The 57671-nt window shown below is 32.7% G+C and carries 54 protein-coding genes (2 of these 54 only partly in view); 23 read left to right on the top strand and 31 right to left on the bottom strand.

Annotation, left to right across the window (positions count from 1 at the left end; genetic code table 11):
* The 4 genes in view from Q0876_RS05990 to Q0876_RS05975 are tightly spaced (at most 18 nt apart) and all read left to right on the top strand, a layout consistent with a single transcriptional unit that may run on beyond the window.
* A protein-coding gene (locus tag Q0876_RS05990) for a bestrophin family protein (protein ID WP_299225122.1) crosses the window boundary here: on the top strand, nucleotides 1-864 show its 3' portion. It extends 153 nt beyond the left edge of the window; 864 of the gene's 1017 nt are visible here — the last part of the coding sequence; the start codon falls outside the window, past its left edge; its stop codon occupies nucleotides 862-864.
* 18 nt (nucleotides 865-882) lie between these two features.
* The gene (locus tag Q0876_RS05985; protein WP_299225120.1) at nucleotides 883-1482 is read left to right on the top strand and encodes a SprT-like domain-containing protein; all 600 of its coding nucleotides are present in this window, start codon (nucleotides 883-885) and stop codon (nucleotides 1480-1482) included.
* Nucleotide 1483: 1 nt separating this feature from the next.
* Complete coding sequence (locus Q0876_RS05980) at nucleotides 1484-2563, top strand: mannose-1-phosphate guanylyltransferase (protein ID WP_299225118.1); 1080 nt, start codon at nucleotides 1484-1486, stop codon at nucleotides 2561-2563.
* Nucleotides 2564-2565: 2 nt separating this feature from the next.
* The gene (locus Q0876_RS05975; protein WP_299225116.1) at nucleotides 2566-4041 is read left to right on the top strand and encodes a DUF389 domain-containing protein; all 1476 of its coding nucleotides are present in this window, start codon (nucleotides 2566-2568) and stop codon (nucleotides 4039-4041) included.
* Nucleotides 4042-4043: 2 nt separating this feature from the next.
* Here the strand turns inward: Q0876_RS05975 and Q0876_RS05970 are convergent, their stop codons facing one another.
* A complete protein-coding gene (locus tag Q0876_RS05970) occupies nucleotides 4044-4811 on the bottom strand; it encodes an ABC transporter ATP-binding protein (protein ID WP_299225114.1) in 768 nt (255 codons plus the stop codon).
* A complete protein-coding gene (locus Q0876_RS05965) occupies nucleotides 4811-5548 on the bottom strand; it encodes an ABC transporter permease (RefSeq protein ID WP_299225112.1) in 738 nt (245 codons plus the stop codon). Before Q0876_RS05965 ends, Q0876_RS05970 begins: the two co-directional genes overlap by 1 nt.
* A 105-nt stretch (nucleotides 5549-5653) precedes the next feature.
* Between Q0876_RS05965 and pafA the strand changes: the two genes are divergently transcribed.
* Both pafA and Q0876_RS05955 read left to right on the top strand, forming a co-directional pair.
* Nucleotides 5654-7297 carry an alkaline phosphatase PafA gene (pafA, locus tag Q0876_RS05960; protein WP_299225110.1) on the top strand — a complete coding sequence of 548 codons (1644 nt, stop codon included), beginning with the start codon at nucleotides 5654-5656 and terminating at the stop codon, nucleotides 7295-7297.
* A 2-nt stretch (nucleotides 7298-7299) separates the two neighbouring features.
* Nucleotides 7300-8109, top strand: a complete 810-nt coding sequence (locus Q0876_RS05955; RefSeq protein WP_299225108.1) for a DNA/RNA non-specific endonuclease — start codon at nucleotides 7300-7302, stop codon at nucleotides 8107-8109.
* A 3-nt stretch (nucleotides 8110-8112) separates the two neighbouring features.
* Here the strand turns inward: Q0876_RS05955 and Q0876_RS05950 are convergent, their stop codons facing one another.
* The 5 genes from Q0876_RS05950 to gcvP all read right to left on the bottom strand — a co-directional run bounded on the left by Q0876_RS05950 (nucleotide 8113) and on the right by gcvP (nucleotide 14428).
* Complete coding sequence (locus tag Q0876_RS05950) at nucleotides 8113-8961, bottom strand: glycosyltransferase family 2 protein (RefSeq protein ID WP_299225106.1); 849 nt, start codon at nucleotides 8959-8961, stop codon at nucleotides 8113-8115.
* Nucleotides 8962-9024: 63 nt separating this feature from the next.
* On the bottom strand, nucleotides 9025-9555 hold the full coding sequence (locus Q0876_RS05945) for a methyltransferase domain-containing protein (RefSeq protein WP_299225104.1): 531 nt from the start codon (nucleotides 9553-9555) through the stop codon (nucleotides 9025-9027).
* A complete protein-coding gene (gene proC / locus Q0876_RS05940; protein WP_299225102.1) occupies nucleotides 9555-10343 on the bottom strand; it encodes a pyrroline-5-carboxylate reductase in 789 nt (262 codons plus the stop codon). Before proC ends, Q0876_RS05945 begins: the two co-directional genes overlap by 1 nt.
* A gap of 1 nt (nucleotide 10344) precedes the next feature.
* On the bottom strand, nucleotides 10345-11406 hold the full coding sequence (locus tag Q0876_RS05935) for a 3-oxoacyl-ACP synthase III family protein (RefSeq protein WP_299225100.1): 1062 nt from the start codon (nucleotides 11404-11406) through the stop codon (nucleotides 10345-10347).
* Nucleotides 11407-11578: 172 nt separating this feature from the next.
* On the bottom strand, nucleotides 11579-14428 hold the full coding sequence (gene gcvP / locus Q0876_RS05930) for an aminomethyl-transferring glycine dehydrogenase (RefSeq protein ID WP_299225098.1): 2850 nt from the start codon (nucleotides 14426-14428) through the stop codon (nucleotides 11579-11581).
* 121 nt (nucleotides 14429-14549) lie between these two features.
* Here gcvP and Q0876_RS05925 point away from each other — a divergent pair, with 121 nt between their 5' ends.
* Entirely contained in the window at nucleotides 14550-15386 is an 837-nt protein-coding gene (locus Q0876_RS05925; protein ID WP_299225096.1) for a hypothetical protein, read from the top strand.
* Here the strand turns inward: Q0876_RS05925 and Q0876_RS05920 are convergent.
* The 10 genes from Q0876_RS05920 to Q0876_RS05875 all read right to left on the bottom strand — a co-directional run bounded on the left by Q0876_RS05920 (nucleotide 15369) and on the right by Q0876_RS05875 (nucleotide 23660).
* Nucleotides 15369-15620, bottom strand: coding sequence for a glycine dehydrogenase (locus Q0876_RS05920; protein WP_299225094.1), 252 nt, complete (start codon nucleotides 15618-15620; stop codon nucleotides 15369-15371). The two genes, Q0876_RS05925 and Q0876_RS05920, sit on opposite strands and share 18 nt — an antisense overlap.
* Before the next feature lie 3 nt (nucleotides 15621-15623).
* Complete coding sequence (locus Q0876_RS05915; RefSeq protein ID WP_299225093.1) at nucleotides 15624-16175, bottom strand: sigma-70 family RNA polymerase sigma factor; 552 nt, start codon at nucleotides 16173-16175, stop codon at nucleotides 15624-15626.
* 42 nt (nucleotides 16176-16217) lie between these two features.
* On the bottom strand, nucleotides 16218-17126 hold the full coding sequence (locus Q0876_RS05910) for a TIGR01777 family oxidoreductase (RefSeq protein WP_299225091.1): 909 nt from the start codon (nucleotides 17124-17126) through the stop codon (nucleotides 16218-16220).
* Nucleotides 17127-17128: 2 nt separating this feature from the next.
* Entirely contained in the window at nucleotides 17129-18010 is an 882-nt protein-coding gene (locus tag Q0876_RS05905) for a class I SAM-dependent methyltransferase (RefSeq protein ID WP_299225089.1), read from the bottom strand.
* A gap of 13 nt (nucleotides 18011-18023) precedes the next feature.
* Nucleotides 18024-18455: a hypothetical protein gene (locus Q0876_RS05900; RefSeq protein WP_299225087.1), complete on the bottom strand. Its 432-nt coding sequence runs from the start codon at nucleotides 18453-18455 to the stop codon at nucleotides 18024-18026.
* On the bottom strand, nucleotides 18452-18790 hold the full coding sequence (locus Q0876_RS05895) for a hypothetical protein (RefSeq protein ID WP_299225085.1): 339 nt from the start codon (nucleotides 18788-18790) through the stop codon (nucleotides 18452-18454). Before Q0876_RS05895 ends, Q0876_RS05900 begins: the two co-directional genes overlap by 4 nt.
* Before the next feature lie 55 nt (nucleotides 18791-18845).
* Entirely contained in the window at nucleotides 18846-19349 is a 504-nt protein-coding gene (locus tag Q0876_RS05890) for a MarR family transcriptional regulator (protein ID WP_299225083.1), read from the bottom strand.
* Between the two features lie 415 nt (nucleotides 19350-19764).
* A complete protein-coding gene (locus Q0876_RS05885; RefSeq protein ID WP_299225081.1) occupies nucleotides 19765-21804 on the bottom strand; it encodes a M3 family metallopeptidase in 2040 nt (679 codons plus the stop codon).
* 217 nt (nucleotides 21805-22021) lie between these two features.
* The gene (purE, locus tag Q0876_RS05880) at nucleotides 22022-22504 is read right to left on the bottom strand and encodes a 5-(carboxyamino)imidazole ribonucleotide mutase (protein ID WP_299225079.1); all 483 of its coding nucleotides are present in this window, start codon (nucleotides 22502-22504) and stop codon (nucleotides 22022-22024) included.
* Between the two features lies 1 nt (nucleotide 22505).
* A complete protein-coding gene (locus Q0876_RS05875) occupies nucleotides 22506-23660 on the bottom strand; it encodes a 5-(carboxyamino)imidazole ribonucleotide synthase (protein WP_299225077.1) in 1155 nt (384 codons plus the stop codon).
* Between the two features lie 164 nt (nucleotides 23661-23824).
* On the opposite strand from Q0876_RS05875, the gene Q0876_RS05870 reads away from it, so the two are divergent.
* The 3 genes from Q0876_RS05870 to Q0876_RS05860 all read left to right on the top strand — a co-directional run bounded on the left by Q0876_RS05870 (nucleotide 23825) and on the right by Q0876_RS05860 (nucleotide 26603).
* Nucleotides 23825-24934, top strand: a complete 1110-nt coding sequence (locus Q0876_RS05870) for an adenylate kinase (protein ID WP_299225075.1) — start codon at nucleotides 23825-23827, stop codon at nucleotides 24932-24934.
* 41 nt (nucleotides 24935-24975) lie between these two features.
* Nucleotides 24976-25974, top strand: coding sequence for a GTPase ObgE (gene obgE, locus Q0876_RS05865; protein ID WP_299225073.1), 999 nt, complete (start codon nucleotides 24976-24978; stop codon nucleotides 25972-25974).
* A 101-nt stretch (nucleotides 25975-26075) separates the two neighbouring features.
* Nucleotides 26076-26603, top strand: a complete 528-nt coding sequence (locus Q0876_RS05860) for a DUF4136 domain-containing protein (protein WP_299225071.1) — start codon at nucleotides 26076-26078, stop codon at nucleotides 26601-26603.
* A 45-nt stretch (nucleotides 26604-26648) separates the two neighbouring features.
* Here the strand turns inward: Q0876_RS05860 and Q0876_RS05855 are convergent, their stop codons facing one another.
* Both Q0876_RS05855 and Q0876_RS05850 read right to left on the bottom strand, forming a co-directional pair.
* On the bottom strand, nucleotides 26649-27020 hold the full coding sequence (locus Q0876_RS05855) for a DoxX family membrane protein (protein ID WP_299225069.1): 372 nt from the start codon (nucleotides 27018-27020) through the stop codon (nucleotides 26649-26651).
* Between the two features lie 85 nt (nucleotides 27021-27105).
* Nucleotides 27106-33516 (bottom strand): carboxypeptidase-like regulatory domain-containing protein, encoded by a 6411-nt coding sequence (locus tag Q0876_RS05850; RefSeq protein WP_299225067.1) that lies wholly within the window; start codon nucleotides 33514-33516, stop codon nucleotides 27106-27108.
* A 178-nt stretch (nucleotides 33517-33694) separates the two neighbouring features.
* Between Q0876_RS05850 and Q0876_RS05845 the strand changes: the two genes are divergently transcribed.
* From Q0876_RS05845 to Q0876_RS05815, 7 genes are all read left to right on the top strand, one after another.
* A complete protein-coding gene (locus Q0876_RS05845; RefSeq protein WP_299225065.1) occupies nucleotides 33695-34651 on the top strand; it encodes a lipopolysaccharide assembly protein LapB in 957 nt (318 codons plus the stop codon).
* Between the two features lie 71 nt (nucleotides 34652-34722).
* A complete protein-coding gene (locus Q0876_RS05840; protein WP_299225063.1) occupies nucleotides 34723-35673 on the top strand; it encodes a GSCFA domain-containing protein in 951 nt (316 codons plus the stop codon).
* 132 nt (nucleotides 35674-35805) lie between these two features.
* Nucleotides 35806-36351, top strand: a complete 546-nt coding sequence (locus Q0876_RS05835; protein WP_299225061.1) for a DUF6252 family protein — start codon at nucleotides 35806-35808, stop codon at nucleotides 36349-36351.
* Between the two features lie 12 nt (nucleotides 36352-36363).
* Nucleotides 36364-38232, top strand: coding sequence for a PQQ-binding-like beta-propeller repeat protein (locus Q0876_RS05830; RefSeq protein WP_299225059.1), 1869 nt, complete (start codon nucleotides 36364-36366; stop codon nucleotides 38230-38232).
* A gap of 204 nt (nucleotides 38233-38436) precedes the next feature.
* On the top strand, nucleotides 38437-40380 hold the full coding sequence (locus Q0876_RS05825; RefSeq protein WP_299225057.1) for a sensor histidine kinase: 1944 nt from the start codon (nucleotides 38437-38439) through the stop codon (nucleotides 40378-40380).
* A gap of 50 nt (nucleotides 40381-40430) precedes the next feature.
* Nucleotides 40431-42311 carry a sensor histidine kinase gene (locus Q0876_RS05820; protein ID WP_299225055.1) on the top strand — a complete coding sequence of 627 codons (1881 nt, stop codon included), beginning with the start codon at nucleotides 40431-40433 and terminating at the stop codon, nucleotides 42309-42311.
* 69 nt (nucleotides 42312-42380) lie between these two features.
* Nucleotides 42381-43031, top strand: a complete 651-nt coding sequence (locus Q0876_RS05815; protein WP_299225053.1) for a response regulator transcription factor — start codon at nucleotides 42381-42383, stop codon at nucleotides 43029-43031.
* Here the strand turns inward: Q0876_RS05815 and coaD are convergent.
* Together coaD and Q0876_RS05805 are read right to left on the bottom strand one after the other, a co-directional pair.
* On the bottom strand, nucleotides 43024-43479 hold the full coding sequence (gene coaD / locus Q0876_RS05810; protein ID WP_299225051.1) for a pantetheine-phosphate adenylyltransferase: 456 nt from the start codon (nucleotides 43477-43479) through the stop codon (nucleotides 43024-43026). The two genes, Q0876_RS05815 and coaD, sit on opposite strands and share 8 nt — an antisense overlap.
* 41 nt (nucleotides 43480-43520) lie before the next feature.
* A complete protein-coding gene (locus Q0876_RS05805; protein WP_299225049.1) occupies nucleotides 43521-44495 on the bottom strand; it encodes a D-alanine--D-alanine ligase in 975 nt (324 codons plus the stop codon).
* Between the two features lie 149 nt (nucleotides 44496-44644).
* Here Q0876_RS05805 and Q0876_RS05800 point away from each other — a divergent pair, with 149 nt between their 5' ends.
* The 3 genes from Q0876_RS05800 to yaaA all read left to right on the top strand — a co-directional run bounded on the left by Q0876_RS05800 (nucleotide 44645) and on the right by yaaA (nucleotide 47089).
* Nucleotides 44645-45193: a PASTA domain-containing protein gene (locus tag Q0876_RS05800; RefSeq protein ID WP_299225047.1), complete on the top strand. Its 549-nt coding sequence runs from the start codon at nucleotides 44645-44647 to the stop codon at nucleotides 45191-45193.
* A 1-nt stretch (nucleotide 45194) separates the two neighbouring features.
* On the top strand, nucleotides 45195-46229 hold the full coding sequence (locus tag Q0876_RS05795) for an RluA family pseudouridine synthase (RefSeq protein WP_299225045.1): 1035 nt from the start codon (nucleotides 45195-45197) through the stop codon (nucleotides 46227-46229).
* 101 nt (nucleotides 46230-46330) lie between these two features.
* A complete protein-coding gene (gene yaaA, locus Q0876_RS05790; RefSeq protein WP_299225043.1) occupies nucleotides 46331-47089 on the top strand; it encodes a peroxide stress protein YaaA in 759 nt (252 codons plus the stop codon).
* A 1-nt stretch (nucleotide 47090) separates the two neighbouring features.
* Here yaaA and Q0876_RS05785 read toward each other — a convergent pair whose 3' ends face one another.
* Nucleotides 47091-47216 carry a 30S ribosomal protein THX gene (locus Q0876_RS05785; protein ID WP_299225041.1) on the bottom strand — a complete coding sequence of 42 codons (126 nt, stop codon included), beginning with the start codon at nucleotides 47214-47216 and terminating at the stop codon, nucleotides 47091-47093.
* Between the two features lie 214 nt (nucleotides 47217-47430).
* Here Q0876_RS05785 and Q0876_RS05780 point away from each other — a divergent pair, with 214 nt between their 5' ends.
* Together Q0876_RS05780 and Q0876_RS05775 are read left to right on the top strand one after the other, a co-directional pair.
* Complete coding sequence (locus Q0876_RS05780) at nucleotides 47431-48024, top strand: hypothetical protein (RefSeq protein WP_299225039.1); 594 nt, start codon at nucleotides 47431-47433, stop codon at nucleotides 48022-48024.
* The gene (locus Q0876_RS05775) at nucleotides 48025-48693 is read left to right on the top strand and encodes a uracil-DNA glycosylase family protein (protein ID WP_299225037.1); all 669 of its coding nucleotides are present in this window, start codon (nucleotides 48025-48027) and stop codon (nucleotides 48691-48693) included.
* A 234-nt stretch (nucleotides 48694-48927) separates the two neighbouring features.
* On the opposite strand, the gene Q0876_RS05770 is transcribed toward Q0876_RS05775, so the two are convergent.
* The 9 genes from Q0876_RS05770 to Q0876_RS05730 form a co-directional block, all read right to left on the bottom strand.
* A complete protein-coding gene (locus Q0876_RS05770) occupies nucleotides 48928-49191 on the bottom strand; it encodes a hypothetical protein (protein WP_299225035.1) in 264 nt (87 codons plus the stop codon).
* Between the two features lie 14 nt (nucleotides 49192-49205).
* Nucleotides 49206-49670 carry a DinB family protein gene (locus Q0876_RS05765; protein ID WP_299225033.1) on the bottom strand — a complete coding sequence of 155 codons (465 nt, stop codon included), beginning with the start codon at nucleotides 49668-49670 and terminating at the stop codon, nucleotides 49206-49208.
* Nucleotides 49671-49680: 10 nt separating this feature from the next.
* A complete protein-coding gene (locus tag Q0876_RS05760) occupies nucleotides 49681-50487 on the bottom strand; it encodes a hypothetical protein (RefSeq protein ID WP_299225031.1) in 807 nt (268 codons plus the stop codon).
* A gap of 140 nt (nucleotides 50488-50627) precedes the next feature.
* Nucleotides 50628-52283, bottom strand: coding sequence for a serine hydrolase (locus Q0876_RS05755; protein ID WP_299225029.1), 1656 nt, complete (start codon nucleotides 52281-52283; stop codon nucleotides 50628-50630).
* 35 nt (nucleotides 52284-52318) lie between these two features.
* The gene (locus tag Q0876_RS05750; RefSeq protein WP_299225027.1) at nucleotides 52319-53011 is read right to left on the bottom strand and encodes a YafY family protein; all 693 of its coding nucleotides are present in this window, start codon (nucleotides 53009-53011) and stop codon (nucleotides 52319-52321) included.
* Nucleotides 53012-53069: 58 nt separating this feature from the next.
* On the bottom strand, nucleotides 53070-53447 hold the full coding sequence (locus Q0876_RS05745) for a VOC family protein (RefSeq protein WP_299225026.1): 378 nt from the start codon (nucleotides 53445-53447) through the stop codon (nucleotides 53070-53072).
* A gap of 247 nt (nucleotides 53448-53694) precedes the next feature.
* Nucleotides 53695-54279, bottom strand: coding sequence for a Crp/Fnr family transcriptional regulator (locus Q0876_RS05740; RefSeq protein ID WP_299225024.1), 585 nt, complete (start codon nucleotides 54277-54279; stop codon nucleotides 53695-53697).
* 171 nt (nucleotides 54280-54450) lie between these two features.
* The gene (gene htpG, locus Q0876_RS05735) at nucleotides 54451-56364 is read right to left on the bottom strand and encodes a molecular chaperone HtpG (RefSeq protein ID WP_299225022.1); all 1914 of its coding nucleotides are present in this window, start codon (nucleotides 56362-56364) and stop codon (nucleotides 54451-54453) included.
* 134 nt (nucleotides 56365-56498) lie between these two features.
* Nucleotides 56499-56636 (bottom strand): hypothetical protein, encoded by a 138-nt coding sequence (locus Q0876_RS05730; protein WP_299225020.1) that lies wholly within the window; start codon nucleotides 56634-56636, stop codon nucleotides 56499-56501.
* Between the two features lie 160 nt (nucleotides 56637-56796).
* On the opposite strand from Q0876_RS05730, the gene Q0876_RS05725 reads away from it, so the two are divergent.
* On the top strand, nucleotides 56797-57671 hold the 5' portion of the coding sequence (locus Q0876_RS05725; protein ID WP_299225019.1) for a 3-oxoacyl-ACP synthase III family protein. It continues 136 nt past the right edge of the window; the window shows 875 of its 1011 coding nt (coding positions 1-875); it begins with the start codon at nucleotides 56797-56799; its stop codon lies beyond the right edge, outside the window.

Below are 57671 nucleotides of genomic sequence, written 5' to 3'. Positions count from 1 at the left end.
ATTGGTATTGCTGTTGCATTTTATATTGGTTTTAAGAATAGCCAGAGTTATGATCGTTTTTGGGAAGCGAGAAAAATTTGGGGAGGGATTGTTAATTATAGTCGTACTTGGGCAGTTCATGTCATTAGTTTTATAGAAACTAATAATGCTGAAGAAAACAAAAAGCTGCATGCCAAATTGATACATAGACATGTGGCTTGGATAAATGCCTTGCGTATTCAATTACGCCAACCTAAACCTTGGACTATTAAAGAAAACAAAGCAGTTGAAGCGTTGTTTGATAGGCATGGAGAGCGTAACATCTCTTGTAATGCCGCAATAGGTTTGGTCAATCAAACCGAGTATGAAGACCTAGAAACACGTGTCAATCCAGCAACACATTTAGTGAAAAATCAAGGCTTAGATATAAAAGCGTGTAGAGCCAATGACTATATTGACGGTTTTCAAGAAGATCAATTACAATCTTGTATAGAAGAGTTCTACAACTTACAAGGAAAGTGTGAACGTATAAAAAACACACCATTTCCAAGACAATATGGTTATTTCTCAAAAGTATTCACATGGATTTTCATTTTGCTTTTGCCATTTGGACTGTTAGACATTTTTGAAGATGACTCAATGGCTACAGTTGGAACGATCGAGCCTTGGTATGTGTTCTTAATGATTCCTTTTTCTGTTTTAATTTCTTGGATTTTCGCTACTATGGAAAGCATTGGTGATAATAGTGAAGATCCTTTTGAAGGTCGAATTAATGATGTGCCAATGACTGCATTATGTAAAACCATTGAAATAGATTTGCGTGATATACTCGATGAAAAGAATTTGCCAGAAAACGAACAACCAAAAGATAATATTTTGTACTGATTATATTAGCTTTGTTTCATGCAACAAACACTTCAAGCATTTATACCAGAAAAAGCCATTCCTCAAGTTTTAGAGCTGCTAAAATATGATCATCTTGTTGTTAAGATCAAACAGGAACGTAAAACAAGACATGGAGATTATAGAAGATTGCCTAATGGAAAACATCAAATCACAGTAAACTCTAATTTAAATAGCTACCGCTTTTTAATAACATTAATACATGAGGTTTCACATTTTGAAGCGTATAAATCATTTGGAAAGCACATAAAACCTCACGGAATAGAGTGGAAGCGAACATTTCAACATTTGATGCTGCCTTTTTTAAACCCAGAGATATTTCCTGAAAACCTATTGCCATTATTAGCAAGACACTTTAAAAATCCTAAAGCTAGCAGTGATTCAGATGCCCAACTAGCATTAGCTTTAAAACAATTTGATGAACCTAACGATAAAACCTATATTTTTGAAGTCCCTTTTGGAAGTGATTTTAAATTATACAATGGAAAAGTTTTTAAAAAAGGCAATAGACGCGTTAAGCGTTTTGAATGCGTTGAATTGAAAACGGGAAAACTGTATTTATTCAATCCAAATGCAGAGGTAGAACTATTAAATAATTAAAATGAATAGAAATTATTACGCCATATTAATGGCAGGAGGAGTAGGATCACGATTTTGGCCAGTTAGTACTCAAGATTTTCCGAAGCAGTTTCATGATATGCTTGGAACTGGAGATACATTGATTCAAAAAACATTTAATAGATTGGCAAATTTAATTCCTAAAGAGAATATTTTCATTTTAACCAATGAACGCTATAATAATCTAGTATTTGAACAGATACCTGAAGTCACAAAGCGACAAGTTGTTTTAGAACCAGCCATGCGAAATACCGCGCCCTGTATTTTATATGCAGCACTAAAAATTCAAAAAGAGAATAAAGATGCAGTTATGATTGTTGCACCAAGCGACCATTGGATTGAAGATGAACAAGCCTTTACAGATAATGTGCAACACGCATTTAACTTTTGCGCTCAAAATGATGCATTAATGACTTTAGGAATTCAACCTACATTTCCTAATACTGGTTACGGCTATATTGAGTATGATAAACTATCAAACTCAGCCATCAAAACTGTAGCTCAATTTAGAGAAAAACCAGATTATGAAACAGCTAAACAGTTTATAGTACAAGGTAATTTCCTTTGGAATGCAGGTATATTCATTTGGAGCGTAAATAGTGTTGTAAATGCATACAAGAATAATCAACCTGAATTATATCGTCTTTTTGAAAAAGGTATTGAGGTCTATAATACAGATTTTGAAGATGATTTTGTAAGAGATAATTATGGAAAAGCAGAAAATATATCTGTAGATTATGCTATCATGGAATCATCTCACAATGTATATGTACTTCCTGCCACTTTTGATTGGAATGACCTTGGAACTTGGGGGAGTTTGTACGATAAACTTGATAAGGATGAAAGTAATAATGCTGTTGTGAATTCTAGAACCTTAACAGATGATGCTTCAGGCAATATGATTCGTACTAAGAACGATAAAATTGTAGTTGTTGATGGTTTACACGATTATATAATTGTAGATAAAGACGAAGTTTTGCTTATCTTTCCAAAGACAAAGGAGCAAGACATTAAAAAAGTGCTCCAAAAAGTTAAAGATAAGTTTGGCGAACATTACGGATAATTATGAGTAAAGAGAGTAAGTTTAATTTTTCTGAAGAGGAAGCTCAAATAAATAAAGATAAAGCTGTAGAACAGTCAAAAGAAGCAGTTCGAAAAGATGCAGAAGGGCTTTGGCAAAGTATCACTAAGTTTCTTAACGAGTTATTAGATTTTAGAGACGATACAGATCGTGATGCAACAGTTCAAGCTATAAAAAATGACATTCCATTTAAAGGCGCAACGGCATGGATTTTGGTATGCTCCATTATGGTCGCTTCAGTTGGTTTAAACGCAAATTCGCCAGCAGTCGTAATTGGTGCCATGTTAATTTCTCCTCTAATGGGACCTATTCTAGGAGTTGGCTTGTCAATAGCAATTAATGATATTGATACGCTAAAAAAATCAATGATAAATTTGGCGACCATGATTGTGTTAAGTTTATTAACTGCTTACCTTTTCTTTAAATTTTTTCCTACAGCTGATCTAGAAACTAATGAAATTTTTGGTCGTACTAAACCAGATGTTAGAGATGTTCTTATTGCCTTTTTTGGCGGCGCAGCACTCATTATAGCAAGAACCAAGAAAGGTACCATTGCTTCTGTCATTTTTGGTGTGGCTATTGCTACTGCTTTAATGCCACCTTTGTGTACAGCTGGTTATGGTTTAGCCCATAACTGGGAGTTTTTTGTTGGTGCAATGTACTTGTTTACAATAAACACCATTTTTATAGCTTTGGCAACCTTTATAGTGTTGAAAGTACTGCGTTTTCCAATGCTGAAATATGCAAACTCTAAAAGAAGAAAGCGCACAGCTCAATTGGCTTCAGTGGTTGCTTTATTAGTTATGGCTCCTGCAATTTGGACTTTTATAAATTTTATTAGACAAAGCGGGTTTGAGAGTGATTATAATAGATTTTTGAAAACTGAAATAGAAGATAATAATGAATTATGGTTACAAAAGGGAACACCAAATTATGAGGAGAAAACAATTGCCTTATATTTTAATGGAGAAGTTTCAGAAGCTACAGTAGCCGATTTGAATAATGAAATAAAAAACTACGATAAGATTAAAGATTTTACTTTAGATATAAAAGGTAATAAAAATAGAAGTTTTGATAAAATTGTAGATGCATATGATAGAGCAATTAGAGATTTAGACCAAAAGGATTTGATTATATCTGGACTTCAAAAACAAGTAGAGCAGTTAGAACAGAGTATCACCAATTTGAACAAACAAATTGAATCTAAAAACACAAAAAGAGTAGTGTCGTTTACAACCTTGTCTCGTGATGCTAAAGTGCGTTTTAATGATCTAGAGTTTTTTGGTTATTCTGAAATGTTAGAGTCCAAAGATTTTATAAATATTGATACAGTTACAGTGGCTAATGTTAGGTGGAAGGTGGCTTTAAGTGATAGTATAGTATTGGCTAGAGAAAGAGCATTGCAAGAATGGTTGCAAAAAGAATTGAAAACAGATACGATTATAATTAAAAGGAATTAAGCTTATTCGTTCTCTTCAATGTACATTTTTCGTACTTTTTTAAATAACTCTGAAGAGTAAACAAAGTTAGTTACAGCTTCATTATCGGTTTTAAAAATGTTCTTATTTGAACCTTCCCACGCTTTATAACCATCTTTTAGAAATACAATTTTCTCTCCAATTTCCATTACCGAATTCATATCATGTGAGTTGATTACAGTGGTGATATTATATTCGTCAGTAATTTCTTGAATTAGATTATCAATCACCATTGCGGTTTTTGGATCTAATCCTGAATTTGGTTCATCGCAAAACAAATATTTCGGATTGTTAACTATTGCTCTTGCAATAGCTACACGTTTTTGCATGCCACCAGAAGCTTCACTTGGCATTTTATGATGTGCATCAATTAAGTTGACACGCTTTAAAACGAAATCAACACGATCTTCCATTTCACTTCTACTTTGCTTAGTAAACATACGCAACGGAAACATGACATTTTCTGCTATGGTCATAGAGTCAAAAAGCGCACTGCCTTGAAAAACCATTCCCATTTCGGCTCTTAAATTACGCTTTTCGTCATCAGTAAGCTTTGAATAGATCTTACCATCATATGAAATCGTGCCAGCTTCAGGAGTAAATAAGCCTAATAAGCATTTTAAGAATACTGTTTTTCCAGAACCACTTTGTCCTATAACTAAACTGGTTTTGCCTTTTTCAAATGAGGTGCTTATCCCTTTTAAAATATGAGCTTCACCAAATGATTTTTCTATGTCTTTAACTTCGATCATTAGCTTAAAAGCATTGAGGTTAATATGTAATTCAATAAAATAATCATTACACTTGTCCAAACAAATGAAGTTGTACTTGCTTTACCAACTTCTAGAGCACCACCTTTCATATAATAACCGTAGAAAGATGGAATTGTAGCTAACAAAAATGCAAAAACGAAGGTTTTTATGAAAGCATAAATGACATGAAATGGAATAAAATCGGTCTGTACTCCAATAATATAATCTTCAAGCGTACTGAAACCTCCATATACACATGCAGCCATTCCGCCAAGAACACCTAAAAACATTGCAATTGAGATAACAAATGGATATAACATTAATGCAATAAACTTAGGAAAAACAAGATAATTAATAGCATTGATACCCATAACTTCCAATGCATCAATCTGCTCTGTAACTCTCATGGTGCCTATGCTAGAGGTGATAAAAGAGCCTACCTTTCCAGCCATGATTATTGAAATGAAAGTTGGGGCAAACTCTAAAATCACAGATTGTCTCGTTGCAAAGCCAACTAAGTATTTAGGGATTAAAGGGTTACTAATATTTAGTGCTGTTTGTATCGTTACAACACCGCCTACGAAAAATGAAATAAATGAAACAATACCTAATGAACCAATGATAAGATCATCGATATCCTTAAAGATCAAGATACGCATCACAGACCATTTTGTAGGCTTGCGAAACATTTCTGCAATCATTAAAAAATAGGCGCCAATATTAGTAAGGTATTGCATAGTAAAATTTGATTACGCTAAAGTAAAAAAACTAATCTTATTTAACCTTAATTTTAAAGCATGATGTATTAAAATCTGTATTTTTGAAGCTAGAAACATTTTATTATGCTAAAGTCTATTTTTTCTTTACTAAGCTTATTTTTTATAACCACAGTATCGGTATCACAAAATGAAAATCCGAAATTGGTCGTAGGAATTGTTGTCGATCAGATGCGTTATGATTATTTAACTCGGTTTTATAGTAAGTACAGCGATGGCGGTTTTAAGCGTATGATCAATGAAGGATTCAATTGCAAAAATCATCACTTTAATTATATTCCAACCAAAACTGGACCTGGCCATGCTTCAATTTTTACTGGAACATCTCCTAAATATCATGGTATAATTGGTAATGATTGGTTTGACAAAACATTGTATAGAAATGTGAATTGTGTTGAAGATAATTCTGTTGAACCTGTAGGTACCTCTAGTAAAGATGGAAAGAAGTCGCCAATTCACATGATAGGATCAACTTTTGCCGATGAGAACCGACTTTTTACGCAAATGAGAGGAAAAACAATTGGGATTTCAGTGAAACACAGAGGTGCTATTTTACCAGCAGGTCATTCTGCTAATGCGGCTTACTGGTGGGATTATGATCATGGAGGTAATGGCGATTGGATGAGTAGCACTTTTTATATGAACGAATTACCTGATTGGGTAAAGGAGTTTAATCATTCTGGTGTAGCTGAAAGTTATTTTAAAACTTGGGATGCATTATATGATATCAATTCTTATGAAGAAAGCGGAACAGATGCAAATAGATATGAGCGGATTTTAAAAGGCGAAAAGCAATCAAGCTTTCCTCATAGATTAGCTGAATTAAAGAATGATAATGATGGTTTTCACGTGGTGGCAAATTCTCCTTACGGAAATAGTATTACCACAGATTTTACCTTAAAAGCTATAGAACATGAGCAGTTAGGAAAAGATAATATTACAGATGTATTGACTATTAGCTATTCAAGTACTGATAAGGTAGGCCATGATTTTGGGCCTAATTCTAAAGAAATTGAAGATACATACCTACGATTAGACCTAGAGCTAGAACGTTTATTCAAGGCTTTAGATAGTTATGTTGGTAAAGGTGAATATACCGTGTTTTTAACTGCAGATCATGGCGCGCCTCATGTGCCTTCGTATCTTAAAGACAATAGAATTCCGTCAGGTTTATTTGATTCAACAGCTATGCTTAAAGAGATCAATGAATTATTATATACGACCTATAAGGTTTCTGATCTAGCACTAAGTCGTATAAATAATCAAGTGTTTATAGATCATCAAAAAATAGAGGCGCATAATCTCGATCTTCAAGAAGTAAAGAGTGTCATATCACGTAAATTGTTAACCTATGAGCTAATAAGTAATGTATATATGACTTCTGAAATTAATCTATTTCCAATACCATCAGGATACCAAGAGCTATTGTTGTTTAATGGCCATAATCAAAAACGATCTGGAGACATTTTATTTACATTTAACCCTGAAGTATTCAAAGACACCAAATGGAATCAAACAGGCACAGATCACCATTCAGGGTACAATTATGATACTCATGTACCGCTTTTGTTTTTTGGAAAGGGCATAGCAAATGGAGAAACTGTTAAGCGAACACGAGTTATTGATATTGCGCCTACTATTTCCTCACTTTTAGGAATCAGTTTTCCTAATGGAGCTACTGGACAGCCATTAGAATTTGTAATTGATTAGATTTGAAGAGACGTTCTTTATACACACTACTTGCAATTTTAATACTTATAGGTGTTTTTGGTTATGAGTTTTTTTTAACTGAAAAGGAAACTCATAAAACAATAGAAAATGGTAAAACGACTAAAACAGATACCAACGAATATTTTTTGCCTACTAGTACCACAGATCAAATAATACATCACGAAGGTTATTCGTTATCATATAGTGAAACTCATGAACAAGCCGAATGGGTGGCTTATGAGTTAAAAAGATCACACCTATCGAATACTAATTTCCAGCGACCGTATTTTGAGATCGATAAAGCAGTAAAAACAGGAGCTGCCCATTGGCGGAACTATAAAAAATCAGGTTATGATCGTGGACATTTGTGCCCTGCAGGAGATCGAAAATATAGTAAGGCTGCTCATGACGAAACATTTTTAACCAGTAACATTAGTCCTCAGGAACATCATTTTAATTCTGGTATTTGGAATAAGCTTGAACAAAAAGTTCGTTATTGGGCTCGAAAGTATAATGGTGTTTTCGTCGTAACAGGTGGTGTTTTGAAAGGAAACATGAAAGTTATTGGAGAAGAGAAGGTCAGTGTGCCTAATCAATTTTATAAGGTACTTATTGATAATAATACTGGTAAGACTAAAGTGATTGCATTTTTAATGCCACATGAAAACTCTAATAAACCACTTTACGAATACGTAGTTTCTGTAGATGAAATTGAACAATTAACAGGAATTGACTTCTTTCCTCAACTTGAAGATCAACTTGAAGACCAGTTGGAAGCTTCTAACGATTATAAAAATTGGAGTTTTAATTGAAATTTAGTTGAGCTTACCAAGTATCCCTTTCCATCTATACTGTCTAATGAATTTACCTTGATTTACAGTAACGACTGGAGCTATATTGTTTCGTTTTGCTCTAAAATAACCTTTTAAGTAATTTTTCAAAATAGCCAAGCGTTGCTTATTATATGCCATTTTAATAGCGGTCAGTAATGTGATCATAAAACCATACCGCATTTTATAAAGTGCTTCACCTTGAAAATATTTTGAATTTTCATTGTAATTTTCACCAGTTGGTTTGAGATGTTTGACATGCAATTCTTTATCAGTTACTACTTTCCAGCCATAATATCTTGCAAGCAAAGTGTCAACTGTATCCCAACCTATAGTAGGTTTCAAGCCTCCAATTTGTTCAAAGCATTTTTTGCTATAAGCTTTAAATGGTCCACGTACATGATCTTTATTGGAAATGTTTTCATAAACCCATTGGTCATTTTCTTTAACATATGCTAAACCGCCAGCAATTCCTATGATTTTATCTGATTCAAAAATAACTTTTAAACGTTCTAAGTAATTATTGGGTAACACGATATCAGCATCAAATTTGCAAATAATGTGATAGTTGCTGTCTAGAGTTTCAAAACCTTTATAAAAAGCATTAATGACTTTAGAGCCTGGTAAATGTTCATTTTTGCTGGTAATATTTATCAGTGAGATCCAACTGTATTTTGAAGTGAAATCCTCAACGATAGTTTTTGTTGCATCTGTTGAATTATCATTGACCACAACTACACGTTTTGGCAGAAGTGTTTGCTTTACCAAGGATTGTAATGTTTTGGCAATAAAACCTTCTTCATTATGAGCAGAAATAACGATATAGAAGTCCATTTGAGAAAATATCAGTTTAATTACTTAAAACTCAAAACTACGTAAACACAATTTGATATTAAATTAAGTGTTAGAAATTCTTTCAGCATACACAATATAATACCTCTTAGTAAATAATCTTAATATAGGTCTGATGCCAATTTTTTTAGTTGGATTAGTCCATTTTTGTCTATCTATAATTTTCCAACCAGTTTTTTCTAAAAGCCAATCAAATTGCCAATCTTCAAATTCATGAAAATGACGATCTCTCATATCGGTTTTACTTCTGTAAGCTGAAGCGAACCATAATTTTAGAGGAACACTTGCTACTAGTTTTTTTGATTTAATCGTTTTTAAGATGGTATATGGTGAAAGTAAATGCTCGAAAATTTCAAAAGCAGTAACAACATCAGCATGATTATTTTTAACTTCAGAAAGGTTCTCGTCTAGATCTATACCTGAAGTGTTTTTTACAGTAAAGCCATTTTTTGTCATGACTTCTGTAAATGGGTTTTCTATACCTAAATCTAAAATTGATTCAGAGGTACTGATGTGCTTTTGTAGAAATTGTAAAGTGAGTTTATATCGTTTGTGCGGAAACTTTCCTTCGTACATTATTTAGAGATATTATCGTAAGAGGTTTTAATACCTTTAATTAAAGCTGAACTAAAACCTTGATGTTCCATTTCATTCAAACCAGCTATAGTACAACCTTTAGGAGTAGTAACTTTATCAATTTCGGCTTCAGGATGATTTCCTTTTTGTAGTAATAATTCACTTGCGCCTTTTACGGTTTGAGTTGCAATTTGAGTTGCTGTATGAGCATCAAAGCCTATTTCAATTCCACCCTGAATCATACCTCTAATAAAGCGAAGTACATAAGCTATTCCACAGGCGCCTAAAACAGTTGCTGCATCCATAAGTTGCTCATTAATAACAATAGTTTCGCCAAGTGCATTAAAAATACGCTTTACATTAGTTGTTGATTCATCATCAGATGTATTCGAGGCTATACATGTAATAGATTCATTAACTGATGCTGCGGTATTTGGCATTGCTCTATAGATCACTGGATCAAATTGTAACTGAGCTTTTATTTGTTCTATTGAAAAATCACTAACAACTGAGATGAGTAATTTATTGGAAGAAATTTCAGGAGCAACTTCTTTCAAGACTTCAGAAATCTTATAAGGTTTTACAGCAATGATAATTGTATCAGCATTTTTTACTGCTTCAATGTTATTAGAAGTAATTACAACTCCTTGTTCTTTAAATGATTTTAATAAGTCTGTTTTGTGTCGAGTAATTACAATATTTGAAGGTTTGAAATGGTCGCTTATTAAGCCCGAAGCTATTGCTTGACCAAGATTACCTCCTCCTAAAATTGCAATTTTCGAATTCATATTAATATTTGTATACAATAGCATTTACATGCATCCCAGCACCAACACTAGCAAAAATAATAATATCACCTTTTTTAAGTGATTGATTTTCTAATTTATTATTTCTTATCAAATCAAAAAGGGTAGGAACAGTTGCAACTGAACTGTTACCTAATTTATGAATACTCATTGGCATTACGCCTTCAGGAGCTTCCGTTTTATAAAGGCGGTAAAAACGTTTAATTATGGCTTCATCCATTTTTTCATTAGCTTGATGGATCAATACTTTTTTCACGTCATTAATATCCACACCACTACTATCTAAACATGTTTTCATGGCTTGTGGTACATTACTCAGCGCAAACTCATAGATCTTACGACCATGCATTTTAATATAACGTGTGTCTTTACAGAGCTCTTGGTTGTTTGAGTTTCCAAAATAGAGGTAGTAAGCCTCATCATACGTAAATGAAGCAGTTTCATGAGCAAGGATACCTCCTTCATCATCATCTGTAGCTTCAACTATGGTAGCGCCCGCGCCATCTGAATAGATCATAGAGTCTCTATCATGTTTATCAACCACTCGTGATAATGTTTCAGAACCGATAACTAGACATTTTTTAGCCATTCCTGATTTAATAAATGCTTTGGCTTGAATTACACCTTCTACCCATCCTGGACAACCAAATAGAATATCATAGGCAACACATTTAGGATTTTTTATTCTCAAACTATGTTTAACCCTAGAAGCCAAACATGGTAAAATATCACTTTGAATAGTGTTGGCCTTAACATCTCCAAAATTATGAGCACAGATAATATAGTCAATTTCTTCTGGATTTATATTAGCATCTTCAATAGCTTTTTGTGCAGCTAAAAACCCCAAATCTGAAGAGGTTAGCTGGTCATCGGCATAGCGTCTTTCTTGGATGCCTGTTATGGCTTTAAATTTATCAACAATAATTTCATTAGGGTGATTTATTGTTGAACCATCAGCATTTAAAAACTCATGTTGATGGAAATCTTCATTCTTCTCGATCATGTCTGGAATATAACTACCAGTTCCAGTTATTTTAATTGCCATTTGATACGCATTTAGATTAATTGACTAATGTAATTAAATAAATTTTTGTCTTGATTAAAATTCTCAAAATATCACTTATTTTTAATGAATTGACAAAAAACAGGCTTTAGATTACATAATTTACAAAAATACCCTTGAAAACCAAGGGTATTTGTCGTTATAGTTCTTAAAATTAAGCTTCCATATACATTTCAATAGGCGCACAGGTACAAATAAGATTTCGATCGCCATAGGCATCATCTACGCGTCTTACACTTGGCCAAAACTTATTGGCTCTAACGTAGTCTAAAGGAAATGCTGCCTCCTGACGGGTATATGGTAATAACCATTCATCGCTGGTAATCATATCAAGCGTGTGAGGTGCATTTTTCAAAGTGTTATTAGTATTTTCCTTAGATATTTGATCTATTTCGTTTTTGATAGAGATCATAGCATCACAAAACCGGTCCATTTCAGCTTTGCTTTCACTTTCAGTAGGTTCTATCATCATGGTGCCAGCAACAGGAAAAGATACTGTAGGTGCATGAAAACCATAATCCATTAAACGTTTCGCAATATCTACAACTTCAATACCATGCGCTTTGAATGGTCTACAATCAACAATCATTTCGTGTGCTGCACGTCCGCGTTCACCAGAATATAGTGTTTCGAAAGCACCTTCAAGTCGTTTTTTTATGTAGTTAGCATTGAGTATAGCCACTTCGGTAGAGCGTTTCAATCCTGAAGCACCTAACATTTTTATATATCCATAGGAAATCAAACAGGCCAATGACGAACCGAAAGGCGCTGCAGAAATTGCAGTTATTGCTTGATCTCCTCCAGTTTTAATTAAAGGGTTTCCTGGTAAAAATGGTACTAATTGTTTGGCAACACAAATTGGACCAACACCTGGTCCGCCACCTCCGTGTGGTATGGCAAATGTTTTATGTAGATTTAGGTGACAAACATCTGCTCCAATGTTACCAGGATTTGTTAGACCTACTTGAGCGTTCATGTTGGCACCATCCATATAAACTTGTCCTCCATTATCATGAATAATTTGAGTAATTTCTTTGATTGCAGATTCATATACACCATGAGTTGATGGGTAAGTTACCATCAAAGCAGCAAGATTATCTTTATGTAATTCAGCTTTCTCTCTTAAGTCATCAACATCAATATTACCTTCATCTGTTGATTTTGTTACGATGACTTTCATTCCTGCCATCACCGCACTAGCAGGATTTGTACCATGAGCTGATGATGGTATTATACAAATATTTCTATGGCGATCTCCTCGTGATTCATGGTAGGCTTTAATAACCATTAAACCAGCAAACTCGCCTTGAGCTCCAGAGTTTGGTTGTAGTGAAGTGCCTGCAAAACCCGTTATTTCTGTAAGTTGATCTGCTAGTTTTTTTAATACAATTTGATATCCTTTAGCTTGATCTATTGGTGCGAATGGATGAATTTTCCCCCATTTAAACCAGCTTAGTGGTAACATTTCTGATGCAGCATTTAGCTTCATTGTACACGAACCAAGTGAGATCATAGAATGATTTAACGCCAAATCTTTACGTTCTAAAAGTTTGATATAGCGCATAAGCTCAGTTTCAGAATGATGAGAGTTAAAAACAGGCTCTTGTAAAAACTTGGTATGACGTTTTAAATCGCTAGCTATTGCATTTTCACTTGAAACCTCAGAGATGATTGCTGCATCTTGATTACTGATTTTAGCAAAAACAGATACAATTTTATTGAGTTCTCCTATCGTAGTAGGTTCATTTATAGATAGAACAACTTCATTTTCATTAGGATAGTAAAAGTTTATTTTCTTACTTTCAGCTTCTTTTTTGATCGCCTTTGCATTTGCTTTAATATGTAGTGTGTCGAAAAACGAAGAGTTATTCTGTTCAAATCCTAATTGTTTCAATGCATTGGATAAAGCTACAGTTTTGTTGTGTATGTTATCCGCAATAAATTCAAGACCTTTTGGACCATGATATACGGCGTACATTCCTGCCATTACAGCTAATAAAACTTGAGCAGTACAAATGTTAGAAGTTGCTTTATCTCGTTTTATGTGTTGCTCTCGAGTTTGTAGGGCCATACGCAAAGCTCTATTACCATTGGCATCTTTTGTAACTCCAATAATACGACCAGGGAGATCACGTTTGTAAGCCTCTTTAGTTGCAAAATAAGCAGCATGAGGACCACCATAACCCATTGGTATACCAAAGCGTTGTGTAGTACCTAAGACAACGTCTGCACCAAATTTACCAGGTGCCTCAAGTTTAACCAAGCTCATAATGTCTGCAGCAACAGCAACTTTAATACGTGATGCATTAGCATGTTCAATAAATGACTTGATGTCTGTTACCTGTCCGTGTTTTCCTGGATATTGTAAAATAGCAGCGAAGTAGTCTTCAGAAAAATCAAAATCTTCTTCTTTACCAACCACTAATTCAATTCCAATGGGTGTAGCTCTAGTTTGTAAAAGTGATAGTGTTTGGGGAAGAATATGTTCTGAGACAAAGAATTTATTAGTGCCAGCCTTTTTTTGATCACGATCTCTTACAGCAAATAATAGACTCATGGCTTCAGCAGCAGCTGTACTTTCATCTAATAGAGAAGCGTTAGCAATCTCCATTCCAGTAAGATCAGTGATCATCGTTTGAAAATTCAATAATGCTTCTAATCGACCTTGAGCTATTTCAGCCTGATAAGGCGTATATGCAGTATACCAACCTGGATTTTCTAGAATATTTCTTTGAATTACAGCAGGCATAATGGTTGGGTGATATCCCAGACCAATATAGGTTTTAAATACTTGGTTCTTTTTCGAAAGATCATAAATATGAAGCAAATACTCTTGCTCACTCATAGGTGCATCAAGATCTAAGCTTGATTCTAAACGAATACCATCTGGAATGGTTTCATGAATCAATTGCTCCATAGAATCTACACCAATTGTTTGTAACATTAGCTTTTGGTCTGCTTCTCTCGGACCAATATGACGTAGTGAAAAATCTGCTGTATTCATTAAAATATAAGTTGTGTTTTAGTTTCGCAAAATTAAGCAAATAATGTCCTTAAATTGTTAACGAAAATGAAACTTTTCAACCATTTGAAACGGTTATTAACAGTTTACTTATTTTTGTGATATGCGTATATTGAGAACCATATTTGATTTTTATATCAACAGTAGTATTCATGTGGCTTTGGCAGTATATGCACTATCCTGGTTGACTTTGATACAATTTAATATAGCTTATGATGAAAATGTGCTGTATTTTATTTTTTTTGCATCTATAACAGGTTATAATTTTGTAAAGTATTTTGGGTTGGCTAAATTTCACCATAGAAGCTTGGCCAATTGGTTAAGAGTGATACAAGTTTTTTCTTTAATATGTTTTGTTGTTTTTTGTTATTATCTCTTTAAGCTAAGCCTAGCTGCATTACGATGTGTGATCATTTTTGGAATGTGTACTTTTTTGTACGCCATACCAGTAATTCCAAAAAACGTGTTTTTAGATAAGCACAAAAAATTACGCAGCATCAGTGGTCTTAAAATTTATATCATTGCTATGGTTTGGGCAGGTGTAACTGTAGTTCTACCACTTGTAAATAATGATTATGATATCTATTCAAATGATGTTGTTGTAACTGTAATACAGCGGTTTTTATTAGTGATCATATTGATGTTGCCTTTTGAAATAAGAGATTTAAGCTATGATAGTCTTCGCCTAGCAACAATTCCGCAAAGAATTGGTATTGGCAGAACTAAAGTTGTTGGTGTGATATTATCAGTTGTACTCTTTTTATTAGAATATTTTAAACATAATGTAAGTTCTAAAGCACTTATTAGTCTTTTAGTCGTGGTTTTGATTACCATACTGTTTTTATTGTTTGCAAGAACTGAACAGCGTAAATATTATAGTTCATTTTGGGTAGAAAGTATTCCGTTGTATTGGCTAGCATTATTACTGATGCTTAGCTAATTCTTTTTCGAAGGCAGATTGCAAGCTTTCTTTTGTAGAAGTATCCATAGTAACAGGTTTCTTAGTAATCAGTTTTGTTAATTTAGTATTGTTCTTTGTATATTTTCTACACGCATTACAATAAATCAAATGGATATTTAGTTTTATTTTTTCCCATAATGTAGCTTCTTTGTATTGTGTTTTATCACAAACATGATTAGCGTCTTCACAAGGGATGAAAATTTTATTACTCATAATTTAAAACCAATTTTTTTCAAGGCAATTTGCCATAGCTGTTCTTGCTCTATGGATAATTACCCAAAGGTTAGACGCAGTAATATCTAATTCATTACAAATGGCTTCTGTTTCATAATTCAAAATTGTTTTCATTTCGAAAACTTGTGCTTGTTTTTCAGGTAATTTACTTAAGCAGTTGTCTATAGCTCTCCCTAATTCACTATTTTCTATGGTGTCTTCAGCAGTTTTATCAAACGGATCTGCTACACGTTCTTCCAACCAATCGCCTTCATTTTCATCACTAGAATAAGTCATTCTAACTTCGGCTTTTCCTTTGTTGGAGTTGATTTTACGATAATAATCAATGATCTTACGCTTTAGAATTGAAATAAGCCAAGTACGTTCACTTGCTTCGCCCTTAAAATTCTTCATAGAATTTAAGCCAGCAACAAAGGTATCCTGAACTAGATCTTTAGCAATTTCTCTATCATTTACACGTGTAATGGTGTAATTAAAAAGATAGTCAGAATACAATTTAATCCATTGATTGGGATCTATAACGTGTTTTGGCATTTCTTTTTTTGAAATTTTCTTTCAAAAATAAGTAATTAATAATTAAGTTCTTAATAAATTTCTCAATGCTTCTTGTATCTCTGTGAAATGAAATGAGAAGCCATTATCTAATAAACGTTTCGGTACTACATTTCTACTTTTTAACACCAACTCTGATTCTGTTCCGATTAGTTTAGCGCCTAGTTTGATAAGCCATTCAGGATGTGAGATACCAAAAGGTACTTTCATCACTTTTCTTAAACTTTTCATTAGTGTTTTATTATCAGTTGGTTTTGGAACAGCAAGATTAAAATTACCGTCTAAATTTTGATTTTCAATTAAAAATTCAACTGCTCTAGCAAAATCCAATTCATGAATCCAACTCACTTTTTGATGTCCAGATGCTTGCTTACCGCCTAAACCAAATCGTACTAAATTCTTTAAAGGTTCTGTTGCACCACCATCTTTACCCATAACTATAGATGTTCGGATTGCTATTTTTCTTGTCTTAGTGTTATTAATATCATAAAAAGTATTTTCCCAAGACTTAGCAATATTCATTGAAAAATCAGCTCCTATGTCTCCGTTTTCCTCAGACATTTCTTTGTTCATTGAGTGCTTGTAGATGGTTGCTGTTGAGGAGTTGATCCATGTTTTTGGCGGTCTGTTACATTGGTTAATAGCTAGCCCAAGTATATGTGTTGCATCAATTCGAGAATTGTAAATAAGTTTTTTGTTGTGTTCATTATACCTGCAGTCAACAGATTTGCCTGTGAGATTAATAAGCACATCAGTTTGTTCAAGTATATTAGTCCACTTATCAAAATCCTTAGCGTTCCAAAATATTTCATTAGAGCGTTTTGGATGCCTTGTTAATGTAAAAATAGTATACCCTTTTTTTGAGAAGTAATTTTCAAGTACCTGTCCTAAAAACCCACTGCCTCCAGCTATAGTTATTGTTTTTAATTTCATCTTTATTTCTTTTTAGTAGCACTAATCATATAATATCCAAAACTATTCATATGCAATCCTGACAGAAGTGCATAAAAAGAGCCTTTTAAATTATGAAAACTCTCACGTTTAATTGATTTAAAGCGCAGTAGTTTTTTTAAAATAAAGCCTGAGATCGCAAATGGAACATGTAATACCGAAGGTGCAACTCTTAGAGATTTATTTTCAACTTTAACGTCTGTAAAACCGAATTCCTCAAGTTTCTTTTTCATACGTGTATGTGTTTCTAGCTTTGCTAAACTCCAATGACTACACAATTTTTGGTAGGCATAATGACTTCCATAGCATAGTTCATTGACTTCTTTTTTTAAAAACGCATCAGCAATAACGAATCGACCTCCTGGTTTTAATATTCGGTACGCTTCTTTAATTGATCTTTCATCATGACCAGAATGACATAAGCTTTCTATGGCTACAGCCGAATCAAATGAATTAGAACGAAAAGAGGTTTGATTATAGTTTTCTTTTAAAATAATACCATTTTTTCCTTGTAATAATTCATTGCCTTGTTTGAGTTGAAAATCAGATAATGTAACACCATAAGCAATACTGTTTTTATGTTGTTTCAAAGCGTAGCGCATTGTGGCTCCCATACCACAGCCTAAATCGATAAGCCTGTTTTTACCTTTACCTATATTTAGGCGTTTGACAACTTGAGCATTCATTTGATTAAGCATAGAATCTCTTTTGAATGGATTAGTTTTAAATGGAATAAAATAGCCAAAATGCATATTGAAGTCATTGCTCCAAAATTCATAATCTTCTGTTGCTTCGTTATAGAAATCAATGATATCTAAGGTGTTGGTTTCTGATTTTTCTATTTGTGATACTGTTACCGATTTCATAATTTCTTAGTTTCTAATTGTTGAAGATGTTAGTTATAAATAGTAGTGAGTATATTATGGCGAATAATACAAATAGACTGTTCATGCCATAGCCACCAATTTTGAAGAGTTGTTTTTTAGGAATATCATACATTGGGTAATAAGCAATTTGAGTTGCTACTTTGCCAACCCAATATGCAGCAATCAAACCTGTAATTGCTATTGCCAGATGTGAATGATTCTTTAAATCGTTAGGAAGAAGAATTGCGATTACTCCAAAAGAAAAATTAAGACCTTGAATGTATCTGCCGTACGTTTTAGCAATTTCTTGATTTAGAGGTTTTAGTTGTTTTACATCGTTATACCAATCAAATACTTGGTGTCTGATGTAAGGGTAGATCAATGCTGTAAAAATTTGTCCACAACCTCCAAGAATTATTAACCAGTTTGGAATTTGAATATTCATGATAAATGATTTTTAGTTGTTTTAAGAATGTAGAAGAAATAGATAGCTATAGATATTGGAATTATTATAATTCCGAAGATCACTAGTATGTCTTGATTGAAGTTTTTCCAATCAAAGAGCCAACATGTACCATAAGTACTTATTAATGCCCAATAGATAAATAATCGCTCTTTAGTGTTTGCTTTTATTTTTTCCCATATGAACACAAGTAAAAAACTGCTAATAACTTGAACAATACCTAGTACGATTTGTGCATAAAGCCCTAAGAATAGAGTGAAATAAAGTGCTAGAGTCGTTATTAATACAAATTTATTTATATAATATATTATTTTCATGATTCACATAATTATTAAACTTTCAGGAATTATTGAAAGAATGATTTAAATTTTTTTATTTAATAAGTTTGAATAGAGATTTGGTAATCCAGTTTTGTTTATGGTTTACGAGTTTGTTTATCATATCATCAGCAGTTTCTGTTAATTCGTATAAAGCTTTGGTTTGCTTTATAAGTTCTTTTGTTTTTTCGGTGCCATCATCTTTAATTGACGAAACCTCTTTTAATACTTTGATTACTGGTTGAATTTCTCTGCGACTACGCTCTTTTGCAATTGTTCTTGCCAATTCTTGGACATTCTTTTCAGTAGTGAAGTACTCTTTACGTTCACCAGGTATAATTTCTTTAGTAACAATTCCCCAATCCATTAACTGTCTTAAATTCATACTTGTATTGCCACGTGATATTTTGAGTTGTTCCATAATATCTTCCATAGATAGTGGTTTGGTTGAGACGAACAATAACGCTTGTATTTGAGCCATAGCCTTATTTATTCCCCAAAGTGTACCTAAACTTCCCCAAGTACTAACAAATTTTATTTTAGCTTCTTCGTAATTCATAGTACAAATATATAAAATATTTGAAACTTTCAATAATTATTGAAAGTTTATTTTTTTTTGATTAATATAAATAACAATTATCTATTGTTTTTAAAAGAAAAATATCATGGTTTTCTATTCAGAGCTTCTTACAATTTTCTATGGTTTTTTTCAAATACATGCAATTTGCCTTGATATTGAATTATATAAAACTTTTATTTATTGATCTTAGGAGCCTATTTTTTATATTTGTATAATACCTCTTTTTAGAAAGTTTATCCATCCTTTTGTTAATCTTTTTACATCTTTTAAATAGGAATCGATTTTTGCATCACAAAACTCTTGAACTTCATGCTTTCACTTTCTCTTTTCGTTTTAATTTAAATTAGGGAATAAAATTATTTTAGTTTTAAAAGTAGATTACTTTACCTATCAATTATTCTTGTTTTATTAGTCCAGCACGTTTTAATAACGCATCTGGTCTAGGTTCTTTTCCTCTGAAGCGCTTATACAATGTCATTGGGTCTTCAATTCCACCTCGTGATAATACATGGTCTTTAAATTTTGTAGCAACCTTTTTATTAAAAACACCCTCTTCTAAGAAATATTCAAAAGCATCTGCATCCAATACTTCTGCCCATTTATAGCTATAATAACCTGAACTATAGCCACCTTGAAAAATATGAGAAAATGACGTACTCATACAGTTTTCTATTACATCAGGATAGAGTTTTGTTTTTTTGAATACTTCAGACTCATGCACTTTCACTGAATCGATTGATTCAGGTGACTCGTTGGAATGCCAACTCATGTCCAATAGTCCAAAACTAATTTGTCTAAGCGTTTGCATTCCTTCATGAAAGGTGGCAGAGGCTTTGATTTTAGTAATAAGTTCCATTGGGATAAGTTTTCCAGTTTCATAGTGAGTTGCAAATAACTCTAGTGCTTCTTTTTCGTAGCACCAGTTTTCAAGTACTTGGCTTGGGAGTTCAACAAAATCCCAAAACACATTAGTACCAGATAAACTAGGATATGTTGTGTTTGCTAACATGCCATGTAGTGCATGTCCAAACTCATGGAATAATGTGGTTACTTCATTAAATGTAAGTAATGATGGCTTGCTTTTGGTTGGTTTTGTAAAATTACACACAATAGAAATATGTGGCCTGCTATTTTCACCATTTTTAATATATTGAGGTTTAAATACCGTCATCCAAGCACCATTACGTTTTCCTGGTCTTGGAAAAAAATCTGCATAGAGAATAGAGATTAAATTTCCATTAGTATCAGAAACTTTATAAGTGAGTACATCCTCATGATACTTATCGATGGTTTTAATTTCTTCAAATTTCAAATCATACAAACGTTCAGCAATAGTAAAAACACCTTCAATTACATTTTCTAGCTTGAAATATGGTTTGAGTTGTTGGTCGTCTAGATTGAATAGTTTTTGTTTTAATTTTTCAGAGTAATAGGCACCATCCCATTTCTCTAATGTTTCAATACCATCCAGTTCTTTAGCAAATTGTTCAAGGTCTTTAAATTCTTTTTCCGCAGCAGGTTTAGCTTTTTCAAGAAGTTCATTTAAAAAATTTTGAACTGCATCTGGAGTTTTTGCCATACGTTCTTCTAAAACAAAATGTGCATGTGTTTTATAACCCAATAGTTGAGCACGTTTATAACGAAGTTTAACAATTTGTAAGACATTATCTTGGTTATCATTTTCATCACTATTGAATGCTTTAGCTCCAGCTGCAACAGCTAGTTTTTTTCGTAAATTTCTGTTATCAGCATAAGTCATAAATGGAATGTAACTTGGGTAATCTAAAGTAATAAGCCAACCTTTTTTGTTTTTAGATTCGGCTAACTGTAGAGCTGCTTCTTTAGCTCCATCTGGTAATCCAGACAAATTAGCTTCATTGGTTAAGAGCATTTCAAATTTATTGGTCTCTGCTAGGACATTCTCACCAAACTTTAATTTTAATTGACTTAATTTCTTATCTATTTCACGAAGCTTTTCTTTTTTGTCACCTGAAAGATTAGCACCATTTCTTGAGAACCCCTTGTATTTTTTATCTAGGAGTGTTTCTTGTTCAATAGTTAGATTTAATTCAGCTTTATGATCATAAACAAATTTTACGCGTGAAAATAAAGTTTCATTAAGTGTAATATCATTACTAAATTCTGAAAGTAGCGGAGACACTTCTTGCGCAATTTTTTGAATTTCATCATTAGTCTCAGCACTATTAAGATTAAAGAAAATATTTGAAATTCTGTCGAGTTGTTCTCCAGAAAAATCTAAAGCTTCAATCGTGTTTTCAAAGGTTGGAAGTGCTGGATTATTTGTGATAGCATCAATTTCCGCTTTAGCTTCTTTTATAGCTTGTAAAAAGGCAGGCAAATAGTCTTCATTTTTAATTTTCGAAAAAGGTGCAGTTTGATATAATGTTTCGAAGGGTGTATTTAAAATTGTCATGAATTTTTCTGTTTTTTTTAATAAACATCAATTAAGTAGTAGTACTCTTACATTAATTGTTAAATGTGAATTACTTTGTTTATTAATTATAATAATTTTTAGAGAATGTGATAAAATATATTATAGTTTTGTGCTATTATATTTTTAAGAGAGTTAACCAACTCTATAAAAATAATTGATTAATAGCTCTAAAACCTCGTTTTTAAAACGAGGTTTTTTATTGTAAGTCTTTTGAAGAAGCTAATACTTTTGTTTTCAGACCCTCTTTGTAAGCTATAATGGTGTCGCATATGGTTTTATTTGAAGCGCCAAGTATTTGGGCTGCTAATATACCTGCATTCTTAGCGCCATTTAAGGCTACAGTTGCTACAGGAACTCCTCCAGGCATCTGTAGTATAGATAATACAGAATCCCAACCATCAATAGAATTGCTACTTTTTACTGGAACACCAATAACTGGTAAAGGTGATAACGAAGCTACCATGCCTGGTAAATGAGCTGCTCCTCCTGCTCCAGCAATAATAACCGAAATACCTCTTGTATGTGCATGCTTTCCGTAATCAAACAGTTTCTCAGGTGTTCTATGTGCAGATACAATATCTACTTCAAGATCTATTTTAAATTCTTTTAAAATATCTATTGCGTCTTGCATCACTGGAAGGTCGCTTTTACTTCCCATAATAATACCTACTTTACTCATATTATTTACTTATAACTTTTATTGTGTTCTTTACTATTTCTGCTGTTTTACGAGCTTCATTTAAATCTTCGTTAACAATGGTAACATGTCCCATTTTTCTGAATGGTCTAGTTTGCTTTTTTCCATAAATGTGTGGTGTAACGCCATCAAGCTTCATGATATCCTCAATATGCTCATAGACAACGTCTCCTGTATGACCTTCAGCACCAACTAAATTAACCATAATGCCACCAACTTTGCTCTCTGTATTTCCAAGAGGGAGATCTAATATAGCTCTAATATGTTGCTCAAACTGAGAAGTATAACTAGCTTCAATAGTTTGATGACCTGAGTTGTGAGGTCTTGGCGCTACCTCATTTACTAACACATCATCATCTTTTGTCTGAAACATTTCAACAGCAAGTAAACCAACATGATTGAAAGCCTCTGAAACGGTTAAAGCTACTTTCTTCACTTTTTTAGCCACCGAATCGTCAATTCTTGCAGGACAAATAACATACTCAACCTGATTGGCTTCAGGGTGAAACTCCATTTCAACTACTGGATATGTTTTAACATCACCACTCACAGTCCTAGCAACAATGACTGCTAATTCATTTTTAAATGGAATTAAGTCTTCAGCTATGCATTCTCCTTTTGGTAAGCCTTCTAGGTCTGATAATTTCCTAACTACTTTGACACCATTACCATCATAACCAAATTGTGCTGCTTTCCAAACAAATGGAAGCTCCAAGCCGCCGTTTTCTATAGCGTCTTCAATTTCAGATATATATGCAAATCGTGTAAATTCTGATGTTGGAATATTATGGTCTCTGTAAAATAATTTTTGAGAAGCTTTATTTTGAATCGTTCGTAATGTTCTTGAAGATGGATAAACCTTAACACCTTCTTTTTCTAGTTGTTCTAAAGCATTTACATTTACATTCTCAATTTCAAAAGTGAGCACATCTACTTGCTTACCAAAATTATATACCGCATCAAAATCCATAAGGTCGCCTTTAGTGAATTTATCACAAGCTATTTTACAAGGTGCTTGATCACTTGAATCCATAACATGAGTAGTAATATCAAACTTTCTAGTTGTATACAACATCATTTTACCTAATTGGCCACCACCAAGAATGCCTATTTTAAAATTTGAAGAAAAAAAGTCCATCAATAGTAATTTTCATTTGAATGAAAGCGACAAGCAATTTTTAATTTTCACTTTCGTTTTACAAAAATACATTATAAAATAGAAAGCATTCATAAAAATGAATTTCAAAAAATCGGTAATCGACAATCTATTGATTATCTTTGCCTTTTTAAAATCAAAATCACGTGATTAAGCTTAACGATTTATACTTTAAACCTTTTATTTCTGAAAAAGAGATCGATTCGGCAGTTAGCAAAATGGTTACAGAAATTGCTAATGACTTACAGGATGAAGTACCTGTGTTTGTTGGGATATTGAACGGATCATTTATGTTTGTGAGTGATTTTGTTAAGAAATACCCTAAGCCATGTGAAGTAACTTTTATTAAGTTGGCATCTTATGAAGGTATAAAATCTACTGAAGATATACAACGACTCATAGGCTTAACACAAGACCTTACTGGCAGAAAAGTAGTCATTCTTGAAGATATTATTGATTCAGGAAATACATTAGAAGAAGTACATCGCATTTTTAAAAATGAAAATGTAGACGAACTTAAAATCGCTACTTTATTTTACAAACCAGAAGCTTACAAAAAAGATTATAAATTACATTATGTTGGTCTCGAAATTCCAAATAAATTCATAGTAGGTTATGGATTGGATTACAATGGATTAGGACGAGACCTTCCAGAAATATATCAATTAAAAACTACACAACACATGACCAATCTAGTATTATTTGGACCTCCAGGTGCAGGTAAAGGAACTCAAGCTGAATTTTTAAAAGATAAATATAACCTAGTACATATCTCTACTGGAGATGTTTTTCGATTTAATATCAAAAACGAAACGGCTTTAGGAATGCTAGCTAAATCATATATGGATAAAGGCGAATTGGTGCCAGACCAAGTCACTATAGATATGCTTAATGCTGAAGTAGAAAAGAATGCTGATGCCAATGGATTTATCTTTGATGGTTTCCCAAGAACGAATGCCCAAGCACAGGCACTAGATCAACTGATGGACGGCAAAGATTCTCAAATTAATGCAATGATTGCGCTAGAGGTTGATGATGAGGTGTTGGTTAAACGACTACTTGAACGTGGTAAGACAAGTGGAAGAAAAGATGACGCTGATGAGACTATCATTAGAAACCGTATCACCGAATACTATAAAAAAACAGCCATATTAAAAGATTATTATACTGCTCAAAACAAATATTTTGGCGTAGATGGTGTAGGAAGTATTAGCGAAATTACTGAACGATTAAACGCGGTAATTGATAAGCTATAATACAAGCTTATTTTAAATAGGCTTTATAAGACGAAAAATATATGACAGAAGGTAATTTTGTAGACTACGTAAAAATGCATGTGTCTTCAGGCAAAGGCGGACAAGGTTCTGCGCATCTGCATCGAGAGAAGTACATAGAAAAAGGTGGTCCTGATGGTGGAGATGGCGGACGAGGTGGTCATATCATTATTCGTGGTAACGAAAACTTATGGACGTTGCTACATCTTAAATTTAAACGTCATGCGAGAGCTGGACATGGAGAACATGGTAGTAAGAGTAGAAGTACTGGAGCTGATGGCGAGGATGTTTTTCTTGATGTGCCTTTAGGAACTGTAGTAAAAGATACAGAAACTGATGAAGTGGTTTTCGAAATTACAGAAGATAAAGAAGAAAGAATTGTTGCAAAAGGTGGTCGAGGCGGTTTAGGAAATTGGCATTTTAAAAGTTCTACAAATCAAACACCTCGATATGCGCAACCAGGAGAACCCCTTGAGGAGCGACACATAACATTAGAACTTAAAATTTTGGCCGATGTTGGTTTAGTTGGGTTTCCTAATGCAGGTAAATCTACATTGTTATCTGTAATCACAGCAGCAAAGCCTAAGATAGCTGACTATGAATTTACGACGCTGAAACCAAATTTAGGAATTGTTGAGTATCGTGATTATCAAACTTTTGTTATGGCAGATATTCCTGGAATTATTGAAGGTGCTGCTGAAGGGAAAGGATTAGGTCATTATTTTTTACGTCACATTGAACGAAATTCAATACTGTTGTTCATGATTCCAGCTGATGCAAAAGACATTCGTGAGCAATATGATATTTTGTTAGATGAACTAAAACGCTACAATCCAGAAATGTTAGATAAAGAACGGATGATAGCTATATCAAAAAGTGATATGCTTGATGATGAACTTCAATCTGAATTAAAACATGAATTAGACCAGACATTGCCTATCAATTACATGTTTATTTCTTCTGTAGCTCAAAAAGGAATAACAGAGTTGAAAGACAGACTTTGGAAGATGCTTAATGACTAATTTTAGTATTGATTCTAGTAAGCTATATTGTTATTTGGCTAATATCTAGACTCATATCATTGAACAGAATGTTTTTTGATTATCTTTAAAATAAAAAAGCAATGAAGAATATTTGTTTCCTACTATTACTTGTTTTAATAACTTCATGTGGTTCTATTAGAGTTAACTACGATTATGAAAAGACTACTGATTTTGAGGCCTATAAAACATATAATTATTATGCCAATTTAAATACTGGTATGAGCGCTTTAGATACCAAGCGTTTATTGGATGCGCTAGATACAGCGTTGCAAGCTAGAGGTTATACTTTATCTGAAACACCAGATTTTTTTGTAGACATTAAAAGTAGTCAGTTTCAACAAGCTAGACAGAGTAATGTTGGTGTTGGAGTAGGAGGTACAGGACGTAATGTTGGAGGAGGTGTTTCAATTGGCTTGCCGATTGGTCAATCACAAATGACAAGAGAGGTGGTATTTGACTTTGTTGACGAAAACAAGATTGGATTATTTTGGCAAGCAGTTTCAGAATCTAATTATAGCCCTAATGCCTCACCTGAAAAGCGCGAAGCACAATTTAAGGTATTAGTAGAAAAAGTACTCGAAGGATTTCCTCCAGATGCACAGAAATAAAAAAGAGGCTTATTATAAACCTCTTTTTGTGTTTAATATTATCAGTTAGTTCAACAATGCTTTGTACTGGTCTTTATACCCAAATAACACTAATACATTTAATACTAATAATACAACTGCACCAGCACTATTAGCAGGATCTAGTGTAAGGTGAAATAATAAAGCATTTATAGAGATACTCATTAATATAAGAGCCATGAGTGCTCCAAATTTATTAGAGATCAATGCTAATCCAGCTACAATTTCTACAATAGCTACAAGTGTCATTGTTTTAGAATTAGAAAGCGCAGTAAAATATTCAAGTGCATCAGCTTCTAAAGGGAAATCTGGAATAAAATGTAGAAACTTATTGAGTCCGAAGACCAAAACGAAAAGTCCGAGTAAAATTCTCAAGACCAAAAATACTTTTGAGTTCATAATCTTATGTTTTGTTAGTTATACTAATATAGTTATAATTAGCTATATGCTAGGTTTTGTCGTTAAAACACTTCTAAACTAACAGCTACTCTGTATCTACACTAATTCTAATGCCTTCGCTATGGCTACTAAATTCAGGAGCATACATGCTTTGAATTGTTGTAATACCATTACTCATATCACCAGCATTGTTAACTCTTAGGTCATATTCAAATACATAAATACCTTTTGGTAAATAATCGAAAAAGAAGTTAGTAGATGCGTCTTTTGTGCTTTCATAATAACCTAAACCATCTTGCCACTTATATTGTGATAACACATTTATAGGTTCCAATCCAGATGCTCTCATGTCTTTCATATGAACAAACTCCATAGTACGATCACTTCTTAACTCTATACGAACTCGTATCAAATCTCCTACATTTAGATGGGTATCAGAAGTCACCTCAGTAAGTGTTTCACCAGTATCTGTATTCGTTTTTTTAAATAATTTCTTCTTAAGTTTTAAAGGTGTTTCGGCAGATGTGATCTTATCTAAATCTTCAAAGTATTGCCAGTATAAACTTCCCCAAGCAATGCCATCTCCTTTTTTTGTGAGCTGAACAGTTGCCATGGCAGGATTTATAGCTGAACCTGTCCATGACGTTTTATAGTATCCAGTACCAGCTTCTACTTTTACGTCTTCAAGTTTTGATGGCGCAATTTCTTTCCCACCTATAACCACATCGACCATATCAGTAACGCTTAGCCAATCACTACCTTGAAGTAATAAAGCATATACAGCTTCAGTAGTAGCTTTAGTAGTCTTCCATTGATTGGTTTGCTTGTTTTTAAGCAACCAGATTTTTAAATTATCAATGGTTTTTGTGTCATTCTCTATTTCTGAAAATGCTTCAATTAATAATGCTTGTGTTTCTATAGGTGCTTGATACCAATACCAAGAGCTTGTGTTTTCTTTCCAATACATGCCTAGCTCTTCCGATGTGATACTGGTTTCTTGTAATGAATTCAAAATCTTTTTTGATGTCGTTATGTCTTGCATTCTATGAGTGACTAGAGCCATTAGACCTTTAGCATATAATGAACGCTTTAACCAATATTTTTGAATTTGAATTTGGTAATAATCCATTATGCCTTGAACCTCTTTTGAAGGTTTATTTTCTGGATAGAAGCTACGCATGTACAAATAGTGTAATTGTGTGTAGCTTAAATGATCTTTAGATAGATCTGCATTTGGATTATACTTTTTTATGTCGTTGTACTCTTCAATAAATTTGATATCAAGATAATTGATAGCACTGTTGATCATTTTAGTATCCTCAGTTGTTGCAACGCCTAATTTACTAAGGTGACCAAAACCAGTAATGATATGTTGTGTGATGTATCGGTTTGCATCTCCTCCTTTAAACCAAGCCCATCCACCATTTGATAATTGAGCGTTCTTTAATTTACGTTTAGCAGATTTAAGTTCACGATTCATCTTATTTAGATCAAATAGCAATGCAATGCGCTTTTTTTGTTCGGTTTCGCTCTGTGCATTTCGTAACCAAGGTGTTTCCTGTATTAATAAGGATTTTAATTCTTGATTTTTTTCGAGGTTACTCATTAATACATCTAGTGATGCCCATTGTTTAAACACCTCCTGAATTCTTGGATTGCTATTTGCTATATGACTTGCCAATGCATTAGCATAATAACGACTAAAGGTTTGTTCGTTACATTCATAAGGATATTCCATTAAATAAGGCAGCGCTTGTACAGCATACCAAGCAGGATTGCTAGTCATCTCCAAAGTAAGTTTATGATGTTTAAGTGTGGTTGAGGTACTTGTTTTAAGTTTGTCTAAAGTGAATGTTCTTGATTCATTACTTTTAATCCACATTGGTAAGGTTTCGGTCACCAACATTCTATTAGTTAATACTGGAAGTGCATGTAGTTCGCCATCACTAAAATTACCAGATTTAGCTACGATCTCATACTGAACAGCATTTATATCGTTTGTTATTGATAATATCCATGTTACTTGTGTGTTGCCTTTTGCTGCTACAGTAAAGTCCTCAATTTCATCAGCAAATTTTCTATTTGACGGATTTGAAGTCGTTTCTAACACGAGTACTTTTGAAGTAATGTCTTCATTTGTAATTGCATCTGTAAGCTTAAGTTTTGCTTGTCCCGATAATGCTTTATCGGTAAGGTTAGCAATCTTAGTACTTAAATAAACGATATCGCCTTGACGTAAGAAACGAGGTGCATTTGGCAAGACCATAAGTTCTTTTTGCGTAACGGTTTCTAATGATGTAGTAGTGCTTTCTAGCGTTGAGGTGTGTGCCAACAATTGTAATTTCCATTGTGTTAAAGCTTCTGGTGTTGTGAAGCTAAAACTCACATGACCTTCATTGTTAGTTTGTAACTGTGGAAAGAAAAAAGCAGTTTCTTGAAGGTTTTTACGAATTTTGACATTATCAAAGTTTAGTTGGTCTTCATTTTTTTGCCCAGATTCTTTTGATACAGAAGCTACATTTAAGCCTGAAACTTGTTCTTCTAGTGTATCCAATTGGATGCTATCATCTAGTTCTTCTGCTTCATAACCTACTGGATCTACGCTTCTATTTGAAGATTTAGTAGTACTATAAGCCGATATTACTACTTCATCCAAAAGCGCGTTGTCTTCATTGAGTGTAACAGCGTAATAATTATCTTCAGAAAGATGGATTTTCAATTCATTCAATCCAATAAAACTGAACACCAATATTTCTCCTTTAGCAGCTTCTATTGAAAATTGTCCGTCAAAGTCAGTTTGAACACCTCTAGAAGAGCCTTTAATTATTACATTCACACCAGGAAGAGGTAAGCCCTCACCGTCTGTTACAGTACCATTTATAAACCCTTCTTTTACGGTAGAAGATTTTTTTCCTACATAAGTAGAAGGGATAGATTTTTTTAAACTTCTAAGGTATCTTTGTCTAGCATAATAATAACTACTAAAATCAAGTCCAAATAAATTTAATCGATCATAATTTTGTACGCTATAATTTGCCGAACTATACTGTAAGTTTTCAATTCTAAATGGATCTGTTCTAAAATTCTTATCAGCAGTTATACTGTATCTCGAGTAGTATGTTGGTTGCTGAATGGGATTAAAACTCCAGTTATGTGGTTTAAATTGATCTAAAGAAGCATCATACATGCTAGCTAATACTTCGGCAGCTACTTTATCACCTTTTGAGCCTTTAATTTTGAAACTCCAAGTCTCATCTGTCCCTGGTTGAAGCTTATCTCTAAACGTGAGTGTTTCAATCTCTAGGTCGGTTTTTGGGTAAGGTACCGAAATATTCAATGTTCCTTTTCTGAAACTGTTTTGATACACATAAAGATAATGCACTACAAAACCACCTAGATCTTCTTTGGTAACAGGAATTGTAATTGACTTTTTTTCATCACTTAAAGCGATAACTTGTTTTCTAATGATCTTTTTGTTCTTCTCGATCTCTAATGTAATATTTAGGTTAGAAGCAGCACTACCAAGTGTAAGTTCTACGATATCACCAATTGCATATTCGGTTTTATTGGTGTTAAGCTCAAACAATTGATTATCTGCTAATGTTTGGTCTTTAGTGCTATATACCAAAGTTTGTATTTCGTCTTTTACAGTTTGCCCAAAACGGTCTTCAGACTCTAGTACAATAGCATATTTTCCAGATGCCCAGCGTTTGATCTTGCCAAGTTTAAGTTCTTTTGAAGCTTCAGTATCGAATGAATCAGAGAAGACTAGTTCACCTTTTTTCCATTGGTTGCTATCATGTTCATTTTTGTAGGCTTCATATGGAAACAATGCTTTAAAATTGTCTTTAGTAAACTCTTGATAATCTGGAGCAGCCCAAGGTCTGTCTCTTAATACGGTTTCAGGAGCTAATAATTTATAAATCTTAATAGTTCCTTTTGCTGAAACTTCTTCTCCATTGAGATTTCTAGTATCAATAGAAATCTTATGATCTTTACTGTTTTTTTCTAGGTGATTTGCAGCACCAATTGAAGCAATCAACGCATGATAACCAACATTAACTATAGTGGTTGCGCTTCTTGTTTCTCCATTTATATCTGTGATATCTGCTGTCACTTCATAACTAAATTTAGGTAAAGCACTTTTGTCTATACTTTCATCAGGAATGGCTTTAAAGTCTATTTTGAAATTACCATTGCTGTCAGTAGTGGTCTCACCATGAGTTATTTCTTGAGGCTCACTATTAAAATATGGTCTGTACCGATAATACCATCTTGGGTATTGTACCTTTCGGTGTACACGATATACCACTTTGGCATCAGTAATACTACTTCCCGCATAAGCAATAGCATTACCATCTACTGTAATCGTATCATTAACCTTATATGTTTTTGAAACTGGTGAAAATTCAGCTTCAAATTTTGGACGTTTGTATTCTTCAACTGAAAATGAGTGATACGTGTTGAGGTCATGTTTCCCTTGCATTCTAATTGAAAAATTACCGGTCAAGCCATCATTAGGTATAATGAACTCACCTGAGATAGAACCATAAGCATTCGTTTTTAGGTTAAGCTTACTAACCTCCTCGCCATTAGTGTTATATAGGAAAACATCTACATATTGATTTGCAGAAACTTCAGATCTGCTTTCATCTGTACGCATAACAATACCTTTAAAATATAGCGGTTGTCCAGGTCTGTATATACTTCGGTCAGAAAACAAAAACCCTTTATACGTTGGATAATCAGGTTTATCGTCGCCATAATTATAGTAACGACTTAAATATAAGTTTTCAAATAAAGCATGATCTGCGTCTGTTTTTATATCTAATTTGGCATGATCACGAGTATATCTTTTTCTTGAAATTGTGAATTCACCATTGTTATTTGTACTGTGCTTCTCAGTCTTGTAAACATCTTTATAACTTTTTCTGTAAGTATATTCAATTTGTGCATTTGCAATAGGTTTTCCATTAAGTCTATTAACAACTTGATAAGTTGCACTACCTTTTTGCTCTTTTAAGGCGTATGCAATATTAGAGACTTGTAATTCTTTAAACATGTATGTGTTAGCACTCCCTTCTACTTGCCCGTAAATGATATAGCGTCCGTTATTTAGTTTAGGAATAGCAATCTCTGTTGCATGTTGTTGATAATCGTTTTCATTTTTTAGATTGGAAGTCCAACTATGAATAACTTTCATTTTAGAAAGAATCTTTTGATGCTCGGAAGCTGTATTGAATTTACGTAGAATCTCAAGCTCCTTGTTGCTTACTATACCAATTTTAAAATTGATAGCATCTATGTTTTTGTATCTAATTAATGCTAACGCATTCGTTTGTATTGGCACCACATCTTCAGAGATGATTTGAAGTGATTGTGATAAGACCTGTGCTTTTAATATTCTGCATTTATCTGCACCTTTACTATTTGGAAACCTACTAATTGCTATATCACAAACTTCAAGGGCCTTTTTTAGTTTCCAGCGATGTGTTTCATTGGTTTTGGGCTGGTATGTGTAACCTAGCGTTTGATATATTTTTGCAATTTCATGATCATATAAAGTAACAACTTTGGCGTTTATATTACTCCATTTTTCACGTTCTACATTTAGAGAATTGAGAAATAGTTCTTGTTTGTTATCAAAAGTAGCATTCTGATATACGTAATTTAAACGCTCAATATCTACATCAACTAATGCTTCAAGTGTATTGTCTTTAAGATGAAACTTAATTAGGCTTTGATAGATTTTTAAAGCTTTCAACTGCAACGACGAAGCATCTTTAGATGCAATTGGCATTCTTGAGAACAAGTTAGCAGATTGTATTAATTTTGGATCATCGATTTCAAATTTATAAGCAGGTTTAGTGATGTTATTTTCATTGGTCTTATAAAATTGAAGTGCATTATGTGCAAGTAGGTCGTAAAGTGTTGGTCTAAGTGTTTTTGATCCCTTTTGAGTGTGTATGATAGCTTCATAATCTTTTAAATCGGTCTGCTGTAGTATTAAGCCATTGGCTAACGATTGCTCATAATACTTATGTATTTCGTCAAATAAGGTTTGTAAATCCCAAGTTCTAAAATCAATTTCATCTACTTTAGTACTGGTTTTTGTACGATTATAAAATTTCCATCTATTTTGATTGAAATATTGCCAATATAAAGTTGCTAATACATTTTGTAATACATTTTTTGTAGGTGATTGGCTGTTTGAAATGGCAACTTTAAAATCATTGATAATGTTATATTGCGCATCTTCCTCTAGAATTAATGCATATTTACTTCGGTAGAGTAGCGCTTTTATCTGTTGTGGCGAATTATTACTTTCAACAGCTTCTTTTTCAATGGTGTCAACAATTTTTAAGGCTGATTTTGGCAAACCTTCATTTTCAAGATCGTTTACTTCTTTCCACAATTTTGAATAATCTTGAGGAGTTTGAGCATTAGTAAAATTAGCAAAACATAGTATCATTAACATGTTTAGTATTAGCTTCATAATTTCAGTTTTCGTGTAATTTAAACTCAAAACTTCGTCTAAAAAACAACAAATTAGTTATTGTGCCGTTTGGTTGAGTGAAGTTATGAATTTTAGAGTTAAACACATTATCTTTATACCTTGAAAATCAAAAATAATACCAAGAAATTATTGGTATAGATTTTGCCCAAATACTATTATGAAATTTATATATATCCTTTTCTTTATCCCTTTAATAAGCTTTGGACAATCGTCTTCTATTATAAGTATTAAGCAGTTACTTGAGAGTAATAAGTTTGCAAAGGCAGAATCGTTGTTAGTAGAATATGTTGATACCCATCCCAATGATGTTGAAGGTATTGAATTGCTTGGAGATACTTATGGGCAACAGCGTAAATGGGATGAAGCAATAACTGAATATAAAAAATTAGTAGAGATTAAACCCAATGTTGCTAATTATCATTACAAGTATGGAGGTGCATTAGGGATGAAAGCTTTAACTATAAGTAAAATAAGTGCTCTAGGAATTATTGGCGATATTAAAAAAGCATTTTTAACTGCTGCAGAATTAGATCCAACTCACATAGACACACGCTGGGCTTTGGTAGAGCTATATATGCAATTGCCTGGAATTGTAGGTGGAAGTAAAAACAAGTCTCTTAAGTATGCTGAAGAATTAGAAGCACTTTCAAAAGTAGACGGCTATCTAGCTAAAGGGTATATCTATGAATATGATGATGAACCTGAATTAGCAGAAAGCTATTATAAAAAAGCAGTTACAATTGGTGGTTCACTTACATGCTTTGATAAATTGACAAAGCACTATGAATCACAAGAACAACCTAATAAAGCCATTTCAACTATAGAAGCAGCACAGCAAAAATACAATCGTAATGCGTTGCACTATCAAATTGGTAAAGTAGCGGCAGAATATAATGTACAATTAGATAAAGGAGAAAAGTGTTTAATCACCTACATTAATAATTACTCTGCTGCTGATGGCGTACCGAAAGCTTGGGCTAATTACAGATTAGCCCAAATCTACAAGCACAAAGGAAATAAGACAAAAGCATTAAAATATATAGATCTTGCTATTGAAGAATTGCCGAGGATAGAACCATTTAAAAAAGAGAAGAATACTATTTTAGCGCTCTAAGTTATATTAGTTTTATATCTACTTGCTTATCTTTACTGGTATTAATACATACCTTTTGAAACCTTATAGTAATGGATCTTCAGACTAAAATTCTGCTTTCTAAACAACAACATAATCAAATAGATTATCAATCTAAAATTGTTTTGTTAGGCTCATGTTTTGCTGAACATATTACTGATAAGTTCACCTATTTTAAATTTCGAGAATTCAAGAATCCATTCGGAATTTTATTTCACCCATTAGCAATTGAAAATCTGATAAGCAATAGTATCAATAAAAAGGTATATACCAAAGCTGATGTGTTTTTGCATAATGAACAATGGCATTGCTTTGAGGCACATTCAAAACTAAGTGACTCGTCAAAAGAACATTTACTTTTCAATTTAAATACCAACGTAAAACAAACGTTAAAGCACTTAAATGAAGCTACTCATCTTATTATTACTTTAGGTACGGCTTGGGCATACAGATATATAGAATCAGATAAATATGTAGCCAATTGCCACAAGGTTCCTCAGAAGAAATTTTTAAAAGAGTTGTTATCACCTAAAACAATCCTAGCATCTCTAGATAGAATGATTACTTTGTTAAAAAGTATAAATCCGGAAGTTTCAATACTGTTTACAGTTTCTCCAATTCGACATGTTAAAGATGGCTTTGTAGAAAATACACTTAGTAAATCTCATTTAATTACTGCTATTCATCAAGTTGTTGATTCACGACATCAGCTGTATTATTTTCCGTCTTATGAAATCATGATGGATGAGTTAAGAGATTATCGTTTTTATGACGAAGATATGTTACATCCTAACCAAACAGCCATTAATTATATTTGGAATGCCTTTAAGAAGGTATGGATTTCTAGTGAAGCACAACTCACTATGACTGAAATTGATGCTATTCAAAAAGGATTATTACATCGACCATTCAATCCAAATTCTGAAGCACATCAAGCCTTTCTTCAAAAGCTAACTAAAAAGCAAGTTGAAATTCAATCAATTCACAAACATATTCGATTTTGACTTTTTGATTTGCGATTTCATAAAGTGTTAATTTTCAGTAGTTTTTAAAAATATACGACATCTGTCGTATTGATTTTCCTTCCGTTTTACATCAAATTTGTCTCGTTATTAACCATAAAAACTATATCAACAATGAGACATTTAAAACAATTCATGTTACTTATAATGACAATAACATCAGTAACATTTACATCATGTTCAAGTGATGACGATGGTGGAGGAGAGACACCACAAAATGTGCCTTCTGGAGTATTAGTGGCCAAAGTGAATGGCACATCTTACCAATCTATGGAGATTTCATCTTCAGCAACAATTGCAAATGCAGGTGGTCAACAAAATTTAGTTATTATAGCTACCAATAGCGATGGTAATGCATTTGCATTTACGATAGTTGGATATACTGGTACTGGCACTTATCCTATTGGTGGAGGTGCTAATATTTTTAATAGTGCCTCTTATACTGAAGTAGACGTAGATATCAATAATCCGCAAAACACAACTCAAGAGATTTGGCAAGCACCTTATGATGATACTATGGTTGGAGAACTAAGAGTCTCTGAAGAAACAGATACTAAAGTAAAAGGTACATTCGATTTTACATGCAAGAATGTGAACGGAGATAATTCAGTAAAAACAATTACTGATGGCTCTTTCGATTTGAATAAACAAGAAAACTAAAGCCGACTTATAATGAAAACGCTATTAATTCAATTGAAAAATTTAGTACTAGTTGTATTCGTAATGAATGCAACTTTACTAAGTGCTCAAAAAGCAGAAGCCCCAGATCATAACTATCAATTAGGAGCAAAGATTAATGAGATGACTATTACCGAAGGAGGAACTGTGGTAGTAGCAACCAATGACGGCTTAGTTGGTATAAAGCCTGGCGAAGATAATTTGTTATTCAATTTTACTGACTATGGTCGTGTTAAGCCTGAAGAATTATTTTTCGTACCTCAAGCACCATACGTAATTATTGGCCAAACAGGTTTTGCTAATTTATCAACTAAGAAAGCAGTTATAGATTACATGTCTGGAAAGAAACTATTCAGTACTGAAGATAATGGTTGGAAACAAGTTTATACTTGTGACGTGATGATGCCGCAAAACAAATTAGTCGTTAGCGGGCAACGAAGAGCAAATGAAAAATATGCTAGCGCTGTTGCTGTTTATGATTTAAATACTGGCGCAGAAGATTACAGGTTTAATCTAGTTGATCCTACAAAAGTTACCATGAAAACCTTTATGGTAACTGGAAGACCATTATTATTAAAAGACAAATTATTAATACCAACAAGTCAAGGTATTTTAGCAAAAACTAAATCTGGTGAAACGCTATGGCAGAATAAAGTAAAGAATGTAAATTGGATGACTAACAATGAATCTGAAACCGATATTTATGCTTTTGCAGCAACTACCAATGGTAAAAACACAAGAATCTATAAAATCAATGCTAATGGTAGTGAAGCTTGGGGTGATGAACGAAAAGTAAAAGGATCTGTAGCTAATTTTCAAATCTTGCCACAAGGCTTAGCAGTAGTGAGTAATGTAGTAGGAGGCAGTGGTACTTTTGCAGCAGCTTCAGAATCTAAAATAACAATGTTTAGTGCTTCTACTGGAGCAGATTTATGGGAGAAAGCGCCTAAGACAAAAGGGTATGTTCAACATTTTTATATCATGGAAGATGGCATCTTATTTGGTATTGCTTCTGGAGGCATCAATAAAATTTCTTATGATGGTAAAACCTTATTCAAGAAGCCACTAAAAACAGGGGAAAATATTTTAACTATGGCTCAAACACCTCAAGGTTTAATTTATATTACCTCAGAGGATGCTAATATTGTTAACCTTGAAACAGGAGAACAGGTTTGGAAAAAACCATTAAAATATAAAAGAGCTGATGCTGTGAGTTCAGATTATGACGCAAAAAACGATCGCTATCTTATTAGTGCAGATGATGAGTTGTTTTCTATAGATGCTAATACAGGAGAAGCAAGTGTTTTGGCTGAGTCTGATTTTGAAGGAAAAGAAGCACCTACAAGTGTAGAGGTGAGAGCTGGTGGAATCTTATTAACCTCAGATCAAAACATGATGCTTCTAGACTGGCAAGGAGAGACCTCATGGCACGAATATCACCGAGCTCCTGGCAAAAGTGCTTTTGGAGCTATATTGGCTGGAGTAACTGCTGTTGCTACTGCTGCTACGGCAATGGCAGCTTATGATGCTGCTAATCAAAATAGAAATCGATTGGGAAATTACACTGATAGAGGTCAGCGTTATGCAGATTTAGGAGATGGTATGGCTGCCGCTTCTGGAGCTTCTGTTGCAGAAATGTTAAAACGATTTAAGGCTACATCAGCTACACAAAACGCACAATTTATACTAACTAAACTTGATGAAGGTGTAGGTTTGGTGAAGGTTAATAAGGATACTGGTGTTGTAGAAAAAGAAATCATTTTAAAAGATAAAAAACCAGAGTATCAAGTTGACGAGTTTGGTGGCTATCTATATTATAAAGCAAATGATAAAACCATTTACACATACAATCTTAATAATTAAATCTTGTTGTTGAGATTATGATTGAGCGTAATTTTTGTAGGATTACGCTTAATCTTTTTTAATTGCAACTTGTCGAAAAAAATATACCTCAAACCCAATATGTTTTATATTGTTCCTGCTATTAATCAATTTTTTAAAAAAGCATCAGTTAATTTTGTTGTCCAAAAAGGCATATCAATTCTGATGCTTTTTTTGTGTTCAAATATGAAATCTAAAATTTTACTGAGTCTCCTTCTTTTTAATATCATTACGACCTCATTTTCACAAAATCTTGATAGTTTATTAACTGTAGCTAGAGCCACCCAAGACGATTCTACAAAGATTAGAATGCTAAACAAAATTGGATTCAGCTATGTGTTTAACAATACTGATAAAGCATTGCAAGTCATTAAAGAAGGGAAGCAACTAGCTAAAGATAAAGACTTTAATTTTGGCCTTGTAGAACTTATAAATACGCATGGTATATATATGGATATTACTGGCCAATCTGATTCTGCTAACTATTACTTCTCTAAAGCATTAAAACTGAGTAGAACTCATGATTTTAAAAATATTGAGGTCATGTGTATCAATAACCTTGGAATGTTCCATTGGAATCGAAGCGAGTTTGACAAAGCTTTAGAATATTTTTTTGAAGCACTTAAAATGAATGACATTGATGGTAGTGAAAAAGGGCGAGCCATCTATTTGAATAATATTGGTCTGATTTATCAGGAAATGAATTTAAATAAAAAGGCTTTAGAGTACCATAATCAGGCTCTTAAGATTAGAGAAAAATTAAACCTTGAAAAAGGTCAAGCAGGATCATTGAACAATATAGGAATCAATCTTAAAAATCTTGGGCGAATTGATGAGGCCATAGTTACTTTTAAGAAGGGAATTGCCATTGCAGAACGCATAAATGATCTTATAGATTACTACAGGTTGTTAGATAATTTGGCAAACGCATATAACGAAAATAGCAATTTTGAATTAGCCATCGAAACGTATTTAAAAGCTATTGATAAGCCTAAAGATTTTAAAGCAGATGAAAAAGGCTTGCTATTTGCATATTCAAATTTAATGGCGCTTTACAATGAGATAGAACAACCTAAACAGGCATTGTACTATGCAACTAAAGCTTACGATATTTTGGAGAAATATCCTGAATTTGAACTGAGTTCTGATAGATTATATCTTCATGCAGCTGAAAGCCATTATATGCTTGGTGAGTTTGACAGAGGAAGGACACTTAATAGAAAATTTATAACTTTAAGAGACTCTGTTTTTTCAAAGAACAATGCATTGGCTATTGCAGATTTAGAGGTCAAATATAATACTGAGAAGAAAGAAAAAGAAATATTAGTACAGCGAGCTGAGCTGGCAGAGCAAAAATTAACTATTCAGCAAAAAAATTATCAATTGTATGGTTTATTGGGCATTGCATTAATTTTAGGACTTTTAGGTTATTTGTTTTATAACCAACAAAAACTAAAGAACAAGCAACTACAAAAAGAGAATGAACTTAAAGATGCACTTATAAAAATTGAAACTCAAAACAGATTGCAAGAACAGCGTTTGAGAATTTCAAGAGATTTGCACGATAATATTGGGGCACAACTCACTTTTATTATTTCTTCAATAGATAATTTGAAATACGGATTTGAAATCAAAGATGAAAAACTTGCTGCAAAACTTAATAAAATTAGCGCTTTTACCTCTGAAACCATTTATGAATTACGTGATACGATTTGGGCAATGAATAAAAATGAAATCACTTTTGAAGACCTAGAAACACGTATTTCTAATTATATAGATAAGGCACATATTTATGACGGAAATATTAAATTTTCATTTAATGTTGATGATGGTGTTGATCAGCAAAAAACACTAACATCAATAGAAGGGATGAATATTCATCGTATCATTCAAGAAGCCATTCATAATAGTATAAAACATGCTTCAGCAACCGAAATAAAGGTGCGAATATCACAACTTAAAGATCAACTTAAAGTTGTCATTTCAGACAATGGAAAAGGATTTCATACATCAACTGTAAATAAAGGTAGTGGTTTAAACAATATGAACAAACGAAGTAAAAATATTGGAGGAGAACTTGTATTGCTGTCTCAAGAAGACGAAGGAACTCAAGTTATTTTGAAAGTTTAAAAATTCTGAAAGAAAATTGTACCTTATTGTCATTTTAATCAAATAAAACCATGAAACATTTTGTTTTTGTGTTGCTAATTATTGTAACACATTCATTTGTAAATGCACAAGGAAAACCATTAAAATTAAATGATTCGGCAATGGCTTTGTATAAGAAAAATCCTCAAAAAGCCATTCAGATTCTAGAAAAAGCACTTCAAATTTCTATTGACAACAGCGACAGTTTTCAAATCGCTAGATCAAAAAACAACTTAGGTATCGTATATAGAGATTTAGGAAATTTTGAAAGCGCAATGAAATTATCCACTGAAGCGCTGCAAACCAATGATTCCTTAATAAAAGCATCAGCATATAATAATATAGGCATCATTAATAGAAATTTGGCAAAATACGATGACGCATTAATCAATTACTTAAAAGCTTTGGATATCTATCAAGCAAAACAATTAAAAAGTGAGATAGCAACAACGTTTAACAGTATTGGATTGGTTTATAGTTATAATGATATAAAAGATAAAGCTATCGAATATCATCTTAAAGCTAAAGAAATCTTTGAAAGCCTTGATAATAAAAAAGGAATATCAGAAGTATATAATAATATTGCAATCATTTATGCGAATGAAGGTGATTTAGAAAAGGCACTTGACTATTTTAAATATTCATTAAACATAGAGAAAGCCCTTAATGACCAAAAAGGTATGGCAGAATCTATTAATAATATTGGTGCTGTTTACTATTATTTAAGTGAGATTGATTCAGCATTAGTGTATTTTAGAAAATCATTAGCCATTGAAAAATCTATAGGAGACATGGCAGGGATATCTGCAAGTTATAACAATTTAGCCAATGTTTTAATAGAGGTTAATCGTCTTGATAATACTAAGACTTACATAGATAGTGCCATGTATTTTGCTAAGAAATCTAAAATCGCGGTCGATATTGAATCTGCTTTGCATAACTATTCTCAATATTACGAAGCTAAAAAAGATAATAAAAAGGCATTAGACTATTTTAAAGAACTTGTAACCTTTAGGGATAGCTTATTAAATATTAAAACAAACGAAAAAATTGCTGAGTTAGAAATTGAGTACCAAACTGAAAAGAAAGAAAAAGAGATTTTGTCACAACGAGCCGATATAGCAGAACAAGAATTAGAGTTGAATGAAAAGAACACTCAACTTTTAGGCTTAGCTGTTTTAGCCGTTGTATTGACTTTGTTAGGTTATCTATTTTATAGTCAGCAAAAATTAAAAAACAGACAATTAAAAAAAGAGAATGAGCTCAAAGATGCGTTGCTTAAAATTGAAACTCAAAATAGACTTCAAGAACAACGACTTAGAATCTCAAGAGATTTACATGATAATATTGGAGCACAATTGACCTTTATAATTTCCTCACTAGATAATTTGAAATACGGATTTAAACTACCTGAAAAACTGTCTGATAAACTCAAAAGTATCAGTGAATTTACAACAACAACTATTTACGATTTAAGAGATACCATTTGGGCAATGAATAAAAGTGAAATTACAATTGAAGATTTACAATCTCGAATTTCAAATTTTATTGATAAAGCTAATGTAGCCACTAACCAATTTAAGTATGAATTTAACTCAAACGCGCCTGAGGTTGAAAACTATAAATTGACCTCTTTACAAGGCATGAATATTTATCGGATTATTCAAGAAGCAATCAACAACGCTATAAAGTATTCAGATGCTAATCACATTAAAGTGCACTTCAATTGTATTGATGAATTGATTAGTATTATTGTAGAAGATGATGGGAAAGGATTTGATTTAGAAACCACTTCAATGGGTAACGGGATCCATAATATGAAGAAACGTGCACAAGACATTGCTGCTTATCTCGATATAAATTCTACTAGAGGACAAGGAACATCTGTAAACTTAAAAATTAAAGTTCAATAAAAATTACGGCATATGTCGTATAGTTTTCTTTATATAAAATTGTAACTTTTTATTCTGAAAATTAACCTTATGAAAACCAAAATTGCCATTGTTGACGATAATACGTTTCTAATTAAAGCAGTTACTGAAAAATTATCTTTTTTTGAAGATTTTAATATAAAGTTTACAGCAATGAATGGTTCAGATCTGTTAAATCAGCTAGAAAGTAATCATAATCTTGATTTGATCTTAATGGATATTGAAATGCCAGTGCTTAATGGTATTGAAGCAACAGAAATCGTAAAGCAAAAGTATCCACACATAAAAATTATCATGTTGACTGTTTTTGATAACGATGAAAATATTTTCAATGCAATAAAAGCCGGAGCTGATGGCTATTTGTTAAAAGAGATCAATGCCAAAGATCTTCATGATGGAATTAAAGACACCTTAAATGGAGGCGCAGCAATGAATCCTTCTATAGCATTAAAAACACTTAAATTATTACGAAACCCAATGAGTATTGACAATGCTAAAGATAAAGAAGATATAAAGCTTACCAATAGAGAAACTGAAGTTTTAGAGCATTTAAGTAAAGGGCTCAATTATGTGCAAATCTCAGAAAATCTAATTCTTTCTAAAGGTACTGTTAGAAAGCACATTGAAAATATCTACCGTAAATTACAAGTACATAATAAACTTGAAGCAGTGCAAAAAGCGAAAAAGAATAATCTTATTTAATTCTTACACTCATAGGAACCAACTTAGTATAATCGCCATTGTTTCTGATGACATCTCTTACAATTGATGATGAAATATAGGATGTACTCGCAGCAGTTAATAAAAAAACGGTTTCAATAGGAGCTAGATCTCTATTGGTGTGTGCTATAGCTTTTTCAAATTCAAAATCTGCAGGATTACGTAACCCTCTTAGTATAAATGGAACATTATTTTCTTTACAAAAGTCTACAGTAAGACCTTTATAGGTAACAACTTTTATTTTTGGTTCATCTTTAAAAGCGTCTTCTATAAAACGTTGCCGTTCTCCAAGCGAGAACATATAGGTCTTATCTGAATTGATACCAATAGCAACAATGACTTCATCAAAAAGCTTTACACTTCGCCTTATAATATCATAATGACCTAAAGTGATAGGGTCAAAAGACCCAGGAAATATTGCACGTTTCATAGATTATTTTGTAACTAATAACAATCAAAGATAATTATAAATTATTTGAGCGCTTCAATAATGGCATTTTCAAATAATGCACTTAAGCTAATTCCAGCTTCAGCAGCTTGCTGAGGTAAAATACTAGCTTTTGTGAGACCAGGAACAGTATTCACCTCTAATAAATGAGGCTCACCATCTTTAAAGATGAATTCACTTCTACTAAAACCGGTTAAACGCAAGACTCTGTATATTTTTTTAGCTATTACACGCACTCTTTTTGCTTGAGCTTCATCAAGTCTTGCTGGAGTTATTTCTTGAGACTCACCTAAATATTTGGCTTTGTAATCAAAAAAATCATTGTTACTTACGATTTCTGTAATAGGTAATACCGTAATTTTACCATTGTAGGTAATGACACCAACCGACACCTCAGTGCCATCTAAATATGACTCAATAATAACTTCGTCATCTTCTTTAAAAGCTACATCTAAAGCATTATGAATATCTTCTTTTTCATAAACTTTAGTTATGCCAAAACTACTGCCTGCTCTATTTGCTTTTACAAAACATGGTAGCCCAACTTTTTTTATAACTTCATCCTCATCAACTTGATCTCCAAGATTCACAAAGAAAGACTCGGCAGTTTTTATTCCATAGGGTTTTAATGCACTTAAACAATCACGTTTATTAAAGGTTAATGCGGCTTGATACATACTGCAACTTGTATGCGGAAGCTCTAAAAGTTCAAAATAACCTTGCATAAAACCATCTTCTCCAGGCGAGCCATGTATGGCATTAAATACACAATCAAATGTAATTTTGGTTTCGTTGACTAGAACAGAGAAATCATTTTTATCTATTGGAAATTCTTCGTCAAAATCATTTACAAAAACCCACTTACGCTTAAAAATGTGTATGCGATATGCATTGTACTTGTTTTTATCGAGTGTTTCATAAACGACTTGACCACTTTTCAAGGAGATGTCATACTCGCTTGAATAGCCTCCCATAATGATGGCGATATTTTTTTTCATATAAATTTTTTACAAAACAGGTGTTGTATTAATTAACAACCTGAAGTTATAATAAAACTTAAGAATTATCAGTTAAGCTAAAATACAAATAAACCCATAAGTAAAAACCCTTTCGTTTTTATATATTTGTCAACATATAAAATTAGTAAATGAGTTTTATAAAATTTATAAGAAGTAAAATATTTTTAAAGCAATTAGCTTTAGCAATCGTAGCCTTATTAGTTCTTGGGTTTTTAATGATGCAATGGCTCAAAAGCACCACTAATCATGGTGAATTTGTTACTGTTCCTGACCTTAAAGGAAAGACTGTTGAAACTGTTAAAATAGAATTGAAAGACAATAGTCTGGTTATGGAAATTCAAGACTCAGCTAACTTTAATCCTAAATATCCAAAGTATTCGGTCATAGAGCAATATCCTTTGGCAGGTAGTCAAGTTAAAGAAGACCGTAAAGTTTATTTAATTTTAAACCCTTCTGGTTACAGAAAAGTAGCAGTACCAGATATTGTGAGACGAACCTATAGACAAGCAAAGCCAACATTAGAAGCACTTGGCTTTGAGGTGGGAAGCATAAGTTATGTTGATGATATTGGAAAAGATCAAGTTATATCTATAAGTAATAAAGGAAAAACTATTAACGCTGGAGATATGTTGCCTTTAACTTCTAAAATAGATTTGATTTTAGGAAACGGAAACTAAAATGACCACTGCAGACACCTTTACTGAACCAAATGACGATGAGTTATTTGAACATCATTCTTTTGTTGCCGATAAAGGACAAGCACCTTTACGTATTGATAAATACTTGATGAATCGTATTGAAAATGCAACTAGAAATAAAATTCAGGCAGCAGCAAAAGATGGGAGTATTTTTGTGAACGATATACCAGTAAAACAAAATTACAAAGTCAAACCATTTGATAAAATTAGAGTTCTTTTAGAACATCCTCCATATGAATATTTACTTACGCCTGAGAATATACCTTTAAATATAGTTTATGAAGATGATCAACTTTTAGTGGTTAATAAACCAGCTGGAATGGTTGTGCATCCAGGACATGGAAACTATTCGGGAACCCTTATCAACGCATTGATATATCATTTTGAAAATTTACCAAATAATAGTAGTGAACGGCCAGGTCTTGTACACCGAATCGATAAAGACACGAGTGGTTTGTTGGTTATCGCCAAAACCGAAAAAGCCATGACGCATCTCTCAAAACAGTTTTTTGATAAAACTAGTGAGCGAGAATATATAGCATTGGTATGGGGAAATATTGATGAAGATAAAGGCAAGGTTGAAGGTCATATAGGGCGTCATCCAAAGAACAGATTACAAAACACCGTATTTGAGGGAGATGATAAAGATAAAGGAAAACCTGCAGTAACACATTATAAAGTAATGGAGCGTCTAGGTTATGTGACTTTAGTTTCCTGTAAGCTAGAAACAGGTCGTACACATCAAATACGTGTACATATGAAACATATTGGACACACACTCTTTAATGACGAACGTTATGGAGGTGAACGTATTTTGAAAGGAACAACATTTACCAAATACAAACAGTTTGTTGAAAATTGTTTTAAGATCTTACCAAGGCAAGCACTACACGCAAAAACATTGGGATTTATACATCCAACTACAGGTAAAGCCATGAGTTTTGATTCGCCTATACCAGAAGACATGTATGAATGTATTGAAAAATGGCGTAATTATGTTAAACACCAAGATTAGTAGTATAAGTATTCATTCTATTTATTGCAGTATTGAAATTATAAAAATCTAACCTTGAATTTTAGTAAAGGTAATTGTAACTTTGAGTAAAGTTATGTTTTATGAAATTAGTACTGTCTCCAGCAAAATCACTTGATTTTGAAAGTAAATTACCAACGAGCAAAGCTTCTGAACCACAATTTTTGTCAGAGTCTGAGCGCTTGAATAAGTTATTGAAGAAGAAATCGGCAAAAAGCTTATCAAAGTTAATGAGTATTTCTGATAATCTTGGTCAGTTGAACTACCAGCGTAATCAAGAATGGGCATTACCATTCACTAAAGAAAATTCTAGACCAGCCATTTATGCTTTCAGTGGAGATGTGTATAGAGGTTTAGAGGCCTATAAGATTGATATTAGTAAGTTAGATATACTTCAAGATAAGGTAAGAATCATTTCTGGTCTTTATGGAATATTAAGACCATTAGATCTAATCCAGCCATACCGTTTAGAAATGGGAACAAAATTTCCCGTAGGGAAGAACAAAAATCTCTATGAATTTTGGAGAAAAAAAATTACAAATGCACTTAATGACGAGCTTAATGAAGATGAATTGTTTTTAAACTTGGCAAGTAACGAATATTTTAAGGCTGTAAACCCCAAATTATTAAAAGTACCAGTAATAACTGCTAATTTTAAAGATTTAAAAAACGGCGAATATAAAACAATTATGACCTTTGCAAAGTTGGCCAGAGGTTACATGGCACGTTATGTAATTGATAATGATATCAATACCGTTGAGGGTTTAAAGGCATTCAACTATGAAGGCTATGGCTTTAGTCAACCACTCTCAACAGATACTGAGTTAGTGTTTACGAGATAGATTAGCCTTTTTTATTTGGGTTGATCTTATCTTCAGTTTTAGGGCGTTTTTTTATGCGTGGTCGTCTTGCTCCAAAAGTACCTCTATTAATTTTTCCTCTTTTGGTTTTTTTGTCTCCTTTTCCCATGATTTGTTATTGAATGGTGAACAGTTAATATATACATTTTAAAATTTACTTTAGTATTTTTATGATTTAATTTCTAGTTCAAAACATGTATTATTACCTTATAGTCGCCTTTCAAATATTTTGTATTTATCATGTATTGAAAAACCACAACAGTTATTATTGGGTTTTTGCCATTATTTTCTTGCCAATCATTGGATGTAGTGTTTATTTAATAATGCACGTATATAAGAAAAGAGATGCAAAGATGTTACAAGAAAACCTAACGAACATAATCAATCCAACAAAGAAAGTTCGCGATTTAGAACAAAAATTACAATTTTCAGAAACCTATGAGAATAGAATTAAGTTAGCTGATGCTTATTTTGAAATTCAAGACTATAATAATGCATTAAAGCAATATTTGAGTGCCTTAGATTCTACATTTCAAAATGATTTTCATGTTATCGAACAAATAATTAGTTGTTATTACAAAAATGAAAATTATGATCGTGTCATTGACTATTCAAAACAAGTAATTAATCATATAGAATTTAAAAGATCGAAAGTACAATTCTTATATGGATTGTCACTTGAAAAAACAGGTGATATAATAGAGGCCGAAAAGCAATTAAAACAACTAGATCTGCCATATTCAAATTATACTGAACGTTTAGCTTATATCAATTTCTTAATTCGTCATGATAAAACTGAAGCAGCAAAAACATTGTTAAATGAAGTTTTTGATGAGACTCAGAATATGACTAAAATGAATAGAAAGCTATACAAACAAACGATTATAGAAATTGAGAAACTTAAAACTGATTTTTAGTTGTTTTTTCATAAACATCCATACGAACCTTTTATAAAAGAAGATACTACAAAATTAATTGTTGGTACTTTACCACCACCACGCTTCACAACAGGTAATTTACTCGAGAAAGATGTTGATTTTTGCTATGGAAGTTATTACAATTCACTTTGGTTATTTATTGACAAGATTCATAATTTAAATTTGAGATACGACAATTCGCAAGCTGCTATTGAAGAACGAAAAGAATTCTTGATAACACACAAAATAGGTGTTTGTGATATTGTTGAAAGTGCTGAGCGTGATAAAATTGATGCTTCAGACTTAGGGATGAAAAATATTAAGCTTAGAAATCTTCTAAATTATCTTGAAGATTTCCCAAAAATAGACACAATATTATTTACAGGTGGAAATAGTAAAAATGGACCCGAATATTTTTTCCGAAGACATATTAAATCTTATGGACTAAAGTTGAAAGTAGTGTCTAATGAGGTGCCCCGAATTCATCAATTTGAGTGGCCATCCGATAGTAAAAAAAGGCGTCTAATTAAAACGGTGTCATTGACATCAGGTTCTGGTGCTGCTAATATTTCAATAAGTAGATTACCTTTATATAAGCAATTAAAGGCAAAGAATCCAAAGTTCAATACGTTTGATTTTAGAGTGTTACAGTATCGTGCGTTTTTTTAATTCACTAGGTATAACGTATTATGATTCAATATCAAGTTGCATACTATTCTAAAATTTTCGTTTGGATTTAATTTTAAATACCTAATGTAGGTAAGTGTTTTACTTTGTGATACCTTAATGCCGAAATGATACAATAACGCAACTCTTCTTTTGGGAGTTCAGTATTTATTTGAAACACGATAGCTCTTTTTCCTTCAAATTGTAAAGCGTTTTTAAAAAGTGATCTAAACGTTTCTACCAGTCTACTTGTGCATTGAAAATGGCATATTGATTTGGTGATTGTTCTTTCCAATCTATTCTAATGGTGCTTCCGATTTTGCTAATAAAACTTGGTTTATTCCACTTTAGTGTCTCTTCAATTACGGTAATATCTTTTATTGATTTAGCTGTTTCAATAATCAATTTTCGAAGTTCTATTAGCTTAGGCTTTACATCTACAGGATAATTATTGAAAGTACGCTCAAACTCTGCACTAGTATGTATTTTTAAAGCACTCATTGAGATGAATGAAGTTATTTAATCATTTTTTTGATTAATGCTATCTGTCCTAAATGGTAATAACTGTGCTCAATAAGGCCTTCAATATTTCTTCGGTAAGTTCCATATTTCTCGTCAACAAAAATGGTATCTAACTCATTATCTGACATTAGTTTAATGTATTTAGAAAATACTTCTGCGTTATGAGTTAAGGCATAACGAAGATTATTCCAATCGGTTTCAGAAGTGATTTCTGGACAATCAAAACTATACTTGTCTTTAATGTCTAATGTACCACCTTTAAAGACGTTTAGGACACCTTCTAGGTAATAGTTAATGTGAAATGTTAGCAAGGCTATGGTATTTAATGGCTCTATTTTTTGAGTGGCTTGTTGCCATGTAATATCACTTAAAATTGTTTTATAGTTTGTGTTTGCAATCCAAGTACCATTTAAAAAGACCTCTTTAAATCGATTGGTAATTTGATTAGAGTTTTTCATAGCGTGTTGGTTAGGTATTCATTTTTGGATAACCCATAATACAATAACCTAATTTTTTTCCATTAAGTTTTTGAGCATCAGCGATAATCCATTCATAATTTTTTTCATCCTTTTCAGGAAGTAATGTTTTAACATCTTTAAATGTATAGGTTCGCATTAGCGATGCTTGACCATCCCATGCGTAAATAATTGGTATTATTGGGATAAGATAGGTAGATACGATTTGTGCAAGAGACAGTGGTTTAACAAACAACGTCATCACTAAGCTCATGACCATTAAAATCAATAGCGATATTGGGAGTAAAAGCCACCAAATTAAAGTTGGAATGGTATTTTTGGCAATTTCATAAATCAAAATAGGAGAGTTACTGTCTTGAGCAGATTTAAGAATTTTTTTAGCAATATTTGGTTTCATATGATGAAAGCTTGCAATCATGGTTTTAAGTCCTTGAGACACTTCATTAACATTAGTTGCATCTAAAGCCGTTTTACTGTAAGTTACATGCGCAAGTTTTTTATTATTAATGGTTTTAACAATGGTTTGATTTGGATACAGATCGGTTAAAATTAATTCTAAGTTAGTATGCTTTGATTGTAAACGTTGAATTACATCCAGCATCGGACCTCCAGCTCCAGAACCCAGATCAATAATTTGATTAAAATGACTTTTCTTTTGAATTTCAATAATAAGATTTGTTATTACCTCAGATGTTCCTATAAAGCGATGAAGTACGATAATAAGCTTTGTGATACCAGAACGTATGAAAATGGGTAACCAATTAAAATCTTCAAATTCAAATAATTCTAATCGTTTCATGTAAATTAACTAGTTTTGATGAGTAATAAAGAGCTATCGCGCTTGGGAAAAATACAAGCTATTATGTTAAGATTCTTTTATGTGTTTTGGTGATGCAAATCAATTTCAATATGCTTATTTTTAGTAGTCTTAAAGTATTCCTATTCTATTTTTTTTCCTGGCATTTGTTGTCCGCCTTGGTTTAGAGTTAAACTTTCTATCTTGCCATCAGTTGAACGATTAAAGGTGATTTCAGCAGGAACAACTTTTAAGAAAAAATTATCTTTTTCACTTGCAAAAAGTTCTACTTCACCTTGTCCAGTAGCAAGACCATAAAGACGTCCGTCTCTAACACTAATAGTGATATGAAACGAGGGTTGAATTTCATATTTACCTATATATTCTTTGAGAACCTCAGGTGTTAATGTGATTTCTTTTCGCATGGCTGGAGGTGCTTTGTCTATACCTTTACCAACAATAGTATTACCATTTATTGTCATTTTCACCATACGATTACCATTTTCAGTATAAAAAGTATAAGCTGTATCTCCGCCATCAAATATGAAACTTGTAGCAGTCATAGGATAAATTTCTAGGTTAGTGCTGCCTTCTCTCTGGCTAAAGAGTTGTTTGTCTTTAATTGTAATATGCCTAATTACACCGCCTTCATATTCGTAAGCACCAACCCATTTTCTAAGCTCACTTTCACTCAAAGCAATAGCATCTTCTTTCTTTGGAAATGGTTTGCCTATAGCCATGGCAGCAATATTGGTCGTTATACCTCCAACATTACCACAATCACAATTTGTGAGTCCAATTACATATACATTTTCTTCAGGTAGAAATATACCATTAGTAGAGTAGCCAAAAATTCCTCCAGAATGCTCTGCAGTAGTAGAGCCATTTACATCTCCTTTAATCCATCCGTAACCATATGGAATGTATTCGCCAGAGTTTAATGTAGAGCCGTTAATTGCTTTTTCTAAAGAGCTCCTTTTAATCAATGTGTTGTTAGATATGGCATTTTGCCATATTAAAAGATCTGCAGTTGTAGACATTAGTGATCCAGCAGCATATGGTAATGTGAGGCTTAAATAATCTGCGTTTCTGTATCCTGAATCTTCTTTAGAATAACCACTGGCACGATTAGGAATCATTTTTGTCATGCTTCCATAGTAAGAATTTGCCATTCCAAGTTTATCAAAAATACGTGTCTTTATAAAGTCTGCATAGCTTTGTTGGCTAACCACTTCTATTATATGACCTAAAAGGATGTAACCTGAATTATTATAATTAAAATCTGATCCAGGATCAAATTCTACAGGTTCATTTTTAAAAACACCTATCAGTTCAACTGGTGTCATATCTGTTCTAGCTTGACTAAAAAAACTAGGCATATTGGTATAGCTCTTTATACCTGAGGTATGGTTTAATAGCTGATGTATAGTTATACTCTTTCCATTTGTAGGATAATCTGGAATGTATTTGGAAATGTCATCAGTGATTTTTAGTTGGCCTTGTTCTTCTAACATTAAAATAGCTACGGCTGTAAATTGTTTTGTTATTGAGCCAATTTCATAAACACTGTTTGGCCGAGCAGCAACATCTAATTCTAAATTGGCCATGCCAAATGCCTTACTGTATATGGCTTTACCATCTTTTGCAACTAGAATAGATAGACTTGGTGTTTCAGAATTATAAATGTCACCAATGTAAGAGTCTATTTCAGTTTCTAGAGTTTGACCAATACTAGAGATTGAAAAAAAGGCAAAAATACTTAGCACTACATATTTTAATAGAAGTTGATTAACTGACATACAAATAAGTTTTATTATTTATTAAAGTTAATGAATTATTTATCATTATATGGGCAGGTTTGAAAATAGGTTTGCAGATTGAATTTTCTATCATTAAAAGTCTCAGATGATATTTTGAAATGTTGAATTCGATCAATTCGAAATGCGCGATAATCATTACGTAAATGGCACCAAGCAATAAGTATCCATTTACGCTGAGTAGAGTATAAGGCATAAGGTTCAATTTTTCTGAATGAAGTTTCAGAATCATTGACTTTACGATAATTTATTTCTATGTAGTAAAAATTAGTGATGGCTAATTGAATTTCAGATAATGCATTACTTGATATATCTTCATGATTCATGTCAAACACAAAAATCTTACTATTTAATAGCTCGCTTTTTTCTTGAATTGAAGTTCTAAAAACAGATTTTATTTTGATGAGAGCTTCTTCAAAATCAGTAACAAAAGATGTGTCATTGGTTTGATTGACTAAATGTTGTGCAGTAATTAAAGCATTGGCTTGTTTTTCAGTAAATTGAACAGGAGCTACGGTATAACCATCCATCAATGAATACCCACGACCTTCGATGGTGGTTACTGGGATGCCAGCTTGTTCAAGCTTTCTTATATCTCTATATATCGTTCTTACACTAACATCGAACTTTTCAGCTAACTCGTAAGCAGTTAGCAATCGCTTAGATTTTAACAAGGTTAATATGGATATAAGTCTAGAGAGTTGAGACATAATAACAAAGATAGTGAACCAGCATAGTAATTCACTATCTTGATTTTTTGATTGTTACTTACATTATAGAATGAAGAGCAACTTTGTTTCCTTCAGTATCTATAAATTGAGCTATAAAGCCAAATTGTCCTATGTCTGTTTTAGGCATAATGATTTTACCACCTAAAGGTTCAACTTTTTCTAATGCTAAATTCAAATCTTCACCACCATTTAAATAAATAGTTGTGCCGTTATTTGTAGGGACTTGACCATCACCTTCTACTATAGCACCTCCAACACCATTATTATCCTCATCATAAGCAAAAGTCCCATACTTCATGTTTTGTTCAGGCATAGGTAGATCTGTAATTTTAGTTCCCATAACTGTAGTGTAAAATTGTTTGGCTCTGTTGTAATCTTTAACTGGGATTTCAAACCAGTTCACTGCATTTCTCATTTTTTAAATTGATTTAATTGTTAAACTTAATGCAAAGATATTTACGCTTGTGTCATAGGATGTCAAGGGTGGTTTTAAATTTTAAACTAGTGATGATGGGGATTGAGAATAAAAAAAAAGCACAAGTTAAATACTTGTGCTTTTTTAGCTATTAATCATTAGGGATTACAAAGGTCAATTATCTTTATGAGGATGTGCAAATTTATGACTATCAAGCCTTTAAAAAATTGATGTATGTTAAGAAATTTCAATTAAGGGATAATTCTTTTCTAATTCTACTTAAACTTTCTGTAGTAATGCCTAAGTAAGATGCAATGTGATAATTTTTAATGCTTTTTTGAAGCGTCGGATAGGTATTTATAAAATTGAGGTAGCGCTCTGTTGCGGTTTGAGATATATTGGCTAAAATTCGTTTTTGGAAAGCAGCAAAAGCTCTCTCTAATTTTATTCTAAAAAATGTTTCGATTCGAGGAATTTGTGCATATAAATACTCTTTATGCTCTTTGGAAAGTTTGTATAAAACTGCATTTTGAAGTACTTCAATATTCATAATGGCTTTTGAGGTAGAAAAAAAAGCAGTATAATCACTTATCCACCAATCTTTAACACCAAATTGAACAGTGTGTTCTTTTCCGTGAGCATCAATGTGATATGATCGTAAACAACCTTCTAAAATGTAATATTGTTTATCTACGATATCACCAGCACTTAGTATTATGGTTCCTTTTTTATAGGTAGTTTTAAAGAATACGGATTCAATGATCTTTATCTCTTCATTTGAAAAAGAAAGATCTTTGAAGATTTCTTTTATTTTAGAATTGTCGGTGCGCATGTTTCACCTTTGATTGATTACATTAAGATACGTAAATCAATCAAATTAGCCTATTAGAGTCGATAGGATTGCGATAAATTAGTTAATCGGTTTCTCTACATAAGAAAAAACCACCTTGTATTAACAAAGTGGTTTGCATATATGTAGGATGCTGATTTATCAGCGTGTCAACTACTTGATCATATCATAGCTACGCTTAATGAAGTTAGTTAACTCTTCACCTTTTAATAGACCTTGAGATAAGCGTGCCAGATCTAAACTTTGGTTTACCAAACGTTCTTGCTTCTTTTTGGTTTTTGTATTTAGTATGTCATTAACTAATTGCGAATTGGTATTCACTACTAGATTGTACATTTCTGGCATATTGCCCATACCAAACATTCCGCTTCCACCGCCAGTTTGTTGCATCTCTTTCATACGACGCATAAATTCTGGCTGTGTAATAATAAATGGAGAGGCATCACTATCCATCGCCTCTAATTGTATCATAAATTTTTCTGAAGGCACAATTTCTTTCAATAATTCGTCTAATTGTGTTTTTTCTTCTTCAGATAATTTTGAAATTGAAGTATCATCTTTCTTAATCAAGTTATCAATATGATCACCATCTACACGAGCAAAAGAAACATTCTCTTTAGTTGTTTCTAATTTTTGTATCAAGTGAGACACTATTGGAGAATCTAATAGTAATACTTCATAATCTTTTGCTTTAGCAGTCTCAATGTAACTGTGCTGTGCATCTTTGTCTGAAGCATAAAGAATAACCAATTTATCATCTTTATCTGTTTGCTTGGCCTTAATCTTGTTGTATAATTCCTCATACGTATAGAATTTACCATCAACCGTAGGATACAATGCAAAAGCATCTGCTTTTTCAAAGAATTTTTCTTCTGAAAGCATACCATATTCAATAACAATTTTGATGTCATCCCATTTCTTTTCAAAATCTTCGCGATTAGTATTGAAAAGCGATTTTAATTTATCTGCCACCTTGCGTGTAATGTATGATGAGATCTTTTTTACCGCACCATCTGCTTGCAAGTAACTACGAGATACATTTAATGGAATATCTGGAGAATCTATAACACCTCTTAGCATGGTTAAGAACTCAGGTACGATGCCTTCAACATTATCTGTTACGAATACCTGATTTTGATACAATTGAATTCTATCTTTTTGGATATTCAAATCGTTGGTCATCTTAGGGAAATATAAGATACCTGTTAAGTTGAATGGATAATCTACATTTAAATGTATGTTGAAAAGAGGTTCTTCAAACTGCATTGGATACAGCTCTCTGTAGAAATTTTTGTAATCTTCGTCCTCTAAATCAGTAGGTTGCTTTGTCCAAGCAGGATCAGGATTATTGATAATGTTATCTACTGTGATTTGTTTATGAGGCTCAGTGGTTTCTTTACCTTCAGCATCAGTAGTTGTTTTTGGAGTAAAGTTAGGGTCGTTAATTTCTTTGGTTCCGAATTTAATCGGAATAGGCATAAATTTGTTGTACTTTAACAATAGCTCACGAATTTTAGCTTCTTCTAAGAACTCTGTTGAGTCTTCAGCTATGTGAAGAATAATTTCTGTACCTCTTTCTGTTCTATCAGCTTTTTCTAGCGTAAATTCTGGAGAGCCATCACATGTCCAATGTGCAGCAGGTGCATCTTGATAAGATTTGGTAATAATCTCTACTTTATCTGCAACCATGAATGCTGAATAAAAACCAAGTCCGAAATGACCAATAATTCCAGAATCTTTAGCAGAGTCTTTGTACTTATCTAAGAATTCTTCAGCACCCGAAAAAGCAACCTGGTTAATATATTTTTCTACCTCTTCGGCGGTCATACCTAAACCTTGATCAATAATATGAAGTTTTTTACCTTCTTTATCAATTTTAACTTCAATTTTTGGATGACCATATTCTACTTTAGCATCGCCAATATTTGTTAAGTGTTTTAGTTTAAGTGTTGCATCAGTAGCATTACTGATTAGCTCACGTAAAAAGATCTCGTGATCGCTGTATAAAAATTTTTTGATTAAAGGGAAGATGTTTTCTACAGAAACATTAATATTTCCTTTTGTCATGATATATAAGTTTTATGTTATGTATTAAGTTTTAAGCTATATGACAACAAAAATGCCAATATGTAATTTGTGACAACTTGGCATAAAAAAAAGCTATTCAATAAACGAATAGCTTTTTTTATTATTGAAGGATATTAATCTTTGAGCGTTTCATTTGGTGTGTCTATTTCTTGGTTGCTTTTAAGATGTTTTTCTAACCATTGATCTTGTTCCCAAAGCATATGTAATACAGACTCTCTGGCTCGGTAACCATGACTCTCTTTTGGAAGCATAACTAACCTAACGGGGCTCCAAGACCTTTTGGTGCATTAAACGTTAAACATAAAGAAGCTGTTAAGCGAAGTATATTATATTTGCAATGCGTTAAAATTCATGTATAACTTAGGCTTTATACATTAATTTATTACATTTATAAAAAGCAAGTAAGTAATTATGTACAATTCCAAAATAATAGGTTTAGGACACTATGTTCCAGACCATGTGGTTACCAATAACGATTTGTCTAAACTTATGGAAACTAGTGACGAATGGATTCAAGAACGTACTGGAATTAAAGAACGTCGGTGGGTTAAAGAAGGAGATGGAGATACTACTGCAACAATGGGAGTAAAAGCTGCCAAAATAGCCATTGAGCGTGCAGGAATTGATAAAGATGATATTGATTTTATTGTTTTTGCCACTTTAAGTCCAGATATGTATTTTCCGGGTCCAGGTGTTCAGGTTCAGCATGCTTTAAACATAAAGACAGTTGGAGCTATAGATATTAGAAATCAATGTTCTGGTTTTGTTTATGGCATTTCTGTAGCCGATAATTTCATTAAAACGGGAATGTATAAGAACGTGTTAGTAATTGGAAGTGAATTACACTCACATGGTTTAGATAAAACCACTCGAGGTCGTGGTGTCTCTGTAATTTTTGGCGATGGAGCAGGAGCAGCTGTGTTGAGTAGAGAAGAAAATACAAGTAAAGGTATATTGTCAACTCATTTACATTCTCAAGGAGAACATGCAGAAGAGTTAGTAGTAAAAGCGCCAGGAATGGGAACACGTTGGGTAACAGATATTATCTCTGAAAATAATCCAGATGATGAAAGTTATTTTCCATATATGAATGGGCAATTTGTATTTAAAAATGCTGTGGTACGTTTTAGCGAGGTGATCATGGAAGGGTTGATGAACAATAATCTTGAGGTCAATGATATTGATATGTTAATTCCTCACCAAGCCAATCTACGTATAGCACAATTCATTCAACGTAAGTTTAAGTTAGAAGATCATCAAGTTTTCAACAATATTCAAAAGTACGG

Origin of the sequence: uncultured Psychroserpens sp. (genome assembly GCF_947503375.1) — a bacterium.
Taxonomy (GTDB): Bacteria; Bacteroidota; Bacteroidia; order Flavobacteriales; family Flavobacteriaceae; genus Psychroserpens.
The sequence above is the reverse complement of the archived record's forward strand: the minus strand, read 5'-3'. Positions and strand labels throughout refer to the sequence as shown.

Excerpts from the sequence above, each read along its gene's own strand:
- Q0876_RS05915 (WP_299225093.1), bottom strand. The coding sequence starts at position 16,175 with ATGCCAAAACACGTTATAGATCCCAATCAATGGATTAAATTGTATTCT.
- coaD (WP_299225051.1), bottom strand. The coding sequence starts at position 43,479 with ATGAAACGTGCAATATTTCCTGGGTCTTTTGACCCTATCACTTTAGGT.
- Q0876_RS05885 (WP_299225081.1), bottom strand. The coding sequence starts at position 21,804 with ATGACAATTTTAAATACACCCTTCGAAACATTATATCAAACTGCACCT.
- Q0876_RS05805 (WP_299225049.1), bottom strand. The coding sequence starts at position 44,495 with ATGAAAAAAAATATCGCCATCATTATGGGAGGCTATTCAAGCGAGTAT.
- Q0876_RS05830 (WP_299225059.1), top strand. The coding sequence starts at position 36,364 with ATGAAAACGCTATTAATTCAATTGAAAAATTTAGTACTAGTTGTATTC.
- Q0876_RS05950 (WP_299225106.1), bottom strand. The coding sequence starts at position 8,961 with ATGGACTTCTATATCGTTATTTCTGCTCATAATGAAGAAGGTTTTATT.
- Q0876_RS05815 (WP_299225053.1), top strand. The coding sequence starts at position 42,381 with ATGAAAACCAAAATTGCCATTGTTGACGATAATACGTTTCTAATTAAA.
- Q0876_RS05785 (WP_299225041.1), bottom strand. The coding sequence starts at position 47,216 with ATGGGAAAAGGAGACAAAAAAACCAAAAGAGGAAAAATTAATAGAGGT.
- Q0876_RS05835 (WP_299225061.1), top strand. The coding sequence starts at position 35,806 with ATGAGACATTTAAAACAATTCATGTTACTTATAATGACAATAACATCA.
- Q0876_RS05755 (WP_299225029.1), bottom strand. The coding sequence starts at position 52,283 with ATGTCAGTTAATCAACTTCTATTAAAATATGTAGTGCTAAGTATTTTT.
- Q0876_RS05750 (WP_299225027.1), bottom strand. The coding sequence starts at position 53,011 with ATGTCTCAACTCTCTAGACTTATATCCATATTAACCTTGTTAAAATCT.
- obgE (WP_299225073.1), top strand. The coding sequence starts at position 24,976 with ATGACAGAAGGTAATTTTGTAGACTACGTAAAAATGCATGTGTCTTCA.
- purE (WP_299225079.1), bottom strand. The coding sequence starts at position 22,504 with ATGAGTAAAGTAGGTATTATTATGGGAAGTAAAAGCGACCTTCCAGTG.
- Q0876_RS05945 (WP_299225104.1), bottom strand. The coding sequence starts at position 9,555 with ATGTACGAAGGAAAGTTTCCGCACAAACGATATAAACTCACTTTACAA.
- Q0876_RS05795 (WP_299225045.1), top strand. The coding sequence starts at position 45,195 with ATGACCACTGCAGACACCTTTACTGAACCAAATGACGATGAGTTATTT.
- Q0876_RS05840 (WP_299225063.1), top strand. The coding sequence starts at position 34,723 with ATGGATCTTCAGACTAAAATTCTGCTTTCTAAACAACAACATAATCAA.
- Q0876_RS05745 (WP_299225026.1), bottom strand. The coding sequence starts at position 53,447 with ATGAGAAATGCAGTGAACTGGTTTGAAATCCCAGTTAAAGATTACAAC.
- yaaA (WP_299225043.1), top strand. The coding sequence starts at position 46,331 with ATGAAATTAGTACTGTCTCCAGCAAAATCACTTGATTTTGAAAGTAAA.
- Q0876_RS05730 (WP_299225020.1), bottom strand. The coding sequence starts at position 56,636 with ATGCTTCCAAAAGAGAGTCATGGTTACCGAGCCAGAGAGTCTGTATTA.
- Q0876_RS05770 (WP_299225035.1), bottom strand. The coding sequence starts at position 49,191 with ATGAGTGCTTTAAAAATACATACTAGTGCAGAGTTTGAGCGTACTTTC.
- htpG (WP_299225022.1), bottom strand. The coding sequence starts at position 56,364 with ATGACAAAAGGAAATATTAATGTTTCTGTAGAAAACATCTTCCCTTTA.
- Q0876_RS05910 (WP_299225091.1), bottom strand. The coding sequence starts at position 17,126 with ATGAAATTAAAAACAATAACTATAGCTGGAGGCAGTGGGTTTTTAGGA.
- Q0876_RS05920 (WP_299225094.1), bottom strand. The coding sequence starts at position 15,620 with ATGAGTAATAAAATTTTCATCCCTTGTGAAGACGCTAATCATGTTTGT.
- Q0876_RS05800 (WP_299225047.1), top strand. The coding sequence starts at position 44,645 with ATGAGTTTTATAAAATTTATAAGAAGTAAAATATTTTTAAAGCAATTA.
- proC (WP_299225102.1), bottom strand. The coding sequence starts at position 10,343 with ATGAATTCGAAAATTGCAATTTTAGGAGGAGGTAATCTTGGTCAAGCA.
- Q0876_RS05925 (WP_299225096.1), top strand. The coding sequence starts at position 14,550 with ATGCGTATATTGAGAACCATATTTGATTTTTATATCAACAGTAGTATT.
- Q0876_RS05820 (WP_299225055.1), top strand. The coding sequence starts at position 40,431 with ATGAAACATTTTGTTTTTGTGTTGCTAATTATTGTAACACATTCATTT.
- Q0876_RS05825 (WP_299225057.1), top strand. The coding sequence starts at position 38,437 with ATGAAATCTAAAATTTTACTGAGTCTCCTTCTTTTTAATATCATTACG.
- Q0876_RS05985 (WP_299225120.1), top strand. The coding sequence starts at position 883 with ATGCAACAAACACTTCAAGCATTTATACCAGAAAAAGCCATTCCTCAA.
- Q0876_RS05975 (WP_299225116.1), top strand. The coding sequence starts at position 2,566 with ATGAGTAAAGAGAGTAAGTTTAATTTTTCTGAAGAGGAAGCTCAAATA.
- Q0876_RS05905 (WP_299225089.1), bottom strand. The coding sequence starts at position 18,010 with ATGAAATCGGTAACAGTATCACAAATAGAAAAATCAGAAACCAACACC.
- Q0876_RS05780 (WP_299225039.1), top strand. The coding sequence starts at position 47,431 with ATGCACGTATATAAGAAAAGAGATGCAAAGATGTTACAAGAAAACCTA.
- pafA (WP_299225110.1), top strand. The coding sequence starts at position 5,654 with ATGCTAAAGTCTATTTTTTCTTTACTAAGCTTATTTTTTATAACCACA.
- Q0876_RS05855 (WP_299225069.1), bottom strand. The coding sequence starts at position 27,020 with ATGAACTCAAAAGTATTTTTGGTCTTGAGAATTTTACTCGGACTTTTC.
- Q0876_RS05860 (WP_299225071.1), top strand. The coding sequence starts at position 26,076 with ATGAAGAATATTTGTTTCCTACTATTACTTGTTTTAATAACTTCATGT.
- Q0876_RS05895 (WP_299225085.1), bottom strand. The coding sequence starts at position 18,790 with ATGAAAATAATATATTATATAAATAAATTTGTATTAATAACGACTCTA.
- Q0876_RS05935 (WP_299225100.1), bottom strand. The coding sequence starts at position 11,406 with ATGGCAATTAAAATAACTGGAACTGGTAGTTATATTCCAGACATGATC.
- Q0876_RS05845 (WP_299225065.1), top strand. The coding sequence starts at position 33,695 with ATGAAATTTATATATATCCTTTTCTTTATCCCTTTAATAAGCTTTGGA.
- Q0876_RS05900 (WP_299225087.1), bottom strand. The coding sequence starts at position 18,455 with ATGAATATTCAAATTCCAAACTGGTTAATAATTCTTGGAGGTTGTGGA.
- Q0876_RS05760 (WP_299225031.1), bottom strand. The coding sequence starts at position 50,487 with ATGAAACGATTAGAATTATTTGAATTTGAAGATTTTAATTGGTTACCC.
- Q0876_RS05965 (WP_299225112.1), bottom strand. The coding sequence starts at position 5,548 with ATGCAATACCTTACTAATATTGGCGCCTATTTTTTAATGATTGCAGAA.
- Q0876_RS05740 (WP_299225024.1), bottom strand. The coding sequence starts at position 54,279 with ATGCGCACCGACAATTCTAAAATAAAAGAAATCTTCAAAGATCTTTCT.
- Q0876_RS05980 (WP_299225118.1), top strand. The coding sequence starts at position 1,484 with ATGAATAGAAATTATTACGCCATATTAATGGCAGGAGGAGTAGGATCA.
- Q0876_RS05875 (WP_299225077.1), bottom strand. The coding sequence starts at position 23,660 with ATGGACTTTTTTTCTTCAAATTTTAAAATAGGCATTCTTGGTGGTGGC.
- Q0876_RS05765 (WP_299225033.1), bottom strand. The coding sequence starts at position 49,670 with ATGAAAAACTCTAATCAAATTACCAATCGATTTAAAGAGGTCTTTTTA.
- Q0876_RS05890 (WP_299225083.1), bottom strand. The coding sequence starts at position 19,349 with ATGAATTACGAAGAAGCTAAAATAAAATTTGTTAGTACTTGGGGAAGT.
- Q0876_RS05850 (WP_299225067.1), bottom strand. The coding sequence starts at position 33,516 with ATGAAGCTAATACTAAACATGTTAATGATACTATGTTTTGCTAATTTT.
- Q0876_RS05970 (WP_299225114.1), bottom strand. The coding sequence starts at position 4,811 with ATGATCGAAGTTAAAGACATAGAAAAATCATTTGGTGAAGCTCATATT.
- gcvP (WP_299225098.1), bottom strand. The coding sequence starts at position 14,428 with ATGAATACAGCAGATTTTTCACTACGTCATATTGGTCCGAGAGAAGCA.